61 protein-coding genes and 3 pseudogenes (1 of these 64 cut by a window edge) are annotated in these 55,447 nt (G+C 52.7%); 26 read left to right on the top strand and 38 right to left on the bottom strand.

The window, feature by feature from the left end:
* Positions 1–381: 381 nt before the first annotated feature.
* From AAIR21_RS22700 to AAIR21_RS22735, 8 genes and pseudogenes are all read right to left on the bottom strand, one after another.
* Positions 382–1,359, bottom strand: coding sequence for a hypothetical protein (locus tag AAIR21_RS22700; protein ID WP_434682351.1), 978 nt, complete (start codon positions 1,357–1,359; stop codon positions 382–384).
* Positions 1,360–1,655: 296 nt separating this feature from the next.
* Positions 1,656–2,294 carry a DNA-binding protein gene (locus AAIR21_RS22705; protein WP_434682352.1) on the bottom strand — a complete coding sequence of 213 codons (639 nt, stop codon included), beginning with the start codon at positions 2,292–2,294 and terminating at the stop codon, positions 1,656–1,658.
* The gene (locus tag AAIR21_RS22710) at positions 2,291–2,950 is read right to left on the bottom strand and encodes a DUF2913 family protein (RefSeq protein ID WP_422702226.1); all 660 of its coding nucleotides are present in this window, start codon (positions 2,948–2,950) and stop codon (positions 2,291–2,293) included. The genes AAIR21_RS22705 and AAIR21_RS22710 overlap by 4 nt, the downstream gene beginning before the upstream one ends.
* Positions 2,951–3,200: 250 nt before the next feature.
* The gene (locus tag AAIR21_RS22715; RefSeq protein ID WP_422702227.1) at positions 3,201–3,554 is read right to left on the bottom strand and encodes a hypothetical protein; all 354 of its coding nucleotides are present in this window, start codon (positions 3,552–3,554) and stop codon (positions 3,201–3,203) included.
* 69 nt (positions 3,555–3,623) lie between these two features.
* Entirely contained in the window at positions 3,624–5,126 is a 1,503-nt protein-coding gene (gene ansP, locus AAIR21_RS22720) for an L-asparagine permease (RefSeq protein WP_434682353.1), read from the bottom strand.
* A gap of 407 nt (positions 5,127–5,533) precedes the next feature.
* On the bottom strand, positions 5,534–5,848 hold the full coding sequence (locus AAIR21_RS22725) for a BON domain-containing protein (protein WP_337253315.1): 315 nt from the start codon (positions 5,846–5,848) through the stop codon (positions 5,534–5,536).
* 80 nt (positions 5,849–5,928) lie between these two features.
* Positions 5,929–6,267: a DUF1283 family protein gene (locus tag AAIR21_RS22730; RefSeq protein WP_337253314.1), complete on the bottom strand. Its 339-nt coding sequence runs from the start codon at positions 6,265–6,267 to the stop codon at positions 5,929–5,931.
* 669 nt (positions 6,268–6,936) lie between these two features.
* Positions 6,937–7,521 (bottom strand): annotated as a pseudogene (locus AAIR21_RS22735) (tyrosine-type DNA invertase); the annotation flags it as partial.
* A 520-nt stretch (positions 7,522–8,041) separates the two neighbouring features.
* Here AAIR21_RS22735 and AAIR21_RS22740 point away from each other — a divergent pair.
* Together AAIR21_RS22740 and AAIR21_RS22745 are read left to right on the top strand one after the other, a co-directional pair.
* Positions 8,042–8,287 (top strand): hypothetical protein, encoded by a 246-nt coding sequence (locus tag AAIR21_RS22740; RefSeq protein WP_422713194.1) that lies wholly within the window; start codon positions 8,042–8,044, stop codon positions 8,285–8,287.
* 101 nt (positions 8,288–8,388) lie between these two features.
* Complete coding sequence (locus tag AAIR21_RS22745; protein ID WP_422702180.1) at positions 8,389–8,829, top strand: DUF3658 domain-containing protein; 441 nt, start codon at positions 8,389–8,391, stop codon at positions 8,827–8,829.
* A gap of 581 nt (positions 8,830–9,410) precedes the next feature.
* On the opposite strand, the gene AAIR21_RS22750 is transcribed toward AAIR21_RS22745, so the two are convergent.
* Positions 9,411–10,925, bottom strand: a complete 1,515-nt coding sequence (locus tag AAIR21_RS22750; protein WP_422702179.1) for an integrase catalytic domain-containing protein — start codon at positions 10,923–10,925, stop codon at positions 9,411–9,413.
* A gap of 92 nt (positions 10,926–11,017) precedes the next feature.
* On the opposite strand from AAIR21_RS22750, the gene AAIR21_RS22755 reads away from it, so the two are divergent.
* Positions 11,018–11,335: an SDR family oxidoreductase gene (locus tag AAIR21_RS22755; RefSeq protein ID WP_422702181.1), complete on the top strand. Its 318-nt coding sequence runs from the start codon at positions 11,018–11,020 to the stop codon at positions 11,333–11,335.
* A 100-nt stretch (positions 11,336–11,435) separates the two neighbouring features.
* Here the strand turns inward: AAIR21_RS22755 and AAIR21_RS22760 are convergent, their stop codons facing one another.
* The 5 genes from AAIR21_RS22760 to AAIR21_RS22780 all read right to left on the bottom strand — a co-directional run bounded on the left by AAIR21_RS22760 (position 11,436) and on the right by AAIR21_RS22780 (position 14,594).
* The gene (locus tag AAIR21_RS22760) at positions 11,436–12,524 is read right to left on the bottom strand and encodes an alpha/beta hydrolase (protein WP_422702178.1); all 1,089 of its coding nucleotides are present in this window, start codon (positions 12,522–12,524) and stop codon (positions 11,436–11,438) included.
* Positions 12,524–13,309, bottom strand: a complete 786-nt coding sequence (locus AAIR21_RS22765; RefSeq protein WP_422713193.1) for a 3-hydroxybutyrate dehydrogenase — start codon at positions 13,307–13,309, stop codon at positions 12,524–12,526. Before AAIR21_RS22765 ends, AAIR21_RS22760 begins: the two co-directional genes overlap by 1 nt.
* A gap of 165 nt (positions 13,310–13,474) precedes the next feature.
* On the bottom strand, positions 13,475–13,669 hold the full coding sequence (locus AAIR21_RS22770) for a hypothetical protein (protein ID WP_025202693.1): 195 nt from the start codon (positions 13,667–13,669) through the stop codon (positions 13,475–13,477).
* Between the two features lie 153 nt (positions 13,670–13,822).
* Complete coding sequence (locus AAIR21_RS22775) at positions 13,823–14,332, bottom strand: DUF4232 domain-containing protein (protein ID WP_422701565.1); 510 nt, start codon at positions 14,330–14,332, stop codon at positions 13,823–13,825.
* Between the two features lie 22 nt (positions 14,333–14,354).
* On the bottom strand, positions 14,355–14,594 hold the full coding sequence (locus AAIR21_RS22780; protein ID WP_422701564.1) for an ANR family transcriptional regulator: 240 nt from the start codon (positions 14,592–14,594) through the stop codon (positions 14,355–14,357).
* 447 nt (positions 14,595–15,041) lie between these two features.
* Here AAIR21_RS22780 and AAIR21_RS22785 point away from each other — a divergent pair, with 447 nt between their 5' ends.
* A complete protein-coding gene (locus tag AAIR21_RS22785) occupies positions 15,042–15,245 on the top strand; it encodes an ECs_2282 family putative zinc-binding protein (RefSeq protein ID WP_434682357.1) in 204 nt (67 codons plus the stop codon).
* Between the two features lie 63 nt (positions 15,246–15,308).
* Here the strand turns inward: AAIR21_RS22785 and AAIR21_RS22790 are convergent, their stop codons facing one another.
* The gene (locus AAIR21_RS22790) at positions 15,309–15,857 is read right to left on the bottom strand and encodes a DUF3296 domain-containing protein (protein ID WP_422701562.1); all 549 of its coding nucleotides are present in this window, start codon (positions 15,855–15,857) and stop codon (positions 15,309–15,311) included.
* A 155-nt stretch (positions 15,858–16,012) separates the two neighbouring features.
* On the opposite strand from AAIR21_RS22790, the gene AAIR21_RS22795 reads away from it, so the two are divergent.
* Positions 16,013–16,486 (top strand): hypothetical protein, encoded by a 474-nt coding sequence (locus tag AAIR21_RS22795; RefSeq protein ID WP_422701561.1) that lies wholly within the window; start codon positions 16,013–16,015, stop codon positions 16,484–16,486.
* A 508-nt stretch (positions 16,487–16,994) separates the two neighbouring features.
* A complete protein-coding gene (locus AAIR21_RS22800; RefSeq protein WP_422701560.1) occupies positions 16,995–18,602 on the top strand; it encodes a YfjI family protein in 1,608 nt (535 codons plus the stop codon).
* A 320-nt stretch (positions 18,603–18,922) separates the two neighbouring features.
* Here AAIR21_RS22800 and AAIR21_RS22805 read toward each other — a convergent pair whose 3' ends face one another.
* Both AAIR21_RS22805 and AAIR21_RS22810 read right to left on the bottom strand, forming a co-directional pair.
* Positions 18,923–19,156 (bottom strand): helix-turn-helix transcriptional regulator, encoded by a 234-nt coding sequence (locus tag AAIR21_RS22805; protein WP_337253345.1) that lies wholly within the window; start codon positions 19,154–19,156, stop codon positions 18,923–18,925.
* 120 nt (positions 19,157–19,276) lie between these two features.
* The gene (locus tag AAIR21_RS22810) at positions 19,277–19,894 is read right to left on the bottom strand and encodes an inovirus Gp2 family protein (RefSeq protein WP_337253129.1); all 618 of its coding nucleotides are present in this window, start codon (positions 19,892–19,894) and stop codon (positions 19,277–19,279) included.
* Between the two features lie 884 nt (positions 19,895–20,778).
* Here AAIR21_RS22810 and AAIR21_RS22815 point away from each other — a divergent pair.
* The 7 genes and pseudogenes from AAIR21_RS22815 (at position 20,779) to AAIR21_RS22845 (ending at position 23,044) form a co-directional block, all read left to right on the top strand.
* Positions 20,779–21,243, top strand: a complete 465-nt coding sequence (locus AAIR21_RS22815) for a hypothetical protein (protein WP_422701559.1) — start codon at positions 20,779–20,781, stop codon at positions 21,241–21,243.
* A gap of 86 nt (positions 21,244–21,329) precedes the next feature.
* Positions 21,330–21,692, top strand: a complete 363-nt coding sequence (locus AAIR21_RS22820) for a hypothetical protein (protein WP_422701558.1) — start codon at positions 21,330–21,332, stop codon at positions 21,690–21,692.
* Positions 21,693–21,768: 76 nt separating this feature from the next.
* Entirely contained in the window at positions 21,769–21,993 is a 225-nt protein-coding gene (locus tag AAIR21_RS22825) for a hypothetical protein (RefSeq protein WP_422701556.1), read from the top strand.
* 55 nt (positions 21,994–22,048) lie between these two features.
* Positions 22,049–22,282, top strand: coding sequence for a DUF905 domain-containing protein (locus AAIR21_RS22830; protein WP_047356332.1), 234 nt, complete (start codon positions 22,049–22,051; stop codon positions 22,280–22,282).
* A gap of 205 nt (positions 22,283–22,487) precedes the next feature.
* Positions 22,488–22,616: pseudogene (locus AAIR21_RS22835) on the top strand (hypothetical protein); the annotation flags it as partial.
* Positions 22,564–22,803: pseudogene (locus AAIR21_RS22840) on the top strand (DUF5983 family protein); the annotation flags it as partial. The pseudogenes AAIR21_RS22835 and AAIR21_RS22840, both read left to right, overlap by 53 nt.
* 28 nt (positions 22,804–22,831) lie before the next feature.
* Positions 22,832–23,044 carry a DUF957 domain-containing protein gene (locus tag AAIR21_RS22845; protein ID WP_025202711.1) on the top strand — a complete coding sequence of 71 codons (213 nt, stop codon included), beginning with the start codon at positions 22,832–22,834 and terminating at the stop codon, positions 23,042–23,044.
* Between the two features lie 119 nt (positions 23,045–23,163).
* Here the strand turns inward: AAIR21_RS22845 and AAIR21_RS22850 are convergent, their stop codons facing one another.
* Complete coding sequence (locus tag AAIR21_RS22850; RefSeq protein ID WP_422702192.1) at positions 23,164–24,135, bottom strand: glycosyltransferase; 972 nt, start codon at positions 24,133–24,135, stop codon at positions 23,164–23,166.
* Between the two features lie 529 nt (positions 24,136–24,664).
* On the opposite strand from AAIR21_RS22850, the gene AAIR21_RS22855 reads away from it, so the two are divergent.
* The 5 genes from AAIR21_RS22855 to actP all read left to right on the top strand — a co-directional run bounded on the left by AAIR21_RS22855 (position 24,665) and on the right by actP (position 28,402).
* Entirely contained in the window at positions 24,665–25,498 is an 834-nt protein-coding gene (locus tag AAIR21_RS22855) for a DUF4942 domain-containing protein (RefSeq protein WP_422702190.1), read from the top strand.
* Between the two features lie 111 nt (positions 25,499–25,609).
* Complete coding sequence (locus AAIR21_RS22860; RefSeq protein WP_422702189.1) at positions 25,610–25,846, top strand: type II toxin-antitoxin system CcdA family antitoxin; 237 nt, start codon at positions 25,610–25,612, stop codon at positions 25,844–25,846.
* A gap of 2 nt (positions 25,847–25,848) precedes the next feature.
* The gene (locus tag AAIR21_RS22865) at positions 25,849–26,163 is read left to right on the top strand and encodes a CcdB family protein (RefSeq protein WP_422702188.1); all 315 of its coding nucleotides are present in this window, start codon (positions 25,849–25,851) and stop codon (positions 26,161–26,163) included.
* Between the two features lie 278 nt (positions 26,164–26,441).
* Positions 26,442–26,756, top strand: a complete 315-nt coding sequence (locus AAIR21_RS22870; protein WP_014168233.1) for a DUF485 domain-containing protein — start codon at positions 26,442–26,444, stop codon at positions 26,754–26,756.
* On the top strand, positions 26,753–28,402 hold the full coding sequence (gene actP, locus AAIR21_RS22875) for a cation/acetate symporter ActP (RefSeq protein WP_014168232.1): 1,650 nt from the start codon (positions 26,753–26,755) through the stop codon (positions 28,400–28,402). Before AAIR21_RS22870 ends, actP begins: the two co-directional genes overlap by 4 nt.
* A gap of 32 nt (positions 28,403–28,434) precedes the next feature.
* Here the strand turns inward: actP and AAIR21_RS22880 are convergent, their stop codons facing one another.
* Together AAIR21_RS22880 and AAIR21_RS22885 are read right to left on the bottom strand one after the other, a co-directional pair.
* Positions 28,435–29,124, bottom strand: coding sequence for an LrgB family protein (locus tag AAIR21_RS22880; protein WP_023310063.1), 690 nt, complete (start codon positions 29,122–29,124; stop codon positions 28,435–28,437).
* Positions 29,117–29,527, bottom strand: a complete 411-nt coding sequence (locus AAIR21_RS22885; protein WP_059306576.1) for a CidA/LrgA family protein — start codon at positions 29,525–29,527, stop codon at positions 29,117–29,119. Before AAIR21_RS22885 ends, AAIR21_RS22880 begins: the two co-directional genes overlap by 8 nt.
* Before the next feature lie 102 nt (positions 29,528–29,629).
* Between AAIR21_RS22885 and AAIR21_RS22890 the strand changes: the two genes are divergently transcribed.
* On the top strand, positions 29,630–30,511 hold the full coding sequence (locus AAIR21_RS22890) for a LysR family transcriptional regulator (RefSeq protein WP_025206385.1): 882 nt from the start codon (positions 29,630–29,632) through the stop codon (positions 30,509–30,511).
* Between the two features lie 48 nt (positions 30,512–30,559).
* Here AAIR21_RS22890 and AAIR21_RS22895 read toward each other — a convergent pair whose 3' ends face one another.
* The 4 genes from AAIR21_RS22895 to soxR all read right to left on the bottom strand — a co-directional run bounded on the left by AAIR21_RS22895 (position 30,560) and on the right by soxR (position 35,437).
* Entirely contained in the window at positions 30,560–32,206 is a 1,647-nt protein-coding gene (locus tag AAIR21_RS22895; protein ID WP_014168228.1) for a Na+/H+ antiporter, read from the bottom strand.
* 152 nt (positions 32,207–32,358) lie between these two features.
* Positions 32,359–33,708 (bottom strand): guanine/hypoxanthine transporter GhxP, encoded by a 1,350-nt coding sequence (ghxP, locus tag AAIR21_RS22900; protein ID WP_020882835.1) that lies wholly within the window; start codon positions 33,706–33,708, stop codon positions 32,359–32,361.
* A 296-nt stretch (positions 33,709–34,004) separates the two neighbouring features.
* Positions 34,005–34,676: a glutathione S-transferase family protein gene (locus AAIR21_RS22905; RefSeq protein WP_183516907.1), complete on the bottom strand. Its 672-nt coding sequence runs from the start codon at positions 34,674–34,676 to the stop codon at positions 34,005–34,007.
* 302 nt (positions 34,677–34,978) lie between these two features.
* Complete coding sequence (gene soxR, locus AAIR21_RS22910; protein ID WP_014168225.1) at positions 34,979–35,437, bottom strand: redox-sensitive transcriptional activator SoxR; 459 nt, start codon at positions 35,435–35,437, stop codon at positions 34,979–34,981.
* Positions 35,438–35,535: 98 nt separating this feature from the next.
* Here soxR and soxS point away from each other — a divergent pair, with 98 nt between their 5' ends.
* Positions 35,536–35,862: a superoxide response transcriptional regulator SoxS gene (soxS, locus tag AAIR21_RS22915; protein ID WP_013095071.1), complete on the top strand. Its 327-nt coding sequence runs from the start codon at positions 35,536–35,538 to the stop codon at positions 35,860–35,862.
* Positions 35,863–35,868: 6 nt separating this feature from the next.
* Here the strand turns inward: soxS and AAIR21_RS22920 are convergent, their stop codons facing one another.
* On the bottom strand, positions 35,869–37,434 hold the full coding sequence (locus AAIR21_RS22920) for an EAL domain-containing protein (RefSeq protein WP_025206387.1): 1,566 nt from the start codon (positions 37,432–37,434) through the stop codon (positions 35,869–35,871).
* 339 nt (positions 37,435–37,773) lie between these two features.
* Positions 37,774–39,174 carry a sensor domain-containing diguanylate cyclase gene (locus tag AAIR21_RS22925; protein ID WP_020882838.1) on the bottom strand — a complete coding sequence of 467 codons (1,401 nt, stop codon included), beginning with the start codon at positions 39,172–39,174 and terminating at the stop codon, positions 37,774–37,776.
* Between the two features lie 489 nt (positions 39,175–39,663).
* Between AAIR21_RS22925 and AAIR21_RS22930 the strand changes: the two genes are divergently transcribed.
* Positions 39,664–39,945: a YjcB family protein gene (locus tag AAIR21_RS22930; RefSeq protein WP_020882839.1), complete on the top strand. Its 282-nt coding sequence runs from the start codon at positions 39,664–39,666 to the stop codon at positions 39,943–39,945.
* A 63-nt stretch (positions 39,946–40,008) separates the two neighbouring features.
* Here AAIR21_RS22930 and ssb1 read toward each other — a convergent pair whose 3' ends face one another.
* Entirely contained in the window at positions 40,009–40,536 is a 528-nt protein-coding gene (gene ssb1 / locus AAIR21_RS22935) for a single-stranded DNA-binding protein SSB1 (RefSeq protein ID WP_020882840.1), read from the bottom strand.
* A 251-nt stretch (positions 40,537–40,787) separates the two neighbouring features.
* Here ssb1 and uvrA point away from each other — a divergent pair, with 251 nt between their 5' ends.
* The gene (gene uvrA / locus AAIR21_RS22940) at positions 40,788–43,610 is read left to right on the top strand and encodes an excinuclease ABC subunit UvrA (RefSeq protein WP_014168220.1); all 2,823 of its coding nucleotides are present in this window, start codon (positions 40,788–40,790) and stop codon (positions 43,608–43,610) included.
* A gap of 3 nt (positions 43,611–43,613) precedes the next feature.
* On the opposite strand, the gene AAIR21_RS22945 is transcribed toward uvrA, so the two are convergent.
* The 8 genes from AAIR21_RS22945 to dnaB form a co-directional block, all read right to left on the bottom strand.
* Positions 43,614–43,967 (bottom strand): MmcQ/YjbR family DNA-binding protein, encoded by a 354-nt coding sequence (locus tag AAIR21_RS22945; protein WP_014168219.1) that lies wholly within the window; start codon positions 43,965–43,967, stop codon positions 43,614–43,616.
* A gap of 2 nt (positions 43,968–43,969) precedes the next feature.
* A complete protein-coding gene (locus AAIR21_RS22950) occupies positions 43,970–44,386 on the bottom strand; it encodes a secondary thiamine-phosphate synthase enzyme YjbQ (RefSeq protein WP_151887080.1) in 417 nt (138 codons plus the stop codon).
* A 113-nt stretch (positions 44,387–44,499) separates the two neighbouring features.
* Positions 44,500–45,213, bottom strand: a complete 714-nt coding sequence (gene aphA, locus AAIR21_RS22955; protein WP_183516910.1) for an acid phosphatase AphA — start codon at positions 45,211–45,213, stop codon at positions 44,500–44,502.
* 253 nt (positions 45,214–45,466) lie between these two features.
* Complete coding sequence (gene tyrB, locus AAIR21_RS22960; protein ID WP_032679391.1) at positions 45,467–46,660, bottom strand: aromatic amino acid transaminase; 1,194 nt, start codon at positions 46,658–46,660, stop codon at positions 45,467–45,469.
* A 75-nt stretch (positions 46,661–46,735) separates the two neighbouring features.
* Entirely contained in the window at positions 46,736–47,746 is a 1,011-nt protein-coding gene (locus tag AAIR21_RS22965; RefSeq protein ID WP_183516911.1) for an AAA family ATPase, read from the bottom strand.
* On the bottom strand, positions 47,743–48,300 hold the full coding sequence (pnuC, locus tag AAIR21_RS22970) for a nicotinamide riboside transporter PnuC (protein ID WP_014168213.1): 558 nt from the start codon (positions 48,298–48,300) through the stop codon (positions 47,743–47,745). Before pnuC ends, AAIR21_RS22965 begins: the two co-directional genes overlap by 4 nt.
* 22 nt (positions 48,301–48,322) lie before the next feature.
* Positions 48,323–49,402 carry an alanine racemase gene (gene alr, locus AAIR21_RS22975; RefSeq protein ID WP_059306183.1) on the bottom strand — a complete coding sequence of 360 codons (1,080 nt, stop codon included), beginning with the start codon at positions 49,400–49,402 and terminating at the stop codon, positions 48,323–48,325.
* A gap of 16 nt (positions 49,403–49,418) precedes the next feature.
* Positions 49,419–50,831 carry a replicative DNA helicase gene (gene dnaB / locus AAIR21_RS22980; RefSeq protein WP_008503375.1) on the bottom strand — a complete coding sequence of 471 codons (1,413 nt, stop codon included), beginning with the start codon at positions 50,829–50,831 and terminating at the stop codon, positions 49,419–49,421.
* Between the two features lie 66 nt (positions 50,832–50,897).
* Here dnaB and AAIR21_RS22985 point away from each other — a divergent pair, with 66 nt between their 5' ends.
* Positions 50,898–51,881, top strand: coding sequence for a quinone oxidoreductase (locus AAIR21_RS22985; protein ID WP_014168211.1), 984 nt, complete (start codon positions 50,898–50,900; stop codon positions 51,879–51,881).
* Positions 51,882–52,065: 184 nt separating this feature from the next.
* On the opposite strand, the gene pspG is transcribed toward AAIR21_RS22985, so the two are convergent.
* Together pspG and dusA are read right to left on the bottom strand one after the other, a co-directional pair.
* On the bottom strand, positions 52,066–52,308 hold the full coding sequence (gene pspG / locus AAIR21_RS22990; RefSeq protein WP_020882842.1) for an envelope stress response protein PspG: 243 nt from the start codon (positions 52,306–52,308) through the stop codon (positions 52,066–52,068).
* A gap of 135 nt (positions 52,309–52,443) precedes the next feature.
* On the bottom strand, positions 52,444–53,481 hold the full coding sequence (gene dusA, locus AAIR21_RS22995; protein ID WP_434682354.1) for a tRNA dihydrouridine(20/20a) synthase DusA: 1,038 nt from the start codon (positions 53,479–53,481) through the stop codon (positions 52,444–52,446).
* Between the two features lie 90 nt (positions 53,482–53,571).
* Here dusA and AAIR21_RS23000 point away from each other — a divergent pair, with 90 nt between their 5' ends.
* The 3 genes from AAIR21_RS23000 to AAIR21_RS23010 are packed head-to-tail and all read left to right on the top strand — an operon-like array spanning position 53,572 to position 55,208.
* Complete coding sequence (locus AAIR21_RS23000; RefSeq protein ID WP_422701725.1) at positions 53,572–54,669, top strand: tyrosine-type recombinase/integrase; 1,098 nt, start codon at positions 53,572–53,574, stop codon at positions 54,667–54,669.
* A gap of 43 nt (positions 54,670–54,712) precedes the next feature.
* The gene (locus AAIR21_RS23005; protein ID WP_422701726.1) at positions 54,713–54,955 is read left to right on the top strand and encodes a DinI family protein; all 243 of its coding nucleotides are present in this window, start codon (positions 54,713–54,715) and stop codon (positions 54,953–54,955) included.
* Between the two features lie 10 nt (positions 54,956–54,965).
* The gene (locus AAIR21_RS23010; RefSeq protein ID WP_434682355.1) at positions 54,966–55,208 is read left to right on the top strand and encodes a DinI-like family protein; all 243 of its coding nucleotides are present in this window, start codon (positions 54,966–54,968) and stop codon (positions 55,206–55,208) included.
* A gap of 70 nt (positions 55,209–55,278) precedes the next feature.
* On the opposite strand, the gene AAIR21_RS23015 is transcribed toward AAIR21_RS23010, so the two are convergent.
* Positions 55,279–55,447, bottom strand: partial view of a DUF2165 family protein gene (locus AAIR21_RS23015; protein ID WP_047357011.1) — the final stretch only. The gene runs 347 nt beyond the window's last position; only the last 169 of its 516 coding nucleotides appear in the window; its start codon lies beyond the right edge, outside the window; the stop codon is at positions 55,279–55,281.

A 55,447-nucleotide genomic window follows, 5' to 3' on the forward strand; every position in this document is an offset into this window, starting at 1 on the left:
TTATTTTCCCGGAACCGGAGGTCTACCGATAGACGGTCTATATGAGCCGCTTACGTCCTGATGGTTAGTTTAAAATATTCATCCATAACCCTTCTGGCGGAAAAAAAGAATGAGTAATGACGACCTTGCTAATGCGCTAAATGCAGTCAATTTTGCCCACCAGGTCTTTCAGGAACCTTCAAGTCGGGAGGAGGAAGAGCTTCGCCATTTATTAAGCGCAGTCCGGCAACGACTTCAGGAGATGCATGCTGGACGTGACGAAGGCCCTGCTCCGGTAAATCGATAAGGCTAATCAGTCGCAGTGACCGACGTACAAATTTCGGGTCTGTTACCGGTCTATTTCAATACTGCTTTATATACAGGAGCCGGTATACTGGAGCATCATTTATGGGGATGGGATAAAATAGCCATACTGTTTTTATCAACAACAACATCAGTTACATCCGGAATTTTAGTGGACTGGTCACTTTCAACATATCTGAATGATACATTCATCCAGCTGTCCCCCGTGATACGAATGACCGGAGCAAACAGGTGCGTTTTCTTATAAAAATCCAACTGATTTTTCTGCACTATATAGATATCTCCGGAGGGGGTGAGTTTACTCTTCACATCCACATAAAAGAAACCCAGTAAGGGGATCTTCTCAGGCGCATATTTATCCCACCCTTTAATCAGGACTTCGTTATAAGGATAAACCAGTTTTTTGCGGATATTATAATCCTGTAACTGCAGTGTTGTTTCAAATGCCGACCGGTCTTTGTCAGCACTGACACCAAGAGCAAATCCACAGCGATTCAGAAGATCACCATAAGCAGCCAGATAATCACTCGCATTTTCAATGTGCTGTTTCTGACAATACTGAATGGGAGGGGTTCCTCCACAGCCAGCCTTCAGTTCATAGCCAGTTCCGCCATCAGTGGGAAAGGCGCAGGTAAATTTCTGTTCAAACACATCACGACTGGAGTATCGTTTAATCAGACCGCCAGGCCACAGCATAAACCCACTCCCCTGAAAGACATCATCCTGAGGGCTTACCGTTCTTTTGGTCAAAAAAGATAATGATATTTTACTTTGTACCGGAAATGCCTTCATCCAGTAATCATCCGCACGTTCAAATCCGGATACCATTATCCCGCTGCACTGATATGCCGCACCTGAACATCCTTTTGGATCCATGCTGTAAAGTGTCGATACCAGTCTGGCAATAAACTCACCATAATTATCACGATGTATCGCATGCCCTCCAGACTCATTAAATTCCGGATATCGGGAGTTACCTGCAAACGCCGCGCGAGCCATCAGACTGGATATTATTAATACATAAGCCATCCACTTCATTTCCCAACGGGAATTCATAAATTGCCCCACTAAAATTGCATGATGCGAAAAAATAAATGAACGAATAAAACTCTCGTTCATTCAATGCCAGGATGAAACATATCAGTTCGGAACAACTGAAGGAGAAATAAATTTTAATAAAGTGTTGCGGTGCCTGGTGCTACCAGGTAAGCCGTTGGTCAGCCACCGTGGCTCGTGGTCTTTTAAGCAAATCCTTCGTTGAATTTACCGCTGTTTCACCCCGACGCTAGTGGGATCCACCGCAACTTCTGCACGTTCTCGCAGGGAGACGGGCAGAAGCAAGCACCGAAAAGTTACTCATCCGCAGAAAGCCGGTAAACCGGGATCAGGCGAGTCGTACCGGTAAGATTGTCAAAAACCTCTGTTTCGGAGGTAGCGATCGCCATACCCGCTTTGCGAAGCCCCTGCACATCGGCGGCGATCCGCTGAGTGCCGAACCAGAAGAGCCCGTCGAGTGCGGTTACCTGTAGCCTGCTTTCCAGCGCCAGTCTGAGCCGTTCGCGCGGTGCTTTCACTTCTCTGGCGATCTGCTGATAAGGCGTGGCCGTTACACCAGTGGAATCGACTCTCCGGATGCGGGTGACCATGCGGTACTGAAACTCGTCCGGTATTGCGCTGAGATCGGTTTGCAGGCTCCAGACGCAACCAAAACGCTTCCCGTTGAAGACAGCCTCTTTCTGATTAAGCTGCAGTTCATTGCGCAGGTCGGCGATCAACTGTGGCGTACGTATCAGCAACAGCCGAAAAGGCAGCTCGAAGCTGGTGACGTAATCGACGTTCAGCAGGGCAATACGCAGCCGTTCTTCCGCTCTGGCCTTCAGTTGTCGGCATTCTCCCAGCACATCCGCCCACTGTCGGGTCTGACGGGGCGTCTCGCCATCGCATGAGAACTGATATTTCTCTGTCTGGTAGTCAATTCGCCCCACGGTCATTTCCCTGTAGCAATCTGCACTGCAGGAACGTTCGCATCTGCTGCTGGCAACAGTGACAGCAAACACCATCCCGCGCGTTGCTCACCCGTTGTGTAACGCAGCTCCCGCGCGTCAAACGCATCGCCAGCAACACGGGGATCACCAACGACGATAAATTCCACCGGCGCGGACTGCTGGCCCTGTTCGGTAAAATGGCGCTGCAGTTCGGATTTTTTTACCAGCAGCGCGGATACGTCTGCGTATTCGGTATACAGCGCCCCGGGTTCCCATTCTTCATCAGATACCACCGCATTCACCCAGCCCTGCGCTTTGAGATACTCAATTGCGAGCGTTAACCTGAAGAGGTCAGACTGGTGCGCCAGCGGCTCCGTACAGGACTGGTGGAGGTATTCCAGTCGCTTTAACAGCCCGGCTGCGGGTCCTTGATGACGTCCGAGTCGTAGCAGACTGTCGATGTCGGACGCCACAGAGCGCGGAAATCGTCGTTGTTTTTGCGCGGTGGCAAGCCAGCGTAATAAAAAGGTGTGAATGGTCAGCGGCGACAGCGTCTGGCCGTCCTGCTGCGTCAGGCGTAAGCTGACCAGTGCGCACCAGGCAAAATGCGCCAGGTCGGCTATGGACTCTTCGGGTGGTAATGCGGTGTGATTCTTTTTCATACGGGGAATTATAACGAGGACACGGCTGGCGGAAAAGGTGGAATGCAGGCTATTTGGCAGCACCGTCGGGCAGCCTGAGCGCTGAACACGACAGCCGCGGCGATGATAATTCCGGTTAATGGTTTCATTGCAGAGTCCCCGTTGTGAATAAATACGTACCACTGATATCTGCAAGCGGGAGGTTGCCTGTGGCAAGCATTTCGCTGCACTGCCCACAGGCGACAACTTCAGCCATCAGCATGAATGGTCGTTAATCACAGCCGGATATCGTGCTGGCTTCATCCGGGATAGGTTCAAACTCCCCCACGTCACGCACCTGTATTCTCCTGCAGACAACGGTATCGCCTTCACGAAACCTGACATCCGCCACGGCATCAATATGCATAAAGTGCGGCCCCCTCGAACTGTCCACGCGGTAAGAGGCGAGCACAACGGAAACGTTCGCAGCTTTTTTGATTTCCGGGTAGAAGGCACTTATGGCCCGCTCCATGGCGTTGAGTGCGATATATCTGGAGATGGAGCCGGCCTCCAGGGCTGCCACGCAGCCCATCATCGCCAGAATTAAAAGCAGTACCAGACACCACATCATTTTTGTCATACTCATCGTGAAAACTCCTTTTCATACAACACTGAATGCCACTGATCGGCAGTGGCATTCAGCCCCCGCCCGGGGTCAGCGGGAAAACTCTTCCGTCAGCGTTACCGCCTCCGGCTGGCGCTCATCGTCCGGATGTACCGGCGCGGTACGGTGAACCTCATTTACCCGCTCACGTACGCCAAACCATCCCGCCACCAGCAGGACCGCCAGTAACGGAATCGAGGCGATAGTGTACGTGCCGTCCGGGTAGTCAAACGCCATCAGCACCAGCACGCTGAACAAAAACAGCAGCGTCAGCCAGGAGGTCACCGGCGCGCCGGGCAGCTTAAAGCTGATATCCGCAGCCTTTCCTTCCTTAATCGCCTTACGCAGGCGCAGCTGGCACACCACGATAAAGGCCCAGGAAGAGATAATCCCTATGGAGGCCACGTTCAGCACAATCTCAAACACCTGCGAAGGCACAAGATAATTAAGGAATACCCCCACCACATAGACCGCCAGCGTCGCCAGAATCCCCGCGTAAGGCACCTGCTGCCGGCTCATTTTCGACATGAACTTCGGTGCCGACCCGCCCATCGACATCGAACGCAGGATACGCCCGGTGGAATACAGTCCCGAGTTCAGGCTGGAGAGCGCCGCTGTCAGCACCACAAGGTCCATGATACTGCCGGCGTAAGGGACACCCAGCTTCGAAAAGAAAGTCACAAACGGACTCTGTCCCGCCTGATACGCGGTCCACGGTAAGAGCAGAACCAGCAGCATCACCGAGCCAAAGTAAAACAGTCCGATACGCCAGATAACACCGTTGATGGCTTTCGGAATGGTCTTCTCCGGATTTTCACACTCACCGGCGGCCGTCCCCACCAGTTCGACAGCGGCAAAGGCAAACACCACGCCCTGCACCAGTACCAGCGCAGGCAGCAGGCCGTGCGGGAACAGCCCCCCGTTGCCGGTAATCAGATGAAACCCGGTGGCATGACCGTCCAGCGGCTTACCGCTGCCCAGGAACACCGTGCCCACCACCAGAAACGCCACGATTGCCAGCACCTTGACCAGCGCAAACCAGAACTCCATCTCGGCGAACCATTTCACCCCCACCAGGTTCATGGTCCCGACAATCGCCAGTGCCCCCAGCGCGAACACCCACTGCGGTACACCGCCAAAAGCGCCCCAGTAGTGCATGTACAGCGCGACAGCCGTAATATCGACAATACCGGTCATTGCCCAGTTTATGAAGTACATCCAGCCTGCCACAAACGCGGCTTTTTCACCGAGAAACTCACGGGCATACGACACAAAACTGCCGCTGGTCGGCCGGTGCAGCACCAGTTCTCCCAGTGCGCGCAGAATAAAGAACGAGAATACCCCGCAGACCAGATACACCAGTGCAAGCGCCGGGCCTGCCATCTGCAGACGCGCACCGGCACCGAGAAATAATCCGGTACCAATCGCACCACCAATGGCAATCATCTGTACCTGGCGGTTATTCATGGCCTTGTGATAGCCGTCGTCGTGGGCATTCAGCCAGCGACGTTTTTCCGCGTGATGTTCTGCTGCTGTTTTATTTTTTTCTTTCATTAAGTTACCTGTCTGATTTTTCTTTCTGGTGGAGTGTCTGAACCAGAACGCGATGTTGACTGCGAACGGTCAGGCTGCTGGCGCTGATGCGCCATGTTGTTTTGCTGTTGTTGTGTGATGAGGAGCAGTGAGGTCACCACGCCGGAGAAATACTCCGCAGCGAGTGAACGGGCCTGCTGGTGTGCAGTAGCGTGATGAATGGCTTTCTTAGCGCGACGATATCCGTTGTCAAAGAACGAACCTGATTACGCCGTCAGCATAAAAGGTCCAGTGGAGGCTCTTCACGGGAACGGGGCATGATCAACCGGTGCGATCACAAATTTAACATTCAGGAGATAATCCGGAGGGAGAGTGCCAGGGAGCCGAAACATCCGCTCCGGCCCTCTTTCATTTAACACAAATCGTGTTTATCTGATCCGCATATCATTTTCAACGGCCTGTACACCGCTGACTTTTTGCGTAACGGCCACCGCCTTTTTCACTGCATCCGGCGACGAGACAAACCCACTGAGCTGCACGCGACCTTTAAAGGTTTCTACGTTAATCTCTGTTGATTTGAGTGACTTTTCTGCCAGCAGTGCCGCTTTGACTTTTGTAGTGATCACCGTATCGTCAATATAACCACCGGTACCTTCCTTTTTCGCACCTGGCGCACAACCGGCAAGCAGTACCGAAAAAATCACAGACAGGCAAAGCGTGTTAACGGATTTAATACGACCCACAGGGTTCTCTCCTTGTATGATAAATGAAGCAACAGTTAAATCACCGGCAGTCTGAAGCAGCCCCTTGCATGTGGCTCCGGTTAGGGGGTGATAACATGGCCGGTACTGCGATCCAGGCAGCGACGCGTATCAGGCTCCCAGTATGCATTGACGTTGGGGCTTTTCTCACAATTGTCACGATCATCGAACGCGGCATCGGTTTTATCCCACTCTGCTTCAGCCCGTTTGTTCACTTTCTGGCGTAACGAACGTGTATCATTCCACTGCTCTTTTTCCATTGCTGCCTGCTGCCGACTTTCCGCGTTGTCACCTGATTCAATCGTCAGCCTGCTGGTTTCAGCCTGCACCGATGCTGTAAACATCACCACACCGGACAGCATGGCGGCCAGATAAATACGCTTACCGAATCTCATGTTCATCACCTCGTAATACTTGCCGACAGCCGTTACAGCGGTGTTGTCCTTCCCCAGGCCAGATATACCCAACAGATAAACTATCGCGATCAGGAACAAGCTGTCAGAACAGTATGACCGCCACGCCCGGACCCGATGACGCCCCTGTTGCCGTATTGATATTCAGAACGGAGGACTGGCTATGGCGGAAGTGGTGGCGGTACCTTCAGGGGTAACCCCTTTTGCTGTGTCAAAGAGGACGAAAGTACCACCATTGAAGCAGATACAGCGCAAACCACCCGTTATACGCTGTATCCGGTCTGAAAATCGGCATGGAAAACAGACACAGAAGAGTGTCGAAACGGTAGTCAGGATTGTCAATGGCAGGCGTCGGGACACGGGACACGGGACACGGGACACGCACTGAAAATTATCTACCCGGTAACCAGCGGCGCACCTCCTGGCGCGAAAACGCCCCCAGGCCGACCTTACCGCTTACGGGGTTTCGCCACAGGGTGTTTACCATGACGCTTTGCTTTATCCTGCCTGGAGTTAAGTGATGACTGACGATTGTCGCGAATGACGGTGTAATAAACGCATCGCGGACAGAAACAGAGTCATAAATACGCGTATCGCACAGATAACCACAACAGCTCTCTCACCATCGAGCCCGTCTTCACTGCCTGCGAACGCCAGTCGCTGTTTTTTCCAGGTCTGTGCAAAGCGGGCGGCATTGCCCGCCGTGTAGTGCACGGTGTGGCGAATGTTACGATGCCCCAGGTAGTCCTGGATTAATCGCGTATCCATTCCCTGTTCGGCGAGTTCATAGCCGCAGGCATGGCGCAGCATATGGGGGTGAACCCGCACCGCCAGCCCTGCTAATAATCCGTAATGCCGCAGTAGCTTGTACATATACTGGCGGGAGAGGTGGTTCCCCTTTGCGTTCGGGAAAAGCCATCCTTCGTTCGACAGCGGTCTGCGACTCATCCACTCCCCTATGAGCTGGCGCTCGTCTGGCTGGAGCGGATGGACGGTACTGAAACCATTCTTCAGTCGCCGGATAAAAATTGTTCCACCCGCTAAATCGATATCCCTGACGGTGAGAGCAAGCAGTTCACTTATCCGCAGCCCATGATAAAAACACATCATGATCATGCACCGATCCCGCAGTCCATTTTTTTCACCTTCCGTCGCTCGTAGTATTTGTTCCGTTTCGTACTGGGTAAGATAAAGTCTGCTTTTCAAAATAATTGCCCATAGTGAATATTTTTTACTATTCATTTATTGATTGTTTAACATTGTTAACGAAATGTAAATTAAAGATCCTGCTACAAATGTGAATTTTAGGTTAATTGTGAGGCAGGGAATAGATTGATGCAAAAGTTGAAAACACCGGGTTATCGCTAAACCCGGAGCCCAGGAGACTTCTCTGAACGGCGGTATCAACCAGTGAGTTCTCGCTGGATGAACAGAATTTGACAATTGCCAGTCCCGTGCTGACGTTCAAAAAGTGATGTTAAGACAATCGCATCCTGATGATTATTACTTCAACTTTTTTCTCTTTGCCCGTGTCCATGCGGGCATTTTTTATGTTGCTGCCCCCCCCAGGTGAGATGCTCCTGCGGTTTCGTCATATCACCAGGTCGGGTATTTCCGGCATCCGCCTAAACATGGTAATAACGAATTGATTTTACAGTATAAATCACCACACCAGCAGGCTCTGGACTCCACCAGCACGAACGACTATCTTGTTTGATCATTTGAGTTGGCACATAACGACACGATTTCGGAGGAACGTTAAATGAAAACTACTATCCGACACGTATGCCAGGCTGGCTCGGCCCTGATACGCCTCGAATCGCTGTTTGATGCCGATATCAGAGCTATTGCCGATGACTGCAGTGTGGGTCCATTAACTGACGCAGATGCTGCATCTCCGCTTCAGCGCATCGCTTTCTGGCATGATTTATTTACTCTGACCGATGAAGATGCAGGTACGGACTGGACGACCATTTTCAGGATGTCCATCAGCAGCTTAGCTCCCTGAGTGACGATACTGATGAAATCGTCATCTGGTCGGGAACGCATCCTGTCGAACAACTGCTTCGCCGCCGTATTTGCTGGTGGCTACGGGATGACACCGTCAGGGTGACGGAGGTTCTGGTCGATACCCGCGATATGAATAATCCTGACGGACAAACGCACGCTGCAATTGCACAGCTCCCCGTCGGGCAACTTAAGTTACGTTTTGCTGAGCGCCAGACTGCGACACCCGCTATTCGCCGCCAGTTGGCTGATGAGTGGGTCACACTTCGAGACCAGGGGGCAGGAATACGCATTATCGAAAACAAACGACTGACAGAACGTCCTGTCGAGTATTTCGACACCCGGCTGTTATCGATTGTCGGCGAGCAGCCAACCAGACCTACTCACGCTATCGGACAGGCGATGTCGGAAACAAATATGACCGACATGTTCTGTAAATGGCGTTATATCACGCGAATACAACGTGGTGAACTGACGCTGATATCGGGCAACCTCCACGATGAATCCGACTCTGCGATGGTTGGCAAACCTCGTGGGTCATGAACAGCAACACACCTGGCAATTGATATCGCACCGCTCCCGGCAGGATGCTATCGACTGATCCCCATAAAGCAGACAACGCTATGCGCCAGTTACCCACCATTCTGATAGCATCACTGTTTGCCGTCTCCGCTATTGCAGCAGATTCAACAAACAGCGTTAACACAGCCGCTCCGACACAACCACCGCTTGTATTCGGACCGGGTCCCGTGATTAACCCCGAAAACTCGCAGTACATGGAAGAAAAAAATGCCACGATAGAAAAAGCACAGCAGGAGCCTGCCACGCAGACTACACCGAACAGCCACCGCCGACTTCATCATGGACTGATGCCACCTGCCAAAAATCAGTAGCAGGCGTCGGAGTACAGACGATAGCGATCTTTTTTCCCGCTTCCCGGCTCCATAAAGTGTTTTTTCGCTGTGATATAGTAAATTCCACGCGTCGTCACAGCTACCGGAAGAAACAAGATGAACCTTGTGGCATTGACCCTGTCATTGCTACGGTCTGGCAACTAAACTATTAGAAAGGTCATTTATTAGACGTCAACTAGTTTTGCGGACGTGTTGCCTCACCAGTTAATGTTACTTTCTTGCTTCAGCTAAAATGTTACCATCGGCACGAGTTCCGTAGACCAGTTCTCTGACCACCTTGACCCGCCATTCCTGCAACCTGCGTTGCAGTGTTCTGCGATGACCTTCAGTAAATTGACCCGGATGTGCGTCTTCAAGTTTGAGAAGTAATTCGGTACTGCCCAGTTGCGGTTCATCTTTAAGCCATCGTTCTATTTCGTTCCAGACGTCAGCGAAGGGGTCTGCACGAGTTCGCCAGTGGCGAGGTTTTGATGGTGCTGGATGATGCAAAGGATTCACTGCGCCTTCCTGCCAGGCTACGGAGAGGCCCTGCAAAAATGCGGTTAAATCGCTGTTTTTGTCTCCAACAGGATCTCCGACAGCTATTCGCGCCAACTGGTGCTGATAAAGTCGAATGGTTTCCAGCAACTTCAAAGGATCCAGTGCGTGGATGATATCGTCAAAATGGCATCGGAGCTCAGAACGCAGAGTATGTAGTTCTATCAGGCGATTATAAGGCGTTTTGGGAGCATCATGCCTGCGAACCGTTTTCCCGCCAATGCGTTGCGTATCCAGAAGCTTGAACGATGGCTGAAAAAAGTTAATAAATAGTCGATTAGCCATGTACATCTGGTTCATTGCTTTTGCCGCCGGTTCACCGTCAAGACGGCCGTATCCCGCAAGCTTTCTGACCACAGAACCATTTTTTTGCTCTATCCAGGCCTGATCGTTTTTCCGGTATGGCCGCGAGCGGGTCAGTGCGATACACCTGGCTGAACAGTATTCAAACAAGGCTTCGTTGATAAATTCGGCCCCGTTATCAACATCAAGGCCGAGAAGTGGGAATGGAAGACTTTTTTGAACCTTATCAACAGCCCGGATGATCAACTCAGCGTTACGCGCCGGTAATGCCACACATTCTGTCCATCCACTGGCGATATCGGTCAGCGACAGCGTCCACAAAAAGGTACCAGAGAGATGCCGACCACAGTGCGCCACAAGATCCATTTCCATAAATCCCGGAGAATGCCGCTCATGCTCGGTGAACATTCTGACCGGGATACTTTTACTGACGCGGTTAACCGTCCGGTTACGCTTTTTACCGGCGGTGGTATGTGCTTCTTTCAACAGGCGATCGATGGACGATGCACTGACTTTCAGAAGCTGCTCGCGGAGTACCGGATTCAGACTGAGATGCCCGTGTTTCTCCATCGCCGGAATAAGCTGGGGCAGTAACGCCTTGAGACGCTTACCGCACAACCGATCTGAAGCTTCCCACAGTACGATCAGAGCCTGCTGAACAGCTGCGCCATAAACTGAACGAGCCACGGCTGATCGACGCCGTTGGTTACCGCTGGTGACGGCACCATTCAGTAACCGGATTGCTGATTTACGATGGTACCCACTGATCAGTATGAACTCTTCGAGGATCCGGGTTTTCTCGGCTTTACTGGCTGCCTGATAGCGTGTTTTCAGCGCCCGCAGAAGCTGACGACGGGTATCCATAGGCAACAATGCATTGCTCATAGGCGCACCTCTGACTGATTATTTATCACACAGCCAAAGTAACAATTTTGGTGAGGCAACAGTGCGCGTTGAGTAACAAAAATGCTGAGTCAATGCGCGGACTGAGTTATTGTCGTCTCATAGTAGAGACGAAATTAGCTGTGCACGGTATTTCCGAGAATCTTCGTGAAGAACTGGCCCCACACGGCGTCAGGGTTATCACCATCGCGCCAGGGGCCGTGGAAACGGCGCTGCTGAGCCATACGACTGACGAAGAGATAAAGTCGGGTTACCAGGCCTGGAAACAGGATATGGGGGGTGTTGTGCTTTCTGCTGAGGATGTGGCAAAGACCATTCGCTTTGCTTACCTGCAGCCTCAAAACGTCTGTATCCGCGAAATTGTGCTGGCAGCGACCAGACAGCAGGCTTAAAGGACTGAGTTTTTATCCTGATGAAAACAGAGCATACTATGAACTGGTAACATTTAATTAACGAAATAACAAGGGCAGTTGCGGAAACTGCCCTTCAGACCTAATGGACAGGTGTGGCAATAAAATCAGCGGTAGCCTGATAAACCTGCGCGGTTTGCTGTGGTACCAGGTTCTCCAGCATCAGAAATGCATGCACCATCCCCGGAAAATGCACATGTTTTACCGGCACACCTGCGCCTTTCAGTCTGGCGACAAAGGCAAAATCTTCATCCCTCAGCGGATCAAGCCCGCCACTAAAAATCAGTGTGGGCGGAAACGCCCGCGTGACAGGCCGGTACAGCGGTGAGAGCGACGCCCGGTCTTCATTATGCTGAAAATACTGGCTGAAGTACCAGGCCACCTTGCTTTTATCAAGCAATTTACCCTGCCCGTTTTCATCAGCGGAAGGCCAGGAGAGCGTGTAATCCAGGCTGGGGTAAATCAGCACCAGTCGGGATATAAAGCCCGGGTGTTCAGTCTGTAAATCACCGGCAATCGTGGCGCTGAATGCCCCACCGCCGCTATCCCCGATCAGGGTCAGCTGCGGCTTCCAGGGCACATGGTTCTGGTCCAGTATGGCGTAAACCTGCATCAGTACATCATGCGCATCATTAAGTCCTTCCGGATAAGGGGACTCAGGTGCCCGACGATAGTCCACTGCCACCACGGTATTGCCGGTTGCAGCCGCCAGGTGCCGGGCTAGCGGGTCGTAAACATCCACCGAACCGCTCAAATGCCCTCCGCCATGAATGAAGAAGATCACCCCGGTTGCCATATCCGGATGCGGGTTGTAGATCCGCACAGGAACTTTTCGTCCCGGCACCGCGACATCCACATTGATAATCCGGGATACGGATTGTTTATCCGTCACATACTTTTGTGTCAGCACAGCCAGTGCATCACGGCTGTCGAGCGTATTATACTCTGGATTATTACTGTTTTTTGGTAGCGATGATAACAGCGTCGCCAGGGGGGCCGGAGGGGCCAACGTCAGTGGGCCATTTTCTTCCGCCCACATCTGTTGATACTGTTTCTCCATTGTGCCGAGGGTATCCCGGGTCACCTGAGCGGATACTGCCCAGGCACCATGACAACAGGAAACCACCAGCACCAGAGCAGAGAGTAAGCTGCGTCGCATGGTTTTACTCATCAGCGCATTCCCCATCCGTGACTGACCGTAATTGACTGCCCGGTCAGCGCCATTGAAGGAAATGTCACCAGAAAACGTACTGTTTCGGCGATATCAGCCGCCGACGTAAACTGCCCGTCAACGGTTTCCGTCAGCATAATATTTTTAACGACGTCCTCTTCGCTGATACCCAGCTCACGGGCCTGCTCAGGAATTTGCTTTTTGACCAGCGGTGTATCAACAAAGCCCGGGCAAACCACATGCGAGCGAACATTATGAACAGCTCCTTCCTTCGCGACCACCTTAGCCAGCCCCATCAGCCCATGTTTGGCGGTCACATAAGCCGCCTTCAGCCGGGATGCCTCATGCGAATGCACGGAGCCAATATAAATCACTGTCCCCCCTTGCGGTTTTTTATACATATGTTTCAGTGCCGCCCGGGTGGTCAGAAATGCCCCGTCAAGATGAACAGCCATCATCTTCCGCCAGTCAGCAAACGGGTATTCATCCAGGGGGCTGACAATCTGTATGCCCGCATTCGATACCAGAATATCAAGACTGCCATAACGACTCACCAGCGCGTCGATTCCATCCTGAGTCTGCTGCTCGTCCGAGACATCCATGCCAATGGCAAGCGCTTCACCGCCAGCAAGCTGGATTTCCCGGACAACCTTACCGGCTGAGGCCAGACTGAGATCCGCAATACCGACCGACGCGCCTTCAGAAGCCATCAATAACGCGATTTCTCTGCCGAGGCCGCTACCGGCCCCGGTAACGAGTGCTGTTTTACCTGATAAACTTTTCATTCTTGTCCCCGTTAATACCCTTGCATCACCACGATGGTGTAGTGCGCTAATGTATAAACGGCAACGGACATGAAGAAAATGAAAAATGGGCATAGTTCTGATGCACAACAGGCATTAAAAATGCCGAGGATGGCTGTTCATCCCACGGCCATTTGCACTGAGATTTTAACGACGCAGGTGAAACTGCTGCCGTTTATCATAATCATCCCGGCAGTCCGCGTCGCAGAAATGCACGTCCTTCAGGAGAGCACTGCAATTGTGGCACAGCCCGGTCAGCGGCAGCGACGCCCGCGTTATGCTGCGAACCAGATGCTCCAGCCTCATCTGTTCGGCCTGGCTGGCCAGATCCACTTCATCCATTCCTCATCTTCCTTAACATTGATATCCGCTATCTTCCTCTACAAATCACTGCCCAGACTGCGCATACCCGCCCGGGACAAACCATAACCGCAGGACCACGGTCACCCAAAAATGACAGTAGAAACAGGTAACCGATTTTCATACCCAACTCACTTACGGCGTACCGGTCAGCGACTGCGAGTAATAGCCGGTACTCCCTTTTGCCGCACACATCTGGCGGTCAAAAGGCACCGTCAGCGTTCCACCAGCCAGGTCCAGCGAAACAAACGCTGGACGGATACAGTTGCCACCTTCAGACGCACCGCTGGACACCCGGCTCAGCAGTATCTGCAACTCGCCATCGGCAGGCACAGTCACCGGCGGCAGCACCGGTCCTGGATTCATGCCCCGGACGGTGCGTCGTTCAACGGGCATCGGGTGATGTGCAGCATCGCTGAAGGTCAGGACCGGTCGCAGCGGAAGCATGCAGGCCCCGGGGCCAGTGTTACGTAATACCAGACTCGTACCGCTTTGCGACATTCCGCCGTAAACACCGCCCGGGTCATCGATATGCACCGCAATATCTGACGCTTCGCAGGGCAGTATTGACGTGCTGTCCGCCCTGACCTGAGGCGTTAACAGCACGGTCAGGGTAGTGATGAGCATCGGGGAAAGGTATCGCATGTATGCCGCTCCGGTAACGGGTTTAGCGCTCAGGCTGTGACAGCGGGGCCTGATGACGGCGTTCACACAAGCTGGCCCGGGACTCCTGCCAGTGTTGCTGGCGTGGATTGCGGGCGGCCTCTGCCGCCATCCGCCACCATCGGGCAGCTTCGCCATAATTGCCTTTTTGTTCCAGTTCTGCGGCGGCCTTAGCCCTGGCTGAGGCGTCCAGGATACCCGGGGCTCCGCCGTCCGGCAGACGTTCAGGGGTATGTGGTGTCATGATGATGTTCTCGTCCTGGTGATAACCGTTAAACCTGGCTCCTGGTGGCACTGATGTTGCACGTGCCGATTATCAGAGCGGATATGACCGTCGGATATCCTCAAAGCGGGTGACGATAACGTGCAAAAAAAGATCGTTACAGGTTGTTCCTGGCTGCCAGAACAGCGCGTCTTGAAGACAAGGATTCATCGCCGATGGGTATTCCTGCAGGGCTACAGGCAAGAACGCTGGCAGCGCAGGTATTCAGGGAAAGCAGGTGTAACCAGAAAGGCTATGTTATCGGTGTGGCTCAGTACAATTTGCTCAACCCTGTTTTTTTCGTCTGCGGGCAGACCACTGCCACAGCTCAACGCTGCTTCTGAACAGGGATCAAATGAGCCTTGCGGAATTTACACTGCCGTTGATACGTCTGGTCAACTAATATCCTCTGGCAGAAGGTCAACAATGATGAGCAACGTTCCATTTAAATGCCCAGGCTGCAACCACGATCTCACCGTACACTGTGGGACAGAAATCAGCGATGTGGCCGATGTTACCGGCACCACTTGTGCTAACTGCGGGCGTACTGTCGATAAAGATGACCTTATCCGGCAGGCCCGTGAACATGCAACGATACTTGTCCGAAATCTCCTCGATAAACATGTCGGATAAGCGCTACGGTGTATTCGGTGATCGTCGCCAGTCTCAGGGGAACAATCAGATAAAATGCACGCCTTAACCCGCTATTCCCGTCCGCGCTGTCGCTATGGGTGCAGCCATCGACTGAACCTGTGTTCGGAGCAGGTTAAAGGGCATCGTGAAGGTTCCCCACCCCGAGCGATTTAGAATAACTGGCGTGATACTCGTTACGCCGTTGCGTTCAGCGCCGGTAACCGTCAGCCATGCGTCACTGAGCATTTCGCTTATCGCCTGCATAGCGCTTTCATCCCGGGTTCTCCCCAGCGTATCGAGATTCATCAGCAGCACCATTTTGCATTCAGGCGCACTGGCAGACTCCCATATCCAGCGTAGCAGCGTTGGCGGTGAATTCTGGCGTGCCTGCTGACGCTCCCGTGAGTATGCACCGGTCCGCTGCCAGACTTCGGTATGAAAACGCAAAAACAATGAACGGTAATCGGCCATGCTCTCGCGGTATGGCAATCCCAGCGTAAAGCTGAACACCGCCAGCCGGGGATAATGATCAACGGCCTGCTGCAGAAAAGCGCGTGTATTCGCTACATCCGCAGCGCTATCTGTGGTTGCTGCGGGTGAATAATGATTCATAAGAGAGTTCTCAATGTTGGCCCACGAAGGCGTAGAGGATTTATTTACAGCGGTACAGAGGACTGAAACGCGGTCATTGCGCATTGCTGGTTACACACTGTCTCGCTCCCGTGCTGATACTCAGGATTATTCAGGCTGTTGCGGGAGCGCATGAGATGGATAATCGGATAACGCCATTGGAATTCAACGAGATACGTAAAAATCTTGAGTTTAGCTCCGATACGTGGGCCGATCTCTGGTTTCTGCTTAACCTGACGCAGGTTCACATCACACAATTGCTGCGCTGCCGCTACCTGGAGTGGCGGGGAGATTTGCTGATCTTACCGTCGTATGGCATCTTCGCAGAGAAACGCATCTCCCTCAGCCCCACCGCTCGCGTTATCATCGGTCAGCGTCGAAACCGATACCCGAACGACGTATTTTTGTTCCAGAGCCATTCCCTGCGGGTGAAAGCCATCGCCAGACCCGTGACCGTAATTGCGTTTAATATGGCGTTAAAGAAAGCCGCTCAGGGAGTAACCTGTAAAACGGTCAGCAGCAAAAGCGCGTTATGCATCACTCACAATATCCACCTGATGCCCGGGCAGCATCCCGGTAAAATTGCTCTGTGCACTGGAGTGGGTCACTGACTTACCCGAAGGGGCATTGCTCATAACACAGGCATGGAAAAACGAACTCAGTCAGAAGGATACCCGATGGCAGACTACCGAATTTTAATTATCAGCGTCCTGTTATTGAGTGGATGTACGTGCGCCCCCCGTTAAACAAGTTCGCACTCTGGCTGGTCTGCAACCTGCGACAGTGCCACTGACCGAGTATTCTGAAAGCAGTCACCAGCTCAATTGCGACTGGAAAGGCGTCACCGACAACTGCCTGCATGCCGATCCGGCTGAGTTCAGCAATACCCCACCAGCAGTCAGCAGGCCACTACAGCGAATATAGCCACAGTCCCTCCGCCCCGGCACGCTCGTTACTCCCGGTCTGACTGAACCGAACGTCATGCAGTTGTACCACGCTCTAAATCGCCGCGTAGCAATTCCGCAGGTGCCATGACTCCATTCATCCAGTCTGAAAATAATTTAGTGGCTCACGACACTTTGTTTTATGCTTCGCTTACAATTCAAAAAGGAAGACAACGTGAAGAAAAGTGATTTTCAGTGGGTCAAACTCTCTCCCCGAACAGAGCGCTCAGAATTTGCGAATGAGCAGCCGCTGCCCCCTTATCCTGAATATCTGTTTCCTGTGGTATTATCAGAGCCGCTTAATGAACTCCATCGTAATACGCGTATTCCGGATGAACTTACGGGGAATATCGTTCTCAGCGCGGCTTCCCTGGCATGCCAGTCCCTTATCGAAGTGATTCATCCTCATACCAGTGTGCCTGAGCCTTGCTCTCTTTATTTTTTTACCATCGCTGAATCCGGGGCCGGGAAATCAACAATCAAAAACAGGGTTATGAAACCCTTTTATGATTTTGACGAGAAAATGCGGCTTGAGCACATCAAACAAATGTCAGCATTTGATGCAAAATTTGAAATCTGGAAATGTAAGCGAAAAGCACTTGTCAGGAATCTGAACAAAGCTATTGACAGGAACTATTCTGGTGAACCTGAATCCCGGGAACTTGAGAAACATAACAAAGCCAGACCTCATCCTCCGGTACTTCCTCAGATTATTTATAACGATACCTCAGCAACCGATTTAATTCAGGGTCTCAGCCAGTATTCTGACGCAGGGCTTATCACTGATGAAGCCATTACCTATTTTGGCAGCAGACCAAAAAGTAAAATCGGTTTTTTAAACAATGCCTGGGACGGCAGCCCCTATCATTTTCGACGTGCAGGTAAAACAGACTGTCATTTCACGCCCTGCTTAACCGCCTCTCTGATGACACAAACGGCTATCTTTGATGGCTTTATGGAAGTCCACGGCGAGGTTTTTAAAGAGAGCGGTTTTCTGTCACGCTTTTTGTTTTCCAGAATTGATGATTTGAAACACTTTGCTGAAGGTACTCATTCCAGTAAAACCACCTGGTCTGCGATAAATAACTTCCACCAGTTATTGAATGACCTTCTGGATAAGAAGAAAACCAGAATAGATGAACAAACCACCACCAGAAAACAACTGAGACTATCCCCTGCAGCAACGACGCTCTGGGAAAAACACCGGGAGCAATTATTGCTAAAGATGGTGCCCGCAGGTGAGCTTTACTATATTCGTGATTTCGCTGCAAAAGCCAGCGCTAACGTATTACGATTATCCGCTGTTTTCCAGTATCTGAGCAATGAATGCGAGGAAGAAATCAACGAAGATATCATGCAAAACTGTACTAAAATTATCGACTGGTATCTGAATACGATTAACCGGATATTCTTTTACACTCCCGAACGCCTTCGTTTCATTCAGGACGTTAAAAAGTTATACCGCTTTATTTTAAATGGCTGTATTGAAAACGAGAATGACCGTTTTATCACATTCAGCAAGATTGAGCAGACTGGACCTAATAATCTCCGCAGACTAGAAAAACTCATGCCAGTGCTGAATCATTTAATCGGTCAGGGCGACGTAAAAATCCGCAGGGATACATTTAACGAAACAATCATGCTCGTTGCAAGAAACCATGAAGATCTTTATCTGATGCCAGGAAACACGAGGTCTGACTACATTGTGGAAGCGGACTCTGCGCCTTTCACACCGAACTTTTACATTGACATTGATGATATCAGGCTAAACATGAAGCAATAAACGAAAGCAGGTCGATTTCATATGAAACCACAGGCACCACATGACATGAGTACATAAAATAGCCATTTTTATCTAAAAACCTGCAAATTAACTTAATGAAATCCGCTAAAACACTCTCTTTAGCGGATTTTTAAGAATTAATTTATTAACTCAAAATAAATTTCGATTAAAAAACATGCAGAAGCGAGAGCGCAGGCTGTGGCAGCAAACCAGGGGGAATGGATGTTTCAGGTCTAATCGAAAGCCTTAAATGAAAGGTGATGTCATTTTTCAGGTGATACTGACTCTACGGAAATGTTATATTTAATAACAAATACCCATTATTCTATAAAGCTGGCGTCACCACGTGAGATTGCAATACGCTCCAGCACCCAGGCTTCGATTTCACTTTTCAGCCAGCGTGAGCTACGCCCGAGTTTAATCGGTTTAGGGAATTTACCATCCTGAATCAACTGGTAGAACCATTTGTCACTCAGTCCGGTGTAGGTGGTAATAAAGACCATATTCACGAGTCTGTCATTCAGTAAGTCAGTTTTGTTATTCAGCATTGTCATGACGGGTTTCTCTGTCTTAAAGGAAAGGGAAGACAGGCGCACCGGAGTTCATGTGTAAACTTTAATCCGGCACTCTGTCATAACATCTGCTGTACGGGTAAAAAAATACTTACTATCTAATCAGAACTGACTGCAGCCAAAGTTACGCTGGCCGTCTGAATAGTCTTTACTGTGGACTTTAGCCAGGTAATTGATGCGATTAATTACGGTCTGGTAATCGGAATCAAAGCCCGGTTTACTGGTATTCAACTGGTAATAGCAGGTGGTGGCAGGAAATGAGACGAGTGAATAAAACAGCTCCGGACTATTGAATCCATAAGGATCCAGTGTACGCCCCCAGGCTTCCATTATCATAAAGGCCAGATTATGTTTGTAAGCATCGTTTTTACGGTAATAGCGCCCCGGGTAGCCGTAAGTGTCTTTGTTAAACAACAGGGCCAGATGGTAATGTTTCTTACCTGTCTGACCGAATTCCCGGACCCATACATATCTGACACGACAAGGGTGGACTCTTTTTCCTGCTCTCTGCTTACGGTGCGCATCAGCAGATATTTGTGCTTTTAAGGAGACGATGAAGCGGGTAATGACAGTGGAGTCATACTCATCGTCAGGGAGTTTCAGATCGACTCTGACTACGAGGAGCCTTGGATATTCACTTAGCGCTTTATCAAGTGTTTCCCTGAGTCGTTTCTCATGATTTGCATTCAGCAAGTAATGGCTTGCGATATTGATACTCATTGACAGCTCCTTTTTTATATTTCATACCATAACCTGAACGTGTAATAATTTACCGTTGTAGTGGTTTGTGGTGAACTGAGGCTAATTAACCCAGTGCTTTACTGGAGCACTAATATGAATAATTACGAATGGTTAATAGAGTGTATGCAGCAGGAAACAACCTCACTCTGGTTAATACCAAGAGTGCAATAATAACATGTATACTTTGTGTAATAACAATGCTCATGCTAAGATTAAAGACAGTCTGTATACCTGGTGCAGGAATAACACCTATACCTCACTAATAATGACATGTATACTATACCAAATATTGACACGCATAATAACAATATGTGTACTAACAACATCATGTATACTATATAGTAATATTATCAACCCGACAGATAAATAAATCAGTTAAGCTAAAATCACAATAGAAGAAGTAAATGTTAATTACAGTTATTCTGATGGCAAATAAATTCATTATTTCACTCTCAAGTTAACCTTAATTACTCATATAATATACCAGTGCTAAAAATCATTCAAAATGACCGTGTGTGACCATACGTTAAACGCCCTGAATCCTGCCAGCCGCTCTCCCCGATAATCTGCTGTCGCCCTCCAGCGACACACATGCAACCAGCCCCATTTCAATCAATTTTCAGATATATATCACTCCCCTGAAGCAGAGCCAGATTGTCGATTAACCCTGTCAGGTTTTCGATAAAACACCGCTGCTGCCAGATCGATTTCGTCGATCGATTCGATCGAATTTCATCATTATCACCCGTGCTTTGGCGATTATAAAATCCGCACGGGATAATTATGGCTGTCAGTGTTTCATTAAAAATCATGCAGATATCTATAACCGAGTAACGCTGTATGACCGCAAAAGGAGTTTATGAATGAAAAGAAAAATGCTTCGCCCATTACTGCTGACCTGTGCGCTGATGCCTGTAATGGCGCTGGCCTTCGGTAATCATGAGACATGGAGCAAGGGCTGGGCCCAGGGTGTGTCTGAGTTTGTGATTCTGGGGAAGGGGCAGTCTCAGTTGTCTCTGAGCTGTGATGATTCAGGCACAGCACCCGCCACCATCATCTTTACCGATGCCACCGGGCATGATGTCAGTATGGACAATGAGAAAACGCTTCAGGTCCGGATTGATGGTGGTGAAGTTATTGATATCAGTGAGTCAGACAGCCGGGTCGGAGAAAACAATCTCACACTGGTCTGGAATGCCCTGCGAACCGGTAAACAGGTGACAGTCTCCGGCGATTCCGTCCGTTCAGCCACGTTCACGCTGAACGGTGCCGGTAAGGTTCTTCCTGCATTCGGCACACACGGCTGCGTCTCCGGAGCCAGCCTGTAATACCCGTGGCGGGTTGTTTCTCTGCCGATCATCAACCGGGGGAGCCGCTCGCCCGTACCCCACAAACTTAATAAGGAATTATTCTGATGAAAATTAAACACTGGCTTTTGCCTGTTCTGCTGACTGTGTCAGCGCCCTTACTGGCTGCACAGCCTCAGCCAGACATCAAAGTCGAAACCTTTAACAGGGTACATCCGGCAGGGACGCGTTATGCCACGGTGGTTGTGACCGCACGCGATGACGGCGTAACGGTGAAAAATATCGTGGTTAACCGGGGAAACTGTCGTATCGACAACCAGAAATATCTGTACTCCAGCAATAAGGAAACCATTCTGCCTGCAGCCCTGCACTATGGTCAGTCCGTTAAGGTGAATTTTTATAAGGAATGTGTGGCTTCAGAGGTGGTTGTTACGACCAGTAAAGGAGCCTGGCGCTTTACCTACAACTGAGAACGCCCACCTGATTTAAGCATCACTCCCCCACCATTCACGGGCTGCCCTCTCCGGCGGTCCGGAGGCCATTCCCATGACATTACTCAAAATACTGGTCGCTGCGCTGGGACAGGTGCTTACGTGGTGTGCCAGCAACAGGGCGCAGCAGTTTGTGGAAGACCACTTTCGCTCAGAAGGCCACGACGAAGACAGCATTTACATCGCCAGGCAGACCGCAACCCTGCTCGCAGGTGCCTTAATCGCGGCGCTGATGGAGCAGATACTGCAGATTATCGCCACACACGGAGCCTCCCGTTGATGCCCTGCTCACTGAGCGGGGCATTTTGTTTTATGACGCTTATCAGGAGATGAGGATGCGCAACACAGACGATACCCCGCTACCGTCCGGTCCGTTTACTCACCGGCAGGCCGGTGTTGTGGTAGCGGTGTACCACAATGTAACCATTGAAGATGACCATGGTACGCATTTTCGGCTGGTTATTCGTGACAGCGATAACCAGTTGATCTGGCGGGCCTGGAACTTTGAAGCCAGTGCAGGAGAATGGCTTAACCGCTATCTGCTCAGCCACGGAATCAGAAAATTGTAAAAAAAGAGCCGGTATGGAGGTTACCGGCGGCTATATGACACATCAGTTTGTCCCGATCTGAGGCCGGGTGAGTCGCAATATAAAGCATCACCCACTATCGCGCGACACAAATCAGCAATACGCACGACATGAATAACCGCGCCCGGGCTCACCGCCTGTGGCGCTTTTTTTATGCCGTTAAATTACTCCAGTGAGGAATACATAAATGACCGACAACACTCTGCCACTGTTCACACCCGAAGCAACCGTTCCTGTTGCGGCTCAGCCGCAGATTACCGCAACACAGGTATCACGACAGGTACTGGACTTTGATGACTCTGAATGGGTCGGCTACACGGGATCGGGCTATCTCATTCGCCTGGCCGCGTGGGCTTTTTCCGATACTGCAACTGAAACGGCGTGGACTGTCGAAAGCGGGTCGCCGGTTGATTGTTACCCTTATGCGCCACTACCACCTGGGGATCATTCACCTCGATGCCTTTGGCGAAGTGCTGCCGGGCTTTGCCACGTTTGACTGGTAACCCCACCTCAAAAACATTAAGGAAACTTATGCTGGCATTAACCACCGAAGCTGCTCTCAACATTCTGACTGAATGGCTTCAGGACAATATCAGTTGTGACACTGATCTTATTTTCGACAACGACGAAGACAGGACGGATTCTGCAACCCTGTTACCCTGGATAGAACAGGCACGAAAAGATGTCTGCGCGCTGCGCCAGTTACGGGCATTACTGGTTCCAGGAACAGGCAGTGTTCGTTAAACGACATAATCGCCAGCCCTCAGCGGCTGGCATTTTTTAGTGGTGTGGTTGCAACATCGTCAGTGGGGGTAGCTGTTCACTCAGACAGCGGATATGCCGGTATTCGCGAGATCCACAGATTAATCTTGATCCTTCGACATAACGCTGGAGAAGCAAATTTTACGAACCAGTTTCAGGAGGAAAAAAACATCGCTCAGGCTGCTTATACCGGGCAGCAACTGACAAAAGGCTATCCGTGTGCGAAAGCTGATACGCAGCACATCCCGGTTGCTGACCTTACGCCGGTATAACCCGAGAAAATGGCGGCTCTCTACAAGTGCATGCCTGACCAGTGCGCGTCGGGTAGCACGTTGTTGCTGTTGTTCGCTCAGGGCGAGAATATCAGTAATCACGTCAATATAGCTGGCAGCCCGGATATCGTAATAATCCGGGCGGTGAGTAATTGACGCGGGATTGCTGATATAGGTGTAGTCCTGGCGGTCGGCGAAATAAAACCGACCGTTTCCGGCTGCGAGGTGGATGGTCCAGAGAATATCCTTGTGGCTTTTGCCTTCCTGAAATCGCAGGTCGTGCTCACGGATATACGCCGAACGGGTGAACTGCAGCCACAGGTAATGCGGCCATTCGCGCTGACTCACACAATGGCGTATCCACTGCTGACCGGTGAGCGTCTGACCGTATGGCTGTTTGTTGTGTACAGGGGAGCGTTGATGACCGGTACTGTCGGCCCGCCAGCCACTGAACACGGCGACATCAGCCCGTGCTTCACGGGCTGCCTGTAGGCGTTTTTGCAGAAATCCGTCAGCTACCTGGTCATCCGCATCCAGAAACACCACCCACTCGCCGCCGTGAAGCGCCAGCGCGGCGTTACGTGCGGCATATACCCCCTGGTTATCCTGATGAATAAGCATCAGCCGCTCATCGGTGATGGCGCTGAGTATGGTCCACGTTTCGTCGGTGGAGCCGTCATCCACGACAATCACCTCAGTGCTGAGGGTCTGCTCGCTCAGGAGGTTATGCACCAGTTGGCCGATGGTAGCCTGCGCATTGAAGGCCGGGATAATGACGCTGATATCAATATTATTTTTCATCGGGTAAAAGAGGATTAAGTCATGAAGCGTTCAGCGTTGCCAGGGCACCAGTGATCTGACGCATGGCAACCATTTTCAGGAAGGGCGTTCCGGCGTTTTAAGGACTGGTGCGGGTGCCGCACGCTTATCCCTGATTTCCTGGTTAACCGTCAGCAGACAATGGTCGCAGTACTCTTTATCCAGCCCGAAAATCCGGTCCAGAACACACCTTTTCTTGTTACAGCGTGCGCATCTTTTCATCACATTATCCGTTACGTTATTTCGCTGCCCTGTTCGCAGGACAAAAGACGCACGCCCCTCATTAAGACAGGAAATGGATTTATAAACAATCAGTTAAATTCACTTTCGGGATTCTGGCACAGGGACTGTACGGACGGATAATTCATTTTGCAGATCAATTTTCGAAAATCGATCGGTTGCGTCGATCGATGGTTGCGCCCCACCGTTTTACATCCCCCCCGCAGTCCTGATGGACACACAACCCCCGGCCCGCATTCGTTGCGGGCCTTTTTATTTATGGAGATTTAACATGCAGACTGAAGCCGAAGTATTAACCGACCATACCGACGTGATTTGCTCTACCAGTATTGAGCGCATCGTCACCGGACGTAATAGTGCACTTAAACAAATTGAGACACTGATACAACAAATTGCCGATATATCGACGCTGACCAGCAGTATTGGCGGAAAAACCGCGCTGGACTGGGCTATGAAGCAGGATTTCCGTTGCGGTTGCTGGCTGATGGAGAAACCAGAAGCAGCGATGAAGGCCATTACCCGTAATCTCGATCGCGGTATATGGCGGGATTTGATGAAGCGCTCAGGGATGCTCAGCCTGATGGATGCTGCTGCCCGTGACCAGTGGTACAACAGTCTGGAAAAGGACGATATTCCTGCCGTCAGTGAAGCCAACATCCTGAGCACATTTGAGCAACTGCATCTGAATAAAGGCGAGGTATTTGAGCGTGGCGTCATTAACGTATTCAGGGGCCTGAGCTGGGATTTTAAGACGAATAGCCCGTCTAAGTTTGGCACGAAAATTATCGTTAGCGGGTTAGTCAAATGTGACCGGTGGGGATTTGGGCTGAACTGGGGCTGGCAGCGTGACCGGCTGGCAGACCTTGAGCGCATGCTAATGCTTCTGGATGGTAAGCCTGTCCCCGATAACCGCGCTGACGTTAGCCGTCGCCTGGGCGATCATATCCATGCTAACCGGCACAGCAATCGTTACGAGGATGAGATGTTTACGATTAAATATTTCCAGAAGGGAACAGCCCATATATCGTTTAAACGGCCAGAGCTGGTTGATAAGCTGAACGACATCATCGCCCGGCACTATCCGGGAGCGCTGGCGGCGAGGTAACAGATATTGCTGCCTGACAACAGCATTTTTATCTTTTCTGCACGCCCCCCGGCCATTATGCGTGTATAATCCAGTGTAAGTAACACGTAAATAAATCAAAGGAAATGCCCTGTGGCAGCAAAACAACGCAATACCCAAAGTGTCACAATGACCGTAGAACGGGGTTTGCTCAGTCGGGCCCGTGAAGCAGGCATTAACCTGAGCGCAACTCTGGCTACCGCTCTGGATGCTGAACTGCGCTATCAGGCTGCGAGAAAATGGCAGGAAGAGAATATGGAGAGTCTCGACGCGTTAAATCGTTTCCATGATGAACATGGTTGCTTCAGCGACGACTACAGGACGTTTTAACGATGCAGTTCACCGTTCACATCAACACCGGGAAAAGCAGCACGTACCCTTTGTTGCTGGATGTCACGAGCGATATCATCGGGCAGCTAAATCGCCGGGTCGTGATACCTCTGCTACCGGTTGAAAAATATCCGGGTGGCAATCGCCCGGAAAGGATGATCCCACTCATCAGACTAACCGATGGCAAGGAATACGCCGTCATGACCCACGAGCTGGCAAGTATTCCTGTTCGCATTCTGGGTGTTGAGTTTTGCCGCGCGGCGCAATACCGGACACAGATAAAAGCGGCGATAGATTTTTTGTTTGACGGAATTTAGAATCTTACCGCCGGGTTGTTCTTTTTTCTGGTAGCTAACTCATAACGGTCCATTCTCTCCCTCCCGGACCGCCCTGAACAGGGAAATATTCTCTGATTAGAGGGTATCAAATCACTACAAACGAAGCCGCAAACACTTGGGGGCCACTATAGGGGCCACACCCTTACGAAAACCTATTAAACCATATAAATATCAATCATATATTTATTTTAACACCCTCCCCCCCCCGGGAGAGGGAATAAAAAAACCTCCCCTATAAATACTTCTGGAGACCTCTGATGAATAACGATATTTGTCAGCAGATAGAGAATAGTGCGCACTACAGGGAGCTCGTGGATAAACGGCAACGGTTTGCCTTCTTACTTTCCATCATCATGCTGATTATTTACGTCGGCTTTATTCTGCTGATTGCCTTTGCCCCACACTGGCTCGGTACGCCGCTGCACGCGGGCACCAGCGTCACGCGTGGAATTCCGATTGGGATTGGCGTGATAATCATTTCGTTTGTGCTGACCGGCGTGTACGTCTGGCGCGCCAATGGCGAATTCGATCGTCTTAACAGAGCAGTCCTGGCAGAGGTAAAAGCATCATGAAGAGAGTCCTGACGGCGCTTGCCGCCACACTTCCCTTTGCCGCCAACGCCGCTGATGCCATCACCGGCGAGGTACAGCGCCAGCCAACCAACTGGCAGGCGATTATCATGTTCCTGATTTTCGTGCTGCTGACGCTGTACATCACGTACTGGGCCTCGAAACGCGTGCGCTCCCGTAATGATTACTACACCGCAGGCGGCAACATTACCGGTTTTCAGAACGGGCTGGCAATTGCAGGCGACTTTATGTCCGCCGCCTCCTTCCTCGGTATCTCCGCGCTGGTGTACACCTCCGGCTACGATGGTCTGATTTACTCCCTCGGCTTCCTCGTGGGCTGGCCGATTATTTTGTTCCTGATCGCAGAACGCTTGCGCAACCTGGGCCGCTATACCTTCGCAGACGTGGCCTCCTACCGGCTGAAGCAGGGGCCGATTCGTACCCTCTCCGCCTGCGGCTCGTTGGTGGTGGTCGCGCTGTATCTGATTGCGCAGATGGTCGGCGCGGGTAAATTGATCGAACTGCTGTTCGGCCTGAACTACCACATCGCGGTGGTGCTGGTGGGTGTGCTGATGGTGATGTACGTCCTGTTCGGCGGCATGCTGGCCACGACCTGGGTGCAAATCATCAAAGCGGTCCTGCTGCTGTTCGGCGCCAGCTTTATGGCCTTTATGGTCATGAAACACGTCGGGTTCAGCTTCAATAATCTGTTCACTGAAGCGATGGCGGTACACCCGAAAGGGGAAGCGATCATGAGCCCTGGCGGGCTGGTGAAAGACCCTATTTCTGCGCTTTCGCTCGGTCTGGGTCTGATGTTTGGTACGGCTGGCTTGCCACACATCCTGATGCGTTTCTTCACCGTGAGCGATGCGCGTGAAGCGCGCAAAAGCGTCTTCTACGCCACGGGCTTTATGGGTTACTTCTACATCCTGACCTTTATCATTGGTTTTGGCGCCATCATGCTGGTGGGGGCGAATCCGGCGTTTAAAGACGCGGCGGGCGGGCTGATTGGCGGTAACAACATGGCGGCAGTGCATCTGGCCGACGCGGTAGGCGGTAATCTGTTCCTTGGCTTTATCTCGGCCGTGGCCTTCGCCACCATCCTCGCGGTGGTTGCCGGGCTGACGCTGGCGGGCGCGTCTGCGGTATCGCACGACCTCTATGCCAACGTTATCCGCAAAGGAGCAAGCGAACGTGATGAGCTGAAAGTCTCGAAAATCACCGTGCTGGTGCTGGGCGTGGTCGCTATTCTGCTGGGGATCTTGTTCGAGAAGCAGAACATCGCCTTTATGGTGGGGCTGGCCTTCTCCATTGCGGCAAGCTGTAACTTCCCTATCATCCTGCTCTCCATGTACTGGTCAAAACTGACCACCCGTGGGGCGATGATTGGCGGCTGGCTGGGGCTTTTGACGGCAGTGATTCTGATGGTCCTTGGCCCGACGATTTGGGTACAGATCCTCGGTCACGAAAGCGCTATCTTCCCGTATGAATACCCGGCGCTGTTCTCCATTGCCGTGGCGTTTATTGGTATCTGGGTCTTCTCCGCGACCGATAACTCGCCGGAAGGTAACCTGGAGCGTGAGAAATTCCGCGCCCAGTTTATCCGCTCACAAACGGGTCTGGGCGTCGAGCAAGGCCGCGCACACTAACCTCGTCTCCCCGGCCTTACCGGCCGGGGAAATCAGAACATCACCCACGCCACCAGCGGTGCAATCAGTACCATCACCACGCCCGAGAGCATCATCACCAGGCTTGCCACCACCCCTTCCTGCTGCCCGAGTTCATACGAACGTGCCGTTCCCGCACCGTGCGATGCCGCGCCAAATCCCGCCCCTTTCGCCATTCCTTCACGGATCGACAGCCGCAAAAAAAGCATGTCGCCAACCGCCATCCCGAAGACGCCCGTCACGACCACAAATAACGCGACCAGATCCGGCTGTCCGCCGAGCGGCTTGGCCGCGGCCAGCGCAAACGGGGTGGTGACCGAACGGACGGCCAGGCTGCGCTGAATTTCATCGGGCAGCGTAAACAGCCGTGCCAGCCAGACGGAACTGCAGACCGCCACCACCGTGGCCGTGATCACGCCAGCGCTGAGCGACATCCAGTGGCGTTTGATGATCGCCAGGTTGTCATACACCGGTACCGCAAAGGCAATGGTCGCAGGCCCCAGTAGCCACAGCAGCCAGTGGGATTCCCCAATGTAGTTCTGCCAGGAGATATGCCCGAAGACCAGCATCAGGACCAGCAGGATCGGCGTGAAGACCAGCGGCATCAGCGGCAGCGCGTGAAAACGGCGATACAGCCGTTTATTGGCAAAGTAGATCGCCAGGGTGGCAATCAGGCACAACACGCTTATCTGGAAGTTAGTCATGCTTTTGCCTGCTGATTTCAAACCGATACACTTTATCAACCACCCAGGCGGTGGCCCCCAGCACCATCAGCGTGCTCAGCGCAATGACCGCGAAGATACGCCAGCCATCTACCATCAGCAGTTGCGCATAGTTCACCACCGCGACCACGGCAGGCACAAAGAACAGCAGCATCTCCGCCAGCAGCCAGCGCGCGCCGGCGCGTACCCAGTTGAGGGGGATAACGCGGCAGAGGATAAGCGTCAGCATCAGTACCATTCCGACCAGGTTGGCAGGCAGCGGCAGATGCAACCAGTTGACAAGATATTCCGCGAAAACAAACAGTCCCGCATAAAGCAGTACCTGAACCGGTACCTGAAGTCGTTGCACAACGGCAGGCGTAACACGGCTTAACGCCACGGCCATGGGGGTTTTCCTCAAAAATGAGACGAGGCGCCAGTATAGTGAGCGCACGTAATGGACTGAAATGAATTAAAATCATCAAAGGTATAGTTCCGAGGAATAATCATGGACATAAGAACGCTGCGCTATTTTGTCGAAGTGGTTCGTCAGCAAAGTTTTACCCGCGCAGCGGAGAAGTTGTTTGTCACCCAACCCACCATCAGCAAGATGCTGAAAAACCTCGAAGATGAACTGAACTGCACCCTGCTTATCCGCGACGGACGCAAGCTGCTGCTGACCGATACCGGGCGGGTCGTCTTTGAACGCGGGCTGGCGATCCTGGCGGAGTTCCGCCAGCTGGAAGCGGAGCTTGGCGATATCAATCACCTGACAAAAGGGCTGCTGCGCCTCGGCATCCCACCGATGGTTGGGATGATGATGGCCGGCCCCATCAGCCTGTTTCGCCAGCGTTATCCCGGCGTTGAACTGAAAATTTCCGAGTTTGGCGGCTTAACGGTTCAACAGGCCGTCACCAACGGCGAGCTGGATGTCGCCATGACCGCCCTCCCCGTGGAGGAAGAGAGCGGTCTGGCGACGCTGCCGCTCTTTAGCCATCCGCTGTGCGTGCTGGTCCCCCGCTCTGGTGACTGGCTGAAGGTCGACACGGTGAAACCCGAACGGCTCGGCGAACACCCGCTGCTGATTTACAACGAAGATTTCGCCCTCAGCCGCCAGCTAATGGCGCTGTTTAATCAACACAACGTGAAGCCGCGCATTGCGGTGCGCAGCGGGCAGTGGGATTTCCTGGCCGCGATGGTGCAGGCTGGCGTCGGCATTGCGATATTGCCGCAGCCGATTTGCGAACGGCTCGATAAAAACACCCTGCGCTGGATCCCGCTGGAAAGCGATTTGCACTGGCAGTTAGGGATGATTTGGCGCGAAGGGGTTTATTTATCGCACAGCGCGCAGGCGTGGCTGAAATGCTGTGAAGGGTTTTGGGTCCCCTGACCCTCTCCGGGCGGAGAGGGTCAGGGTGAGGGCATCAGCCCGCACGGACTACTGATTCTCTATCAGCAAGGCTTCCAGCAAATCCAGATCGTGCAGCAGTTTTTGCAGCGTCTCATTGCTGATTTGCCGCGTGGCGCGCAGGTGGTACAGCTCCGCACGCTCTGAGCGCAGCGCCGCCAGACGGAACCGGCGCTCCAGGTTCTCCTCCTGCAGCGAACTTTCCACATCGTTGCGGCCATCGGCACGACGACGCAGGTTACCAATCACGCGCGAGCTCACTTCAGTCAGCAGCTGGTTGTCGATGTTCTCTTCCGTGTCCGCCGCAAGACGTTCTTCCATCTTCTGAATGGCCACAATCGCCACTTCGGCGGTCGCCGCGCGGGCAATACGCTCCTCTTTATGCTGCTGAGTCGAGTCACCCGTCTCAATATGCTGCAGCAGAAGAGGCAGCATTATCACGCCGACAAACAGTGAGAACAGAATCACCCCTGCCGCCAGGAACACCAGTTCATAGCGCGCCGGGAAGACATCGCCCGTGGGCAGCAGCAGCGGAATGGACAGCACACCGGCAAGCGTAATCGCCCCGCGAACGCCAGCAAAAGAAGCAATCAGCAGCTCCCGCGTGGTCCACGAGCCGAACTCCATCGGTTTTTTCGTCAGGAAGCGCATGCTGAATTTTTTCATCGTCCACAGCCAGCCGAAACGCACCAGCATCAGCGCCATGTAGATCAGCACGATATCGGTGAACAACATCCACGTTTCGACGTTCGGGTCGGCCTCGGCCGCCACCAGCGAGGATTCCATGATGCCCGGCAACTGCAGGCCCAGGAGCAGGAACACCATCCCGTTAAAGACAAATTCCAGCATTGCCCAGGTGCTGTTTGCACGCAGGCGCATGGCCAGCGGCGCACGGCGCATTACGCCGGAGCGGGTGATGGTCATCCCCGCCGCCACCGCCGCCAGAATGCCCGACACGCCGATATGTTCGGCAATCAGGTAAGAGGCAAACGGCAGAAGGAACAGCAGTACAATCTGTGTCGCCGGTTCATCGCCGCCCCAGCGGCTGAGGAAGCGCAGCGAACGACCATACAGCCAGCTCACCACAAACCCGGCCAGGATACCGCCAATCGCCACCTTGAAGAATTCCAGGGTCGCGCCGCCTACGGTAAAGATCATCGTGCCCATCGCGACGGCCACGGCAAATTTCAGGGCAACCAGGCCAGAGGCGTCATTCATCAGCGCCTCACCCTGTAAAATCCCCATGATTTTCTTCGGAATACGGCCTTCACCGACAATGCCGGACAACGCCACGGCATCGGTTGGTGACAGCACCGCGGCCAGCGCAAAGGCCGGAATTAACGGAATGCCCGGTACCGCCCAGTAGATCAGGAAACCAATCCCAACCACCGTGACCACCACGAGCGCCAGCGCCAGACCTAATATCTCTCGCCCGTGCTCAAGGAATTCACGCGTGGGCGTTTTCCAGCCATCGGCAAACAGCAGCGGCGGAATAAACAGCACGAGGAACAGTTCGGGGTCGAACTCCACGTGCAGGCCAAACGTCGGCCACGCCAGCAGCGCGCCGATGGCAATTTGCATTAATGGCAGGGGGACCTGAAAGGGCAGTACGCGTGTGACTACCCCGGATAGCGAGACCACAAGAGTCATGATGAGTATTGTGAAGAAGATTTCCATGCGTTCCCTGTTTGCTGTGTTTCTTAAAAGCCAAACCTAAGGCGTCGTGCCTGTTATTCTATCTTCCCCAGAGTAACGCAAAAGACAACGGGATGAGTCCTGAAAATAAAAACGGGCGGCCTGAGCCACCCGTTTTCGCATCAATGGACAACTTAGATTGCCCAGCCGCCCGCGTAGAACGCCACCAGCGCGACGGCAATCACAACGGTGCCGATGTTCAGCTTGCGCCACTCGCCGGAGACCAGACGCCCAATCACCAGCGACGCGAAACCGATCATGATGCCGGTCACGATATTACAGGTCAGCACGATAAAGACCGCCGTGATGAGGCCTGACATCGCATCCACAAAATCAGCAAAATCGATTTTCGCCACGTTGCTCAGCATCAGCAGACCAACGTACATCAGCGCAGGTGCGGTCGCGTAGGCCGGCACCAGGTAGGAGAGCGGAGAGAGGAACAGGATCAGCAGGAACAGCACGCCAACGGTAATGGCCGTCAGGCCAGTTTTACCGCCTGCCGCCGTACCCGCAGCGGACTCGATATACACCGCAGCCGGAGCCGCGCCCACCAGACCCGAGAAGACGCTGCTCAGGGAGTCGGTGGTCAGCGCTTTGCCGCCATCGATAATCTGCCCGTCTTTATCCAGCAGGTTCGCCTGACCCGCGACGGCACGGATGGTACCCGTTGCATCAAACACCGCGGTCATCACCAGCGCCAGCACGCTTGGCAGGATCACCGGGTTCAACGCCCCCATGATATCCAGACTGCCAATCAGAGAGTTGCCTTTGTCATCGCTCAGCGACGGCATGGCGAAAATCCCGGAGAAGTGAACGTTAGGATCGAAAATCAGGCCAACAATGGACACCCCGATAATTGTCAGCAAAATGCCGCCCGGGACTTTCAGTTTTTCCAGACCAATAATCACCGCCAGACCGATCAGGGACATAATGACCGGGAAGCTCGCGAAATGACCCAACGCCACCGGCAGACCGTCCAGCGGATTCTTGATCACCAGGCCGACGCCGTTTGCGGCAATCAGCAGCAGGAACAGCCCGATACCAATGCCGGTGCCATGCGCCACGCCCTGAGGCAGGTTGCGCAAAATCCAGCTACGGATGCCGGTGGCGGAGATAACGGTAAACAGTACCCCCATCAGGAACACGGCGCCGAGCGCAACCGGTACGCTGATGTGCTGACCCAGAACCAGGCTGAAAGCGGTAAAGGCGGTCAACGAGATTGCACAACCGATTGCCAGCGGCAGGTTCGCCCACAGGCCCATCACGATGGAGCCAACGCCCGCCACGAGACAGGTAGCAACAAAGACGGCCGCCGGTGGGAAGCCCGCTTTACCCAGCATACCCGGAACGACAATGACGGAGTAAACCATCGCCAGAAACGTGGTCAGACCGGCAACGATTTCCTGACGCACGGTGCTGCCGCGAGCCGAAATTTTAAAGATGGCGTCAAGCGAACCGCCAGTACGCGCAGATGGCGTAGACATAGAAAACATCCCCTGAGAGTTTTTATAGAAAGTCCGTAAGCATGGTGGAGACGCCACTGCCAGCTAAACGTCAAATCCGTGTTTTGCATTTGCGACGAAAGGGGCGTCACAGAAAAAGCAAACGTTTAGCTCCGCGCTTACAAACGGGTGGTCAAATTAAGGCAAACGATTATCTAGCCTAATCCCCGCCCTTTTCAACTGAACTTTATCGTTTTTCGCTAAAATTCCCTTATGACGCTGAAGAAATAAACAGAGGATGCGCAAACGTTATCGTCTGTGCGCAATTTGTTTACATTTCACTCCCCACCCGGAATCGATAACGGGCCACCTTGCTCCAGCGTTTTTTGCCAGCCAGGGCTGCTCTCTACTTTTTTCTTCCAGGCCTGGGTATGCGGGAGGTTATCGATGCCACCGCGCGCCAGCAGGGCAAAAATCGGGAAACTCATCTGAATATCCGCCATGCTGAGCGCGTCGCCGGCAAACCAGCTGTTTTCGGCAAGATGCGACTCAATAAAGCGTGCATGGGTTTCAAGCTGGCGGTTGAGATACGCTTTTTGCACTCCCTGCCCCAGCGCTTTACCCAACGTGCGGATACCAAACGGCACGGGCGGCTTACCGAGGCTACTGAAAACCAGCTTCATCAACAGCAGCGGCATTAGCGAACCTTCGGCATAGTGCAACCAGAAGCGGTATTGCACCTTATGCGCAGGATCCAGAGGCTTAAGCCGCGACTCAGGATCGTAGGTTTCCTGAAGATATTCGAGGATGGCCCCCGACTCGGCGAGGATCAGGCCGTCATCTTCAATAACCGGCGATTTGCCCAACGGGTGCACTTTTTTGAGCGACTCAGGCGCCAGCATGCTCTTTTCGCGCTGGTAACGAACAATCTCATAGGGCAGGGAAAGTTCTTCCAGCGCCCAGATCACACGGTGTGAGCGGGACTGGTTCAGGTGGTGTACCGTGAGCATTGTATTCTCCTTTTATTCATACTTTTTAACTATAGAAAATCGAACAACACCGCGAAAAAAATTCGCCTAAAAAACGGCCTGACCGACTGGCGAAAAGACGGGTCTTGCATAGAATTAAAGTGTCAGCACAATCCGGAACCTCCCCAACACGCTCGACATGAGGGGTGCTGATGTCGGGGGAAACCCTCCCGTGAACCAGCGGGATAGAGTGAAAGACAAAGACCGGGAAAAACTAAAGCGCCCTTTTGTGGCGCTTTAGTTCTTTATGAGGTGCGGTATGAGGTGCGGTTTTCTGCCGCATCTCAGTCTTCCTCCAGCAACCGCGCCCCTGTCCCCTGCTCACCCAGCCTGTCGCCCGGGTTACGCAACGGACAATCACTGCGCGACAAACAGCCGCAGCCAATACATCCGTCCAGTTCATCACGCAGCGCTACCAGCGTGTGAATGCGTCGATCCAGCTCTTCACGCCACTGAGAGGAAAGCTCTTTCCACTCTTTCGGGCTGAGAGAGTGCCCTTCCGGCAGCACGCCGAACGCATCGCCGATGGTGGCCAGGGGGATTCCGATTCGTTGGGCAATTTTGATAATCGCGACATAACGGAGCACATCACGCGTGTAGCGTCGCTGGTTTCCGGCGTTTCGGATGCTTTTAATTAACCCTTTGCTTTCATAGAAGTGGAGCGCCGACACCGCAACGCCGCTTCGCTTCGCCACTTCGCCGGGGGTTAACAACGCTTTAATTCGCGGCAATCTCTTTTCCATAAAACCTCTTTACCTCAAGTTAACTTGAGGAATTATACTCGCCCGCAGAGAAAACGACGAATCAACCAGGGCAGTTGTATCTACAGAGGGGCAACCTTATGTCGCATCAGCAAATTATTCAGACACTTATTGAATGGATTGATGAACATATCGACCAACCGTTGAACATTGATGTGGTCGCTAAAAAATCCGGCTATTCGAAATGGTATTTACAGAGAATGTTCCGTACCGTTATGCACCAGACGCTGGGTGAGTACATTCGTCAGCGCAGACTGCTGCTGGCGGCGCAGGCCTTACGCTCAACGCAGCGGCCCATTTTTGATATCGCGATGGATCTGGGATATGTGTCGCAACAAACCTTTTCCCGCGTGTTTCGCCGCGAGTTTGACCGCACACCGAGCGACTATCGCCACCAGTTGAATTAATGGCTCTCAATGCAAAGGTTGCTGCTGCCAGGTCATAAACTCCTGGGGCGGCATCGCTTTCGCGAAGTGCCATCCCTGACAGAACTGAACGCCACGCTTCAACAACCAGCTCACCTGCTCTGCCGTTTCCACCCCTTCCGCAATGGTTTTAAGCCGCAGGCTTTGTGCCATCTCAATAATATGCTCGGCGATAAGGTGGCTGGTGCTGTTGGTTGTTAGGGTGTCGATAAAGGATTTGTCGATTTTCAGAATATCGACATTCAGCGAATAAAGGTTGTGCAGGTTAGAGTAACCCGTTCCAAAATCATCAATCGCCACTTCGTAACCCGCCTGACGGAACGCCTGAATAACCGGAGTGGTTTTAGGGACATCAATAAAACCGCGCTCCGTGACTTCGATTTTAATTTGCTGCGCACGCACGGCGTAGTGTCGGGCCTTGTCCGAAATCATGGCGATCAGCCGTGAAGAGTGGAAATCCGTGGCCGACAGGTTAATCGAAATATAGAGATGCGGATGTGTTGCCAGGAATGTGCCCAGATCGCTGAATACCTCTTCGACAACATAATCCGTAATTCGCTCGCTCATGCCCTCTTTTTCCGCCAGCGGAATAAATTCAGCCGGGCTCATGACCGGCCCGTTAAAGCCAGGCCAGCGTAATAACGCCTCGGCTCCCACGCACTGGTTGTTCTTGATATCAATAATCGGCTGATAGTGGACACAAAGCTGGCGTTTATTGAGCGCTCGCTGCAGTAACCGCCCGGGAGAATTGAGTTCACGATGGGTGCGAGACCACACCAGCAAAATAATTATGCTGCAGATCATCCCCAGCGGTAGCGTCAACGTCGCCTGGTGATAAAGCATTTCATAAAAACGTTTATTCGACGTCGACACGATAGCGGCAATAGGCCGTTTTGGGGATTTGACGACCGTATAAAAACGGTTATCTTTTTGAAATACCGATTCCTTATCCCGAATCATCGAACTTAATAAAGAAACATTCGCGCGCTGACTGACGGAAAAGAATGCATTCGTTACCGTGTCGTATACCCCCCACGAAAGGGAATGATCTGTCGACATTACTTCGCTGTAGGAAAGCGGATTGACCACCACAACATAATTTCCGCGCTGCATATATGTCATTTTATAGCCAGTAAAAAATGGCGTATCGCGATAATAATAGATAGCAACGTCAGGTTTACGTGTGTAATTAGCAGTGGATATCAGATAAGGATTGGCGGGTGTAAAAACGGTCGAACAAAGAAAATTCTGACCTTCAGCATAAATTAAATCCGCAACAAACAGACGACCGCGAACAACGTTCAACATATATTGGCGATGTTCTGGTGTACAACGTTCACCCTGATATTTTTCAGCCTCGTCGCGGGCCAGATCAACCTGTTGAATTACCAGTTCTGTTTTGTCTAACGCCAGTTCAGCAAAGGTACGTAGCTGGGCGCTTGTTTCCGACACGGCTCTTATCTGGGCAAACCATAGCGCAAGCATCACCGGCAGCATAACTACCATGATGATCCCTACCACCCTGAGCATCTTGCGCCGCGCGCTACGATTCATTTCCCGCCCTATATCCCTGCATGTTGTACGCCTGTAGTAATGAAGGCCGGATGCTTTGTTTAACAGGTGATTACGTTGCATGAATCATGCGAAGTTAGCAACTGACTTTTAGTATTAAAAATCTTAATTTTCGTTATGACGATAATATTTTCCCGTAAGCTAAACTGTAAGTATTCGTTCCGTTTCAATTAAGGAAAATAATTATCCAGCGGGTACGGGAGGTTTTAAGATAACACAACAGAGGATCGTTGATTAAGCCAAACTTCTGACAGTGTGAAAAAACAACAACGGCAACATGACATTTTATGCTATTTACTCGCGCGTATTTTAGTTTTTGATTTATAAATAATCAGCAGCCACCACCGTTTTCCCCCGACCCGTACGCTTGGCGTCATATAATGCTTTATCGGCACGCATCAGTAATCCTGAAGTATCGCGTTGGCCCTGGCAGACCTCCACCGCCCCGGCGCTGAATGACAGCACCAGCTTTTTCTCTCCCACCACCAGCGGGTTGGTTTTGAGGGCAGTACGTAGCCTCGCAGAAAAAAGGGCGCCCGCGTTGCCGTCGGTTCGCGCCAGCAGGAGTAAAAACTCCTCGCCGCCCACACGGCCAAGCGCAGCGTTCTCGGGGCTTAACTCACGGATAGCCTGGCAAAAGTGGATAAGCGCCCGATCGCCCACCTGATGCCCCCACCGATCGTTGATCTGTTTGAAAAAATCCAGGTCAAACATGAGCACGCAAAAATGGCTGTCAGCATCCTGCCTGGCATTTGCCGCCAGCGCGGATTCCAGCTGCTGTAAAATGGTTGAACGGTTAAAACACCCGGTAAGATCGTCCGTGGTGGCTTTCACTTCCAGCTGCTGTTCGGCTTTTTTACGCTCGGTAATATCAAGCCCGATATTCAGGACTGAGCTGTCCGGCAGCAGAATGTTTGACCACAAAACCGTCAACGGCGTACCGTCTTTACGCAGTGGATGCCACTCGTACATATCCTTTAGCGGCGAGACATTTACCGACTCCCTGACCCGTCGCCGCTCTTCCGGGTCGGGGTAAAACAGTGAGAGCGGATCGGCATGGGCACTGATCTCCGCCATTGTCCAGCCAAACACTTTTTCACACTCAGCATTCCACAGCACGCAGCGGTTAAATTTATCGAATGAGTTCATTAAAACAGGCGCTCGTTCAAACAGGGTTTTATATTGGGTCACCACACGCTGCATTTCCTGCGCTGTTTTTTCACGAACGATAATTTCTGAAAAATAGTCTTTTAATTTTTCGACCAGTACCGCAACAATACTTTTCAGGATGGCCAGAGAATATAACGGCTCAGCAAACGCCAGAAAAAAATAGCCGCTGCCTTGTCCGTTATGGGTTGAAAGCTTGCATAACACCCCGCTTTGCAATTGCGAATAGCCAGGATGATGAGCGGAGAATAATGCGCGGCCGATATTCTCTTTCCAGTAGACGACCCGCCACGCGCGGTGATGCTTCTCCAGCAGGGTACCGGCAAGAAAATCGGCCACCTCAAATGAGTGACAGGTCACTTCACCGGCACAGACCACGCGCTGCAGCCCGTCAGTATCAACGCTAATCCAGGCCAGGCTTGCCCCGAAAGCCCGGTTGATCGTCTCAAGCATCTCGCCCAGCGAACAATGGGCGTGAAGCTGGGGCATCAGATCTGCCAGCGCATGCAACGCCCGCAGGCTGTCATTAACAATCTCACGTCGTTTTTCTTTCATTTTTTTCGCAGATTATTAAGCGTTAAACCGGACGCAACTTTCTTCAGATTCAAAAATCGGCGAGCCAGAGCAGGATGCTGAATATCAGCACAGCTGGAGTGCGAGACGTTGTGTGTAATTAAAAACGTACAAAGAGAAAAAAACCAATAAAATTCAAAAACCTGAATTATAGAATGCGAGTAAATTTATTTATCCACTCAAGCATAATCCAAAGGGTTGTTGCTGTAAACGTTCTACAGCACACCTCAATTTGCAGAGGTTTTGTTATCTCAATGAATTTATTACCTGGAAGCGATAAAAGGGGGTCATTAGCGTGCAAAGATATATTTTCCCCTCAATCCTCGTGCGACGCCTGGCTGTGATAATTCCTGCTTTTTTCACCCTTCTGAGGCTGGCGAATAAATCAACAAATGTGATATAGTTCACACATATTGTGTAACGAGAAACACTGTTTCATTCAGTTCGTCTGTTTTGTTGAGGATGGGTTTTATGGCAACCATTACTACCAGCATGGTTCTCCTGCGCTGGCCTTTGTTAAGTGCGGTGCTGATGTTCCTGGCCAGCACGCTAAACATTCAGTTTCGTAAATCTGACTATGCTGGCCTTGCTGTCATCAGCACCCTGTTGGGGTTGGGCGCAGCATGCTGGTTCGCAACGGGCCTGCTTGGCATCACCCTGCTGGATCTCGCTGCCGTCTGGGAAAATATTAAAGTCGTCATGGTGGAAGCCATGAGCCATACCCCGCCAGACTGGCCGATGGTGATTACCTGATCCCTGAGATGAAGAAAAAAACCCAGACCGAGGTCTGGGTTTTTTGTTTTAAACAGTCGGATATCAGAAAGGAATATCGTCGTCGAAGTCCATTGGGGGTTCGTTAGACGGTGCTGGCGCGGACTGCTGCTGTGGGCGAGACTGCGCGCCACCGCTGAACTGGTTGCCGCCCTGTGGCTGCTGAGGCTGACCCCAACCGCCCTGCTGCTGCTGACCGCCACCTGCTGGTGCGCCACCGCCCTGACGGCCACCGAGCATCTGCATGGTGCCACCCACGTTGACCACAACTTCCGTGGTGTACTTCTCAGCGCCGGCTTGATCGGTCCATTTGCGGGTACGCAACTGGCCTTCAATATAAACCTGAGAACCTTTACGCAGATACTCACCAGCCACTTCCGCCAGTTTGCCAAACAGCACAACGCGGTGCCATTCGGTCTGCTCTTTCATCTCACCGGTCGCTTTATCACGCCAGGATTCGGAAGTAGCCAGCGTAATGTTGGCAACTGCGCCACCACTCGGCATGTAGCGTACTTCCGGGTCCTGGCCCAGATTACCGACGAGAATCACCTTGTTTACGCCTCTGCTGGCCATGTTCGTGTCTCCTGAATACGTTTCTTAATAGTGTAAACGCGCGAGTGTACCATTTCCACGCTGCAATTTGCATAGTTGCGTAGTCGGTTCCGAAATCTCTCGCGAACTCGACATTGTTACACAGTGAATCAGAAAATGCATTCCAATACTGTATATTCAAACAGGTCATTTTGTGTCATAATTAGCCGTTTCTGACAGCCGTTTGTCCTTCAAACAAACCAGGCAATCCGTGTTCCAACCGGGAAAGGTGAATGGATAAGATCGAAGTTCGGGGCGCCCGCACCCACAATCTCAAGAATATCAACCTCATAATCCCTCGCGACAAACTCATCGTCGTGACCGGGCTTTCGGGGTCTGGCAAATCCTCACTGGCTTTCGACACTTTATATGCCGAAGGACAGCGTCGTTACGTGGAGTCACTCTCTGCATACGCACGTCAGTTCCTGTCACTGATGGAAAAACCGGATGTAGACCATATTGAAGGGTTATCACCTGCTATCTCCATTGAGCAGAAATCCACCTCGCATAACCCGCGTTCAACGGTTGGTACGATTACCGAAATTCATGACTACCTGCGTCTGCTGTATGCACGCGTGGGTGAACCGCGCTGCCCGGATCACGACGTCCCGCTGGCCGCGCAGACCGTAAGCCAGATGGTGGATAACGTGCTGTCGCAGCCGGAAGGCAAACGCCTGATGCTGCTGGCACCCATCATTAAAGAGCGTAAGGGCGAGCACACCAAAACGCTGGAGAACCTGGCAAGCCAGGGCTATATCCGCGCCCGTATCGACGGCGAAGTGTGTGACCTGTCGGATCCGCCTAAGCTGGAGCTGCAGAAGAAGCACACCATCGAAGTGGTGATTGACCGTTTCAAAGTCCGAGACGATCTGGCGACCCGCCTGGCCGAATCCTTCGAAACCGCGCTGGAACTCTCTGGCGGTACGGCCGTGGTCTCCGATATGGACAACCCGAAAGCGGAAGAGCTGCTCTTCTCCGCCAACTTTGCCTGTCCGATTTGTGGTTACAGCATGCGCGAGCTGGAGCCGCGTCTGTTCTCGTTCAACAACCCGGCGGGTGCCTGCCCGACGTGTGACGGACTGGGCGTACAGCAATATTTTGATCCGGACCGCGTGATCCAAAACCCGGAGCTGTCGCTGGCTGGCGGTGCGATCCGCGGATGGGATCGCCGCAACTTCTACTATTTCCAGATGCTGAAGTCGCTGGCAGAGCACTACAAATTCGACGTCGAAGCCCCGTGGGCCAGCCTGAACCCGAACGTGCACAAAGTGGTGCTGTTCGGTTCCGGCAAAGAGAACATCGAGTTCAAGTACATGAACGATCGCGGTGATACCTCCGTGCGCCGTCACCCGTTTGAAGGGGTGCTGCACAATATGGAGCGCCGCTACAAAGAGACCGAATCCAGCGCGGTTCGCGAGGAGCTGGCGAAGTTTATCAGCAACCGTTCCTGTGCGACCTGTGAAGGTACGCGTCTGCGCCGTGAAGCTCGCCATGTGTTTGTTGAAAACACGGCGCTGCCGACCATCTCAGACATGAGCATCGGTCACGCGATGGACTTCTTCAACAACCTGAAGCTCTCCGGCCAGCGCGCGAAAATCGCGGAAAAAGTGCTGAAAGAGATCGGCGATCGTCTGAAGTTCCTGGTGAACGTCGGCCTGAATTACCTGACGCTTTCCCGCTCCGCAGAGACCCTCTCCGGTGGCGAAGCTCAGCGTATCCGCCTCGCGAGCCAGATTGGCGCAGGCCTGGTCGGCGTGATGTATGTGCTGGATGAACCCTCAATCGGCCTGCACCAGCGTGACAACGAGCGTCTGCTCGGCACGCTTGTCCACCTGCGTAACCTCGGTAACACGGTGATTGTGGTTGAGCACGATGAAGACGCGATCCGCGCCGCTGACCACGTTATCGATATCGGCCCGGGCGCTGGCGTACACGGCGGCCAGGTGGTCGCGGAAGGAACGCTGAAAGATATTATGGCGGTGCCGGAGTCATTGACCGGCCAGTACATGAGCGGCAAGCGCAAGATTGAAGTGCCGAAACAGCGTGTACCGGCGAACCCGGAAAAAGTGCTGAAGCTGACCGGCGCCCGCGGCAATAACCTGAAAGATGTGACGCTGACGCTGCCGGTTGGTCTGTTTACCTGTATCACCGGCGTATCCGGTTCCGGTAAGTCGACGCTGATCAACGATACGCTGTTCCCGATTGCGCAGACGCAGCTGAACGGCGCGACGCTGGCCGAACCGGCGCCGTACCGTGACATCCAGGGGCTGGAGCATTTCGATAAAGTGATCGATATCGATCAGAGTCCAATCGGGCGGACTCCGCGTTCCAACCCTGCCACCTATACGGGCGTGTTCACACCCGTACGTGAACTGTTTGCAGGTGTGCCGGAAGCGCGTTCACGCGGGTATACGCCAGGACGTTTCAGCTTTAACGTGCGCGGCGGACGCTGTGAAGCGTGCCAGGGCGACGGGGTTATCAAGGTTGAGATGCACTTCCTGCCGGATATTTACGTGCCGTGCGACCAGTGCAAAGGCAAACGCTATAACCGCGAAACGCTGGAGATTAAGTACAAAGGCAAAACCATCCACGAAGTGCTGGATATGACCATCGAAGAGGCACGTGAGTTCTTTGACGCGGTCCCTGCGCTGGCGCGTAAGCTGCAGACGCTGATGGATGTGGGCCTGACCTATATTCGTCTGGGGCAGTCTGCCACCACGCTGTCTGGCGGTGAAGCACAGCGCGTGAAGCTGGCGCGTGAGCTCTCCAAACGCGGTACCGGCCAGACGCTGTACATTCTCGATGAGCCGACCACCGGTCTGCACTTTGCCGATATCCAGCAGCTGCTTGATGTTCTGCATCAGCTTCGCGATCAGGGCAACACGATTGTGGTCATTGAACACAACCTGGACGTGATTAAAACCGCGGACTGGATTGTCGATCTCGGCCCGGAAGGCGGCAGCGGCGGCGGTGAAATCCTCGTCTCCGGTACGCCAGAGACCGTTGCAGAGTGCGAAGCCTCGCACACCGCGCGCTTCCTCAAACCGTTGCTGTAATTGTCACACGGAGAGTTGCTGTCGGGTCGCTTCCGGCAGCAGCTCTACCGCCTGCTGATAAGACGCGTCCACCAGATAGTAAATTTGCGAACCCGGCAGTGAACCGTCGAGATAAACGGTGCTCCAGTGCGCTTTGTTGAGATGCTTGCTTGGCCGGACGTCATGGTGCTGCTGGCGTAACAGCTCCGCCAGTTCCGGGCTGGTTTTCAGCGACGCCGCCGGGCGACCCTCAACCTCTTTCACCATCGCAAACAGAATATCCCCCACTTTAATCTGCGTGGCTTTCCAGTCGCTGTGAACGCTCTGCTCCGCGCCAGGTTTACTCATGCAGTACTGAAGTAGCTCCGAAATTGTCATCTTTATTCCCCTTGTAGCGTTGCGATAATTTTACGCGAACCACCGTGAATACGATGTTCTCCCAGCCAGATCCCTTGCCACGTTCCCAGCAGTAACCGACCATTGTGCACCGGCAGCATCAGCGATACGCCCAGCAGAGAGGATTTGATATGCGACGGCATGTCATCTGCTCCCTCATAGTCGTGTTCATAAGGGGCGTTGTCCGGAACGGTTTTGAGAAAATGCTGCTCCATGTCAGACCGGACGGTGGGATCGCAATTTTCATTAAGCGTGAGAGAGGCTGACGTGTGCTGAAGCAGCAGATGCAGTAACCCCGTCCTGATGCGCGAGAGGTCGCGAATTTGCCCAATGACTTCATCAGTCACCAGATGAAATCCACGAGGTTTCGTGCTTAAGGTCAGGGTCTGTTGATACCACATGTGCTGCTCCGTTATGAAAGATGAATCTTTCTAAGTGTGCAGCAAGAAAGCGAAAGGTAAAACCCACAGCGGCGAGATTTGATTAAAAAAGAGGCAGCCTCGCCGCCCGGCGGTTAATACTCAGAATTAACAATCACTTCTTCGCCAAACTTTCCGGCCATGGGCAACGGTCGATACGTAGAGTTTGAGGCGCGTAATACCCTGATCCCTCTGGCTCCAACGTCATGCGCGGCGGTGATATCGTTATCTGAATCGCCATAGAAGACTTTGATGCTCTTCTGTTCCAGCCATTGGGTTTTGGTGTTTTGGCCGGGTTTGTCGCCGGCAAAAATAACCGGATTCATGCTGGAAGCCGGGATCTGAAAATCATCCTGCAACGTTTTAGAGACGGTTTCGGTTTTGGTCTGGCTGCGTCCGGTCACAAAGTAAATGCTGTCACCGCGTTTAACGTGCATGGCGATAAGCGCACGCGCCACCTCTTTAGGAATGCTGAATTCGTCCCAGCCGTTGTTCATCTTTTCCCAGAACTCGGGGTTCTTCAGATACGCTTCGCTGTCCGGTGAGTAGGTTTTTTTGCCCCGCCAGAATCCCGGGCTGGAAAACAGGACCGTATCGTCGATATCAAAGCCTACAGCCATTGGCGGGCGCCCTAACAGGCTATTTTCGATTTGGGCTACGGATACCCAGTGAACAGGTGCTTGCTCGGCAAGCATGGCGGCTGTTGTGCCGGTGTAAAGCGGCGTCGGTGCGGAAGCGCGCGCGACAACGGCACTATTTAGCGAGAACAATAAGCAGGCGGCGCTGAGCGCCAGTGTGATCTTGCGCATGTTTTCCCCTGAATATTCAGTTTGTTATCGTTTTATTTTGAGTGAATGGTCAAAAAACTATCCGACCATAACCCCGGCGGGAGATGAAGGGAAGGAGTTTTTACTTATGAAGCTGAATAAAAAGAAGAAGATCACAAAGCGCGGATGAGGTCTGAAGGCCCGGTAGGCGCAGCGCCACCGGGCAGGATTTTTGTGCGCCCTGATGCTCTCACTCGGCCCTCTCCCGCAGGGAGAGAGGGACGATAGTAAGTGCTTACATCACTGCAGCAAACGCCTGCGCAACACGATGAACGTTGCTGGCATTAAGCCCCGCCACGCACATACGGCCGCTGGAAATCAGGTAGACGCCGAACTCTTCACGCAGGCGATCGACCTGAGCCGCGCTGAGGCCGGTGTAGCTGAACATCCCACGCTGTTTAAGCAGATAGTCAAAATTATGCCCAGGAACGGCCTCTTTCAGCACATCGACCAGCTCCTGACGCATTGTCAGGATGCGCTTGCGCATAGATTCCACTTCGGCGAGCCACGACGCTTTCAGCCGATCGTCACCCAGTACCGTGGCGACTACCTGCGCACCAAAGTTTGGCGGGCTGGAGTAAATGCGGCGCACGGTCGCCTTCAACTGACCGAGCACACGCCCGGCCGCTTCAGCGTCCTCACAGACCACTGACAGGCCGCCGACGCGCTCACCGTACAGGGAGAAGATTTTTGAGAACGAGTTGCTGACCAGCGCAGGCAGTCCGGCGCTGGCAACGGCGCGGATAGCGTAGGCATCTTCTTCCATGCCCGCGCCAAAGCCCTGATAGGCGATGTCGAGGAAGGGGATCAGGTTACGCGTCTTCAGCACGTCGATTACCGCATCCCACTGGGCATTAGTCAGGTCTGCACCGGTCGGGTTATGGCAGCACGGATGCAGCAGAACAATACTGCGCTCCGGCAGCGTATTCAGTTTTTCCAGCAGCGCGTCAACGCGCACGCCGTTGGTTTCGCTGTCAAACCACGGATAGGTCTGCACCGTAAAGCCCGCGCCCTCAAAAATCGCCACGTGGTTTTCCCACGTCGGGTCACTGACCCACACGCCAGAATCGGGGAAGTATTTTTTCAGAAAGTCAGCGCCAACTTTTAATGCGCCCGAGCCACCCAGCGTCTGGATGGTCGCCACCCGTTTTTGTGTCAGCACGGCGTGATCGGCACCAAACAGCAGCGGCGCAATGGTATTGCGGTAGCTGTTTAACCCTTCCATTGGCAGATAGAGCGAGGCCCCGTGCGGGACGGCGTTAAGACGCGCTTCCGCTTCTGCCACGGCTTGCAGCTGAGGAATAATGCCCTCCTCGTTGTAATACAAACCAATACTGAGGTTGACTTTGTCGCTGCGAGGATCTTCTTTGAAACGCTCCATTAAGGAGAGAATGGGGTCGCCGGCATAGGCGTCAACTTTCTGAAACACGCGATGATTCTCCGGAATTCGATGAGGCAGGGATTTCAACAATAAACCGGATATGACAGAAGATCGAGAGCGATATCAGATCCGTTCCTGCAGATGTCGTCGAATCTGTTCAATGCGTTCAGCGAGCGAACCAGAAACAGACAGATAGGGGATATTTCTGTCTGTTAACGCGCGGATGTACCATGCCTGTTGCCGCTGGCGGAATGCAGCCCCCTGACGGGTACCATCCTGAACAAAAGGAAACTCATCGCCACAGAGCACCACCAGAGAATATGCGCGCCCGGCTAATTCCTCTAGCTCGCGTGGCGCGCTGCCAAACTGGTCGAGCATATAAAACAGCGTGGTTAAGGGCGAGGTATCGCAAACCAGGAAGGGAGCCGTGCTGGCCATCGCTTCACGACGCACCTGCTCGCGGGCAATATGCAGCAGATCGTCGCATCCCAGCACGCCGTTCTTCTCTTCCCAGTATTCTCGGCCAAACTCGGCGACAAATGGGGCGTTGAGCGTCGTCGCCAGTGCGCGGGAAAGCGTGCTTTTTCCTGTCGATTCGCCCCCTAATAAACAAATCCGAAAGACAAAGCTACGGTAGACCTCCGGGGACATCATCGTGCGGTAGCGATGGACGTCAGAACGTATCAGGGTTCCCGAGGGCGCATCAGGCCCTTTCGGACGCTGGAGGCGGACATGCGTAACCTGTTTGCCAAAACGCTGGCTTAACACCGCCGCAAATCCGTCGCCGTAGTCTTCGGCGGTAAATACGGCCTGTGGCTGGCAGCGAAGTATTTTTTCACACAGCGTTGCCACGTAATGCCGGTGAAGATCGGCATCCGCATCATTATGCGGCAGTGGTTCAAGCGCATGGGTCGCGATGACCTCCGGCGTGAGCACAAGGTGATGACATTGCGGGAAGCGCGCGCTTAACCAGTGAAGGCGCTTGTCGGGGTCATAACCCGGGATTTCCGGACGCGAATAACTGATGATATAGACCGTCTCACACTGGGCCAGCGCAGCATTTATCAGCGCTTCATGCCCCACGTGTAATGGCGCGAATTTGCCCACAACCAGACCGTCGCAATAAGGCTTCACTGGGCGCGAATCTCCTTACGCCACTGATATAAACCGTGCCAGGCATTAAACCAAAACACCAGATATAAACCCGCGGTCAAATGCAGATCTCTCATCGCATATAACGGTACCGCCAGCGTGTTTACAGCCAGCCAGACGTACCAGTTCTCCAGGCGTCGCCCCATTAACATAAACTGTGCAAGCACGCTGAATGTCAAAATAACGGAGTCCACCCAGGGGGCCCAGGCGTTAGTGTAGCGATGCAAGATCAGGCCATAACCCGCGGCCACCAGCAGGGCGCAGGCGAGCAGGATGAAGAAATGTCTGGGCGGGGTACGCCGAACGGGCAATACCTCCCCGCGGTGACCTTTGAGCCAGTGCACCCAGCCGGTGATGCTGGTGATGATGAAAAAGAGCTGCAGGGTAACGTCAGCGTAAAGCTGAACCGAATAAAAGACCCAGCCATAAAGCCCACTGCCGATGATGCCTATCCACCACGTGTGAATACTGTTTCTGGCAGCCAGCCAGACCGAGAGGGCATAAGCCAGACAAGCGGCCATTTCGGATGGTGACATTACCCCTCCCTGGAAAGGTCTGTTAGTCGATGTACTTCATCGCAACCCTTGATGTCAGGCGCGTGATAAGTTCGTAAGCACTCACATTTGTGATTTCAGCGATGCGTTCAACAGGCAAACCCTTACCCCACATCACCACGTCATCACCCGGTTTATCCTGTGCATCTGGCCCGAGGTCAATGCAGATCATGTCCATCGCCACGCGGCCCACGATGTTCGCTTCACGGCCATTGACCAGCACCGGCGTGCCGGACGGCGCAGCGCGGGGATAACCGTCGCCATAGCCCATCGCCACCACGCCAAGGCGTGTGTCGCGCTCGCTGGTCCAGGTTCCGCCGTAGCCAACGGGCTCACCCGCTTTGTGATCGCGCACGGCAATCAGGTTAGACACAAGGGACATTACCGGCTGGAAACCAAAATCCGGCCCCCAGGGTCTGTTCTCCAGCGGAGAGACGCCGTAAAGAATAATGCCTGGACGCGCCCAGTCGAAGTGCGACTGCGGCCACAGCAAAATACCGCCAGACGCGGCAATGGAGCGCATTCCTGGCTTGCCTTCGCAGAAAGTATTAAAAATATCCAGCTGCTGCTCGGTCGCGCCACACTCGGGCTCATCGGCACGGGCAAAGTGACTCACGATATTCACCGGCTGACGGACGTTTTTGCACTGACACAGACGCTGATAAAACGCGTCCGCCTTTTCCGGGCGCACGCCCAGACGGTGCATGCCGGTATCGAGCTTCATCCAGACGGTGACCGGCTCACTCAGCTCGGCGGTTTCCAGCGCCGCGAGTTGTTCTTCGTTATGTACCGCGGTGTGCAGATGCTGGTCAGCAATGGTCGGCAGATCTGCCGCTTCAAAAAAGCCTTCCAGCAGCAAAATCGGTTGAGTGATCCCTCCCGCGCGCAGGCGGATGGCTTCTTCAAGACGGGCGACGCCAAAGGCGTCGGCATCGGGGAGCGTTCGCGCGGTCTCAATAAGACCGTGTCCGTAAGCGTTCGCTTTCACGACTGCAACGAGTTTACTGGCGGGAGCCAGTTCACGCAGACGTTGCAGGTTGTGTCGCAGAGCGCGGCGGTTAATGACTACAGTTGCCGCTTGCATTTGAATTCCTTAGAAATTACTCATCATCATATTGAGGACCGGCGTAGTTGTCGAAACGCGACCACTGTCCGTTAAAGGTCAGACGTACCGTACCGATAGGGCCGTTACGTTGTTTACCAATAATAATTTCGGCGATCCCTTTCAGGTCGCTGTTCTCGTGATAAACCTCATCACGGTAGATGAACATGATTAAGTCGGCATCCTGCTCGATGGAGCCCGATTCACGCAGGTCGGAGTTGACCGGGCGCTTATCAGCACGTTGTTCCAGGGAGCGGTTAAGCTGCGACAGCGCCACCACGGGCACATGCAACTCTTTGGCTAACGCCTTGAGCGAGCGGGAAATCTCCGCGATTTCCAGCGTACGGTTGTCGGACAGCGACGGCACGCGCATCAGCTGAAGGTAGTCAATCATGATAAGGCCAATGCCGCCATGTTCACGGGCGATACGGCGCGCACGGGAGCGCACTTCCGTCGGCGTCAGGCCGGAGGAGTCATCGATATAAATATTCCGTTTTTCCAGCAGGATACCCATGGTGCCGGAGATACGCGCCCAGTCCTCATCGTCGAGCTGGCCGGTACGGATACGGGTCTGATCCACGCGTGACAGCGACGCCAGAGAACGCATCATGATCTGTTCTGATGGCATCTCAAGACTGAAGATAAGAACCGGCTTGTCCTGCAACATCGCCGCATTTTCGACGAGGTTCATCGCAAATGTCGTTTTACCCATGGAGGGACGCGCGGCGACGATAATCAAATCCGACGGCTGCAGACCCGCGGTTTTCTTATTGAGATCGTCATAGCCGGTGTTCACGCCGGTGACACCGTCGTGCGGCTGCTGGAACAGTTGCTCAATACGCGCGACGGTGGCATCAAGCACATCAGCGATATTTTTCGGGCCTTCGTCTTTGTTTGCCCGGCTTTCCGCGATTTTAAAGACGCGGGACTCGGCCAGATCAAGCAGGTCTTCGCTGGTACGCCCCTGCGGATCAAAACCGGCTTCGGCGATCTCATTCGCCACCGAGATCATCTCACGAACAACAGCACGTTCGCGCACGATATCGGCGTAAGCACTGATGTTCGCCGCACTTGGTGTGTTTTTTGACAGTTCCGCCAGGTAAGCAAACCCACCCACGCTGTCCAGTTGCCCCTGACGCTCCAGCGATTCCGCGAGCGTGATAAGGTCAATCGGGCTGCCCGACTCCTGCAGACGTGCCATTTCAGTAAAGATATGACGGTGCGGACGGGTATAGAAATCCTCGGACACCACGCGCTCGGCGACGTCGTCCCAGCGTTCGTTATCCAGCATTAAACCGCCCAACACCGACTGTTCCGCTTCAATCGAGTGCGGCGGGACTTTTAATCCTGCGACCTGAAAATCACGCTCGCGAGGTTCAGTCTGTTTGTTGAAGGGTTTGTTTCCTGCCATAGTGAATGGAGTTACCGAGATAAAGAGTGGGTCGAAAGATTACCATATTTTTCTGACGGAGGGAGCATGGCAACGCGCATTGAATTCCAGAAACATGGTGGGCCAGAAGTGTTAAACGCGGTGGAGTTTACCCCCGCAGCGCCTGGTGAAAACGAAGTACAGGTTGAAAACAAAGCCATCGGCATTAACTACATCGACACCTATATTCGCGGCGGTCTCTATCCGCCTCCCTCCATGCCAAGCGGACTGGGAACGGAAGCGGCAGGCGTCGTGCTCAAAGTGGGCAGCGCCGTTAAGCATATTAAAGAGGGCGATCGCGTGGTGTACGCGCAATCCGCGCTGGGTGCCTACAGTTCCGTGCACAACGTGCCGGCCGATAAAGCCGCCCTTCTGCCAAATGCCATCTCGTTTGAACAAGCGGCCGCCTCATTCCTGAAAGGGCTAACGGTCTATTATCTGCTGCGCAAAACCTATGAGATCAAACCTGACGAGCAGTTCCTGTTTCATGCCGCGGCGGGCGGCGTGGGGCTGATCGCCTGTCAGTGGGCCAAAGCGCTCGGTGCAAAACTTATCGGCACGGTGGGCAGTGCACAAAAAGCCCAGCGCGCGCTTCAGGCCGGCGCCTGGCAGGTGATTAACTACCGTGAAGAGAGCATTGCTGAGCGCCTCAAAGAGATAACCAACGGCAAAAAGGTGCGCGTGGTTTATGACTCGGTGGGTAAAGATACCTGGGAGGCGTCGCTGGATTGTCTGCAGCGTCGCGGGCTGATGGTGAGCTTCGGCAACGCCTCGGGCGCTGTGACCGGCATTAATCTTGGCATTCTCAACCAGAAAGGGTCGCTGTATGTGACTCGCCCTTCCCTGCAGGGGTATATCACTAACCGGGAAGAGCTGATCGAGGCCAGCAACGAGCTCTTTTCGCTGATCGCCAGCGGCGTGATTAAAGTGGATGTGGCGGAGGCGCAGAAATACGCGCTAACCGATGCCAGGCGTGCACATGAGGTGCTGGAGAGCAGAGCGACACAGGGTTCAAGTCTGTTAATTCCCTGACCCCTAAAAAGAAATTGGGCTTCCCGTGGGAAGCCCTTTCTTTTTTTAGTTCGGCTGTATGTAGGGTACAGCTCGATGAATTCTTTAGCGGCAGTCATAGTGACAGATTCGATAAGTAAATCCTATTCTGTTCTAAGCAATGCTGCCGGAAAAGTTGCAGGTATGTGACGAACACCTCAATACCTTAGTAACGAAAACGGTTATTGCGCTGATAAGTGGGCAGTTTTGGTGATTTAATCGCCCGTATCACCCATACCACGGCAATGGCCAACAGCAGCCACGGCAGGAGCTTCAGCGTCAGGGCAAATAATCCCCCGATAAACATGACCACCGTCGCCACGACGATAGCCGCCAGAATCCCGAGCAGGGAAATCCCCGTCATCATTAGCATGACAAAAAAGCCAATCACAAAAAGTAGTTCTAACATGGTGCTCTCCCACGCGTTCCCGAATGATACCGCGATCATTACAAGAATCATGCCAACCATAACCCGCTGTTCTTAAAGCAAAACGCCCGCACGGGTGTGCGAGGCGTGGTGAATTTGACGATCTTTTAGCGAAAATTATCGCTTATCAGCGACCAGACGTAGCGCGTGTTCCAGCACCTCGATATCTGCACCGGCTTTATGCGCGTTCTCGCTAAGGTAGCGACGCCACTGGCGTGCTCCCGGGATCCCCTGGAACAGGCCCAGCATATGACGGGTGATATGACCAAGGTACGTCCCGTTACTCAGCTCACGCTCAATGTAGGGATACATGGCGCGTACCACGGCCACCGGGTCGGTATCTGCGCCTTGAACGCCAAAGATTTCCCTGTCGACCGTCGCCAGAATGCCTGGATTTTGATACGCCTCGCGCCCGACCATTACGCCATCCATATGCTTCAGGTGTGTTTTGGCCTCTTCCAGCGATTTAATGCCGCCGTTGATCGACATCGTGAGCTGCGGGAAGTCACGTTTTAGCTGGTACACGCGCGGGTAGTCCAGCGGCGGGATTTCACGGTTCTCTTTCGGGCTAAGTCCGGAGAGCCAGGCTTTACGCGCATGGATGATAAACATCTCGCACTCGCCTTTTCCGGAGACCGTATTGATAAAATCGCAGAGAAATTCGTAGCTGTCCTGGTCGTCAATGCCGATACGGGTCTTGACCGTCACCGGAATGGAAACCACATCGCGCATCGCCTTGATGCAGTCTGCCACCAGGGATGCATTGCCCATCAGACACGCGCCGAACATGCCGTTCTGCACACGATCAGACGGACAGCCAACGTTAAGGTTAATTTCGTCATAGCCGCGCGCTTCTGCAAGCTTCGCACACTGCGCCAGCGCAGCGGGATCGCTACCGCCAAGCTGCAGCGCAACCGGATGCTCTTCTTCGCTGTAGGCCAGATAGTCGCCCTTTCCGTGAATAATTGCTCCGGTGGTCACCATTTCGGTGTACAGCAGCGTATGGCGGGAGAGCTGACGCAGGAAGTAGCGACAGTGTCTGTCCGTCCAGTCGAGCATCGGCGCAATGGAGAAACGGGAGGGCGGGTGTTGCTGCGGATTATCAGGAACAATGCCCGTCTTACCTGATATTGAATTGGGTTTATTTAGGTGCATAAAGTAACCAAATAGTTTATTTTCTCTTTGTCAGCACCCCATAAGGAACCCCATTTCAATGGGGACCCAGAAACCGACAAGGGAATTCAGATGGCATACTATAGCATAGAGAAGCGCCAGCGCGCCGATGGAACAATACGCTACCGCTGCACTGTAGGGGTAAAACAAGGCGGAAAGTATATCTACCGAGAAAGCAAAACATTCGGACGTCACCAGTTGGCTAAAACATGGGGTGCCAGCCGGGTGACCCAGATAGAAACCGATGGGGTGCCGGGAGCTAGCAAATCTAATGACATTACAGTTGGTGACCTAATCACAAGATACCTCAACGATCCAGCCCTAGGTGGTAAAGCAGGTAGAACCAAAACTTACGTCCTGAATATGCTTGTCGATTGTGATATAGCAAGCATTAAACTCTCCGATCTCCAAGACCATCATGTTATTGAGCACTGCCGAGATCGTTCTTCTGCCGGAGCTGGGCCAGCTACGGTAGCTCATGACCTCAGCTATCTATCTTCTGTACTTTCCTGTGCCAAACCAATCTACGGCATTGAGTATACCCGTAACCCTGCCAAGGATGCCCGGCCAACAGCGCTATCGATGGGGCTCGTAGGTAAATCGCAACGCAGAGCCCGGAGGCCAGCAAGCGAAGAACTGGATCGGCTTATCACTGGCTTGAAAGAGCGGTCGAGTAAGCGCCAGTCGATAATCCCCTACGAAGATATTCTCAGCTTTTCTATATTGTCATGCATGAGGATTGGCGAAGTCTGCCGAATAAGGTGGGAGGATGTGGATTCAAAACAAAAGGCGGTAATGGTGAGAGACAGGAAGGATCCGAGAAAAAAAGCCGGAAACCACATGATGGTACCACTCCTCGGTGAAGCATGGGATATTGTTCAGCGCCAACCGAAAAAATCGGAGTTGATATTCCCTTACAAATCACCGTCTGTCAGCGCAGGCTTTCAACGAGTGAGAGATCGGTTGGGCATAAAGGATTTGCGCTATCACGACATGCGACGTGAGGCCGCCAGTAGACTCTTCGAGGCCGGATTTAGCATAGAAGAGGTCGCTCAAGTCACCGGCCATAGAAACCTGAACATTCTTTGGCAGGTTTACACCGAACTCTACCCAAAATCGCTTCACGAAAAATTTGACCAACTACAAAAATCAAAGTTGACCAAAAAATAATTTAACTGTACAAACAACCAGTATCACATATGGAGGAAAATCTATGTTTGTGGAACTGGTTTTTGATAAACGGAATGTCGCAGAACTGCCTGGCGCAGCCGAGATCATTCTGGCTGAGCTAACAAAACGTGTACATAGTATCTTCCCTGCCGCAGACGTTAGGGTTAAACCAATGCAAGCCAACGGTCTCAACACTGACGCCAGCAAAACCGAGAAAGAGAAACTGAACCGGATGCTTGAAGAAATGTTTGAAGAGTCCGACATGTGGCTGGTTACTGATATCTGAGGATGCGCGCATGCTTTACGTTGAAGTGACTATCGACAAGAAAAAGAAGCTACCCATTGGGGCCGTCTCTGCTCTGGCTGTTGAACTAAACAAGCGACTACAGCGCAAATTTTCTGATATTGAAGCCACCGTTCGCCTGGCAAGTATGGATGGGCTATCGGTACGCAACGGCACCACAGGGGACAAGGAAGTGATTGAAGAGATCCTGCAGGAAACGTGGGAGAACGCGGACGACTGGTTTGCCCGGGACTAAATTACCCGCAATCCAGAATTAGCCACCCTATCTGCGCTATTCAGTATAAAGTGGCAATATTAATTTCTGATTAATTACTTGATTCTTTGTGACTTAGAAAAACTATCAGCGCAAGGGTGTTGGGCAACATATAAAGCAATGCACCCAATTGTGTGGAAAGTGGGTTTTCTTTTGCTTCCCAAGCCATGAACCAGTCACCGGCAACCACCATGAAACCAATACCCCATACTAGAATTGCG

This window comes from Enterobacter sp. PTB, assembly GCF_051130085.1.
GTDB classification, from domain to species: domain Bacteria; phylum Pseudomonadota; class Gammaproteobacteria; order Enterobacterales; family Enterobacteriaceae; genus Enterobacter; species Enterobacter ludwigii.

What these genes read in the sequence shown, in the direction of transcription:
- AAIR21_RS22890 (WP_025206385.1), top strand. Translation starts at nt 29,630, where the DNA reads ATGGACATAAGAACGCTGCGCTATTTTGTCGAAGTGGTTCGTCAGCAA.
- ansP (WP_434682353.1), bottom strand. Translation starts at nt 5,126, where the DNA reads ATGAAAGAAAAAAATAAAACAGCAGCAGAACATCACGCGGAAAAACGT.
- uvrA (WP_014168220.1), top strand. Translation starts at nt 40,788, where the DNA reads ATGGATAAGATCGAAGTTCGGGGCGCCCGCACCCACAATCTCAAGAAT.
- AAIR21_RS22715 (WP_422702227.1), bottom strand. Translation starts at nt 3,554, where the DNA reads ATGAGTATGACAAAAATGATGTGGTGTCTGGTACTGCTTTTAATTCTG.
- AAIR21_RS22770 (WP_025202693.1), bottom strand. Translation starts at nt 13,669, where the DNA reads ATGGATGAAGTGGATCTGGCCAGCCAGGCCGAACAGATGAGGCTGGAG.
- AAIR21_RS22880 (WP_023310063.1), bottom strand. Translation starts at nt 29,124, where the DNA reads ATGACTAACTTCCAGATAAGCGTGTTGTGCCTGATTGCCACCCTGGCG.
- AAIR21_RS23000 (WP_422701725.1), top strand. Translation starts at nt 53,572, where the DNA reads ATGGCATACTATAGCATAGAGAAGCGCCAGCGCGCCGATGGAACAATA.
- AAIR21_RS22755 (WP_422702181.1), top strand. Translation starts at nt 11,018, where the DNA reads ATGCGCGGACTGAGTTATTGTCGTCTCATAGTAGAGACGAAATTAGCT.
- AAIR21_RS23010 (WP_434682355.1), top strand. Translation starts at nt 54,966, where the DNA reads ATGCTTTACGTTGAAGTGACTATCGACAAGAAAAAGAAGCTACCCATT.
- AAIR21_RS22750 (WP_422702179.1), bottom strand. Translation starts at nt 10,925, where the DNA reads ATGAGCAATGCATTGTTGCCTATGGATACCCGTCGTCAGCTTCTGCGG.
- actP (WP_014168232.1), top strand. Translation starts at nt 26,753, where the DNA reads ATGAAGAGAGTCCTGACGGCGCTTGCCGCCACACTTCCCTTTGCCGCC.
- AAIR21_RS22775 (WP_422701565.1), bottom strand. Translation starts at nt 14,332, where the DNA reads ATGCGATACCTTTCCCCGATGCTCATCACTACCCTGACCGTGCTGTTA.
- AAIR21_RS22825 (WP_422701556.1), top strand. Translation starts at nt 21,769, where the DNA reads ATGACATTACTCAAAATACTGGTCGCTGCGCTGGGACAGGTGCTTACG.
- AAIR21_RS22760 (WP_422702178.1), bottom strand. Translation starts at nt 12,524, where the DNA reads ATGAGTAAAACCATGCGACGCAGCTTACTCTCTGCTCTGGTGCTGGTG.
- AAIR21_RS22870 (WP_014168233.1), top strand. Translation starts at nt 26,442, where the DNA reads ATGAATAACGATATTTGTCAGCAGATAGAGAATAGTGCGCACTACAGG.
- AAIR21_RS22790 (WP_422701562.1), bottom strand. Translation starts at nt 15,857, where the DNA reads ATGAATCATTATTCACCCGCAGCAACCACAGATAGCGCTGCGGATGTA.
- AAIR21_RS22950 (WP_151887080.1), bottom strand. Translation starts at nt 44,386, where the DNA reads ATGTGGTATCAACAGACCCTGACCTTAAGCACGAAACCTCGTGGATTT.
- AAIR21_RS22805 (WP_337253345.1), bottom strand. Translation starts at nt 19,156, where the DNA reads ATGACAATGCTGAATAACAAAACTGACTTACTGAATGACAGACTCGTG.
- AAIR21_RS22705 (WP_434682352.1), bottom strand. Translation starts at nt 2,294, where the DNA reads ATGACCGTGGGGCGAATTGACTACCAGACAGAGAAATATCAGTTCTCA.
- soxS (WP_013095071.1), top strand. Translation starts at nt 35,536, where the DNA reads ATGTCGCATCAGCAAATTATTCAGACACTTATTGAATGGATTGATGAA.
- AAIR21_RS22855 (WP_422702190.1), top strand. Translation starts at nt 24,665, where the DNA reads ATGCAGACTGAAGCCGAAGTATTAACCGACCATACCGACGTGATTTGC.
- AAIR21_RS22795 (WP_422701561.1), top strand. Translation starts at nt 16,013, where the DNA reads ATGGATAATCGGATAACGCCATTGGAATTCAACGAGATACGTAAAAAT.
- pnuC (WP_014168213.1), bottom strand. Translation starts at nt 48,300, where the DNA reads ATGTCACCATCCGAAATGGCCGCTTGTCTGGCTTATGCCCTCTCGGTC.
- AAIR21_RS22985 (WP_014168211.1), top strand. Translation starts at nt 50,898, where the DNA reads ATGGCAACGCGCATTGAATTCCAGAAACATGGTGGGCCAGAAGTGTTA.
- pspG (WP_020882842.1), bottom strand. Translation starts at nt 52,308, where the DNA reads ATGTTAGAACTACTTTTTGTGATTGGCTTTTTTGTCATGCTAATGATG.
- aphA (WP_183516910.1), bottom strand. Translation starts at nt 45,213, where the DNA reads ATGCGCAAGATCACACTGGCGCTCAGCGCCGCCTGCTTATTGTTCTCG.
- AAIR21_RS22945 (WP_014168219.1), bottom strand. Translation starts at nt 43,967, where the DNA reads ATGACAATTTCGGAGCTACTTCAGTACTGCATGAGTAAACCTGGCGCG.
- ghxP (WP_020882835.1), bottom strand. Translation starts at nt 33,708, where the DNA reads ATGTCTACGCCATCTGCGCGTACTGGCGGTTCGCTTGACGCCATCTTT.
- alr (WP_059306183.1), bottom strand. Translation starts at nt 49,402, where the DNA reads ATGCAAGCGGCAACTGTAGTCATTAACCGCCGCGCTCTGCGACACAAC.
- AAIR21_RS22905 (WP_183516907.1), bottom strand. Translation starts at nt 34,676, where the DNA reads ATGCTCACGGTACACCACCTGAACCAGTCCCGCTCACACCGTGTGATC.
- AAIR21_RS22895 (WP_014168228.1), bottom strand. Translation starts at nt 32,206, where the DNA reads ATGGAAATCTTCTTCACAATACTCATCATGACTCTTGTGGTCTCGCTA.
- AAIR21_RS22830 (WP_047356332.1), top strand. Translation starts at nt 22,049, where the DNA reads ATGCGCAACACAGACGATACCCCGCTACCGTCCGGTCCGTTTACTCAC.
- AAIR21_RS22885 (WP_059306576.1), bottom strand. Translation starts at nt 29,527, where the DNA reads ATGGCCGTGGCGTTAAGCCGTGTTACGCCTGCCGTTGTGCAACGACTT.
- AAIR21_RS22815 (WP_422701559.1), top strand. Translation starts at nt 20,779, where the DNA reads ATGAAAAGAAAAATGCTTCGCCCATTACTGCTGACCTGTGCGCTGATG.
- AAIR21_RS22765 (WP_422713193.1), bottom strand. Translation starts at nt 13,309, where the DNA reads ATGAAAAGTTTATCAGGTAAAACAGCACTCGTTACCGGGGCCGGTAGC.
- AAIR21_RS22925 (WP_020882838.1), bottom strand. Translation starts at nt 39,174, where the DNA reads ATGAAAGAAAAACGACGTGAGATTGTTAATGACAGCCTGCGGGCGTTG.
- AAIR21_RS22730 (WP_337253314.1), bottom strand. Translation starts at nt 6,267, where the DNA reads ATGAACATGAGATTCGGTAAGCGTATTTATCTGGCCGCCATGCTGTCC.
- AAIR21_RS22810 (WP_337253129.1), bottom strand. Translation starts at nt 19,894, where the DNA reads ATGAGTATCAATATCGCAAGCCATTACTTGCTGAATGCAAATCATGAG.
- dnaB (WP_008503375.1), bottom strand. Translation starts at nt 50,831, where the DNA reads ATGGCAGGAAACAAACCCTTCAACAAACAGACTGAACCTCGCGAGCGT.
- AAIR21_RS22740 (WP_422713194.1), top strand. Translation starts at nt 8,042, where the DNA reads ATGAAAACTACTATCCGACACGTATGCCAGGCTGGCTCGGCCCTGATA.
- AAIR21_RS22710 (WP_422702226.1), bottom strand. Translation starts at nt 2,950, where the DNA reads ATGAAAAAGAATCACACCGCATTACCACCCGAAGAGTCCATAGCCGAC.
- AAIR21_RS22920 (WP_025206387.1), bottom strand. Translation starts at nt 37,434, where the DNA reads ATGAATCGTAGCGCGCGGCGCAAGATGCTCAGGGTGGTAGGGATCATC.
- AAIR21_RS22785 (WP_434682357.1), top strand. Translation starts at nt 15,042, where the DNA reads ATGAGCAACGTTCCATTTAAATGCCCAGGCTGCAACCACGATCTCACC.
- AAIR21_RS22845 (WP_025202711.1), top strand. Translation starts at nt 22,832, where the DNA reads ATGCTGGCATTAACCACCGAAGCTGCTCTCAACATTCTGACTGAATGG.
- AAIR21_RS22865 (WP_422702188.1), top strand. Translation starts at nt 25,849, where the DNA reads ATGCAGTTCACCGTTCACATCAACACCGGGAAAAGCAGCACGTACCCT.
- AAIR21_RS22850 (WP_422702192.1), bottom strand. Translation starts at nt 24,135, where the DNA reads ATGAAAAATAATATTGATATCAGCGTCATTATCCCGGCCTTCAATGCG.
- soxR (WP_014168225.1), bottom strand. Translation starts at nt 35,437, where the DNA reads ATGGAAAAGAGATTGCCGCGAATTAAAGCGTTGTTAACCCCCGGCGAA.
- AAIR21_RS23005 (WP_422701726.1), top strand. Translation starts at nt 54,713, where the DNA reads ATGTTTGTGGAACTGGTTTTTGATAAACGGAATGTCGCAGAACTGCCT.
- AAIR21_RS22700 (WP_434682351.1), bottom strand. Translation starts at nt 1,359, where the DNA reads ATGAATTCCCGTTGGGAAATGAAGTGGATGGCTTATGTATTAATAATA.
- ssb1 (WP_020882840.1), bottom strand. Translation starts at nt 40,536, where the DNA reads ATGGCCAGCAGAGGCGTAAACAAGGTGATTCTCGTCGGTAATCTGGGC.
- dusA (WP_434682354.1), bottom strand. Translation starts at nt 53,481, where the DNA reads ATGCACCTAAATAAACCCAATTCAATATCAGGTAAGACGGGCATTGTT.
- AAIR21_RS22930 (WP_020882839.1), top strand. Translation starts at nt 39,664, where the DNA reads ATGGCAACCATTACTACCAGCATGGTTCTCCTGCGCTGGCCTTTGTTA.
- AAIR21_RS22820 (WP_422701558.1), top strand. Translation starts at nt 21,330, where the DNA reads ATGAAAATTAAACACTGGCTTTTGCCTGTTCTGCTGACTGTGTCAGCG.
- AAIR21_RS22780 (WP_422701564.1), bottom strand. Translation starts at nt 14,594, where the DNA reads ATGACACCACATACCCCTGAACGTCTGCCGGACGGCGGAGCCCCGGGT.